We start from the raw sequence: 57671 nt of genomic DNA on the forward strand, positions 1-57671 counted from the left end.
GCAGTCGGCGCAACATCCGCAGACCTGCGACGTGGCAGAACTCTCAGCCTTGGCGTATCCGGAGGCGCTTCGGCGGGGAAGCCTTCGCCTGTCCGTGTGACGTGAACTCGCGGCTTGCCCAGCCGACGCTCCCCGGCAAACAGCAAGAGCCCGCCTTCGCGCCGTGTGAGATGAGGCAGCGCTTCGGCGGGGCAGCCTTCGCCTGTCCGTGTGGCGTGAGCTCGCTGGCTTGCCCAGCCGAAGCTCGCTCACGAATGCAGGCGAGCGAAGGCTGGCGTCCCCAACGGGATTCGAACCCGTGTTTTGGCCTTGAAAGGGCCACGTCCTGGGCCTCTGGACGATGGGGACATCGGGAGGCGGGCTACGAACTTCCGATGATACCACGCGGCTGCCGCCCGGCGACAGCGACCGCCGCCGGGAACCGGGCGCCGAACCGCGTGTCTACAACGGCATGCGACGCCTCGCGTGTGTCCTGTTGTCGGTGAATGCGGTCGCGCAAGAAGGGACGAACTTCGCGGGCCGCTGGATCCTGCAGTCACCCGCCGCGCCCAACACCCCGCGCGTCCTCGTCGTCGAACAGCCGGTCGCGGCGACCAACGTGCGCGGCGAACCGATGCGTCCGGCCTACCTCGAGATCACGATCCGTCGCGAAGGCCCCTCAGGCGCCATCACGGAAACGCGGCGGATCGGTGTCATCGGCGGAACCGTCGGGGGCGTCCGCGGCGGCGAGCAGGTGCCGCGCACGCACGACGCAAGCCGCTGGGAGGAGGGCACGCTGGTGTTCATCCAGGGCAGCTACACCGGCGGCGCGCCGCGTACCGGCGCATGGACCGAACGGCGCGAGGCCTGGTCCCTCGCGCCGGACGGTACCCTGTCGATCGAGATCACGACGGCCGCGTCGAGCGCGCCGCGGCAGACCACACGGGCGATCTACCGGCGCTGACCGGCGCCCGCGAACGTGGATCGGCTCCCCTGCCGTCTTTACTCTTTCTTCTCCTTGGCGTGGCACTCGTTCGGTTCGGCCATGATCGCCGCGTCCGACAGCGGCCCCACCGGCCCGCGGCCCGGATGCGCCGGGATCTCGATCTCCGCCTCCGCGGTGTTGTTCGCGTAGTTCGATTCCTCGAGCATGTGGCAGGCCCCGCTGCCGTCCGTGTACGGACACGGCTCGCCGCCGCTCGGCGTGAAGGGGGGATTCGCGGTGATGCGGATGATGTAGCGTCCCGCCGGGACCGGCGGCTGGCCGTCGCCGCCGTCGAGAACGAAGTACTGGCCGCCGAGGAAGAAGCGATACGTGTCCGTCCACCCGGCGCTCACCCCCTGGTTGCCGGCATGGCTGGTCGACCCGCACGAGCGGTAGAACCCTGGACCCGGCGCGCCGGTCAGCCACGCCGGATTGGGGTCGGTGTCGAGCATGCAGAAGCCGCGCTTGGCGGCGCGCCACACCGTGCCGGTCGCCGGATCGATCAATTCGTACTTCGCGTAGTTCCGGAAGTGGTAGTGCTGATGGCACAGCGCGAACTCGAACAGACCATCGTTGGCGTCGATGTGCTTCTGCGGATCGCCGATGTAGACGTCGGCGTCCCCGATGTTGGCTATCCCCACGGTGAAGCGCACCAGCAGCCGTTCACCCGGCGTGACGTCCCCCTCGACGACGCTGCAGGCGTTGGGACTGAGATTCTCGCGGCGCACGACCCACTGGCCGCCGAGCATGTCCTTCCGCACCTGCAGGTCGGGCATCCCGACGAGATCCGGCGCAGTCTTCCCCTGCTGCGCGCCGGGCGATCCGGACATCGAGAGCACGAACGCGAGACCGAGCGACAAGGCGAGAACACGCCGGACCATGGACACCTCCTCGAAAGACCCGTGATTCGGCCACAGTCGACCCCTCCGCGTCAAGCGCGATCGTCGTGAGCCTCAGATGCCCTTCAGGGCCCGCTGCAGCCGCTCGTCCTCCTCTATCCGCCGCGCCGCGTCTTCGCCAAGACGATCGATCTCCAGCGCCGCCCCGGCGCGGCTGAGCAGCGCAACCAGTTGGTACGCGCGCTCCCTGTCGGCGTGATCCGTGGCCGCGGCTGCTCGCAGCGCCCACTCGAGCGGGGTGGCGTTGAAGCGATGGTCGCGCGGGTCGATCGGCGCGCCGCGCTCGAGCAGCAGCGCCGCGACCTCGACGTGCGGCCCGTACGACGTCCAGTGCAGCGGCGTCTGCCCCGCATCGTCGCAGACGCCCGGATTGACGCCGCGATCGAGCAGGTATCGTGCGGTATCGAGCCGGCCGTAGCCGCAGGCGTAGAGAAATCCCTCTTCCATCTGCCGCTGCAGCGACGCATCCCGCAGACGGCCGTGCTCGTCGAAGAATGTCCTCACCACATCCAGCCGGCCGACGCCGGCGGCCTCGGCCAGGTTCATCCGCGCGCCGCGATCCGCGAACAGCCGGGCCGCGCCTCCCTGGCCGTTGGCCAGGCATCCCCAGACCGCGGAATGCTGGTTCCCGGTCAGTCCGGGTTTCTCGATATCCGCGCCGCGCGCCAGCAGCAGTTCGAGCAGGGCGGTCTGCACCCCCGCCTGCTCGGGATGGATGCTGGTCGCCGCCAGGCCGAGCGTGGTCGAGCCGCCGCCGTACGCCGCCGACTCGGCGTTCACGTCGGCGCCGCGGTCGAGCAGGAGCCGCGCGATCTCGACGATGTTCGGCGGCGTGATCTGACGGAAATCCTCCACGCCGTTGGCCGACACGTAGTGCAGCAGCGTCGAGCCGTGATCGCGCGTCGAGCGTGCGGCCACGAGCTCGGGATGATCGCGCAGCAGCGCGCGGAGCGTCGTGATGTCCCCCGCCACGATCGCGTCCGCCGCGGCTTCGAAGCGGGCGACGGGGGTCTGCCCCGACAGCGCCTCGACGTGCGCGGCAAACTTCGGCCAGCTCGCAAACCCGTGTTCTCGCGCGATGAAGAACTGTGCGTCGGCCAGCAGGCAGCGATCGCCTCGATCGGACGTGCGGCGGAACTCCTGCCAGCGCCGCGTGAGGCGCTGGGCGGCGCGGTTCAGGGCGGACGTGTTCCCGTCTCGCTCCCCCCGCAATCGGGCGATCGCCGACAGCGCCTTCGCGCCCCAGCGATCGATCGCGCCGGGATCCCCGGAGGCACACGCCCGCTGCAGATCGCGGGCGATCTTCCTGTACTGCTCGAGACGCGGACGTGGAGGCAGCGGGATGGCGTCAGACATACGAATCTCCTTCATGACGCGCCTGGAGTCCGCACTCAGGCAGGAAGATTCGTACGAAGCGAGCGAGCGTAGACGACGTTCGGGTGGGCACGGCCCTCTCCGCGGACTGGATGCGCCCCGCGCGCAGCGCCGAGTATACAGCCACGCGTGCGGTCGAGTTTCAAACCGGCCGCCGGTCGCATAGACTGGCTCCCCCCGGACGCGGCCGGGGAGAGGAGGTCACCCACGTGCGTCGATTCATCGCTGTCGTCTTCGGTCTGGCTCTCGCCGTCTCGTCCGTTTCCACCCGGAACCAGGAGCTGCAAAGTCCCGATCAGAATCCCCCGCCGGCGCAGTCGGAACAGGAACGTCTCGAAGAGGAATTCATTCAGTCGAAGATCGCCAACGGCGAGTCGCACGCGTCGGGCGCGCGCCCGGAGCTGGGGCCGATCGTGCTCGGCAACCCCACCACCGCCGTCGTCGCGCTGCGCGTCGGCCTCAACGCCTCGACCTTCAATGCCGCCGGCGGCCTCGCCACCGAGTTCGCGTCGCTGCATCACACCGCCGTCGATCTGGCCAACACCGCCGGGTCGGTGAAGGTCGTCGATCGCTCGGACGGCAAGGAGATCCTGCTGATGGAGGCCGGCACGAGCGTGCACGTCGAGCACGACGGCACCCAGTTCCTCGTCTCGCAGGACGGGGTGTTCCTCGGCGGCTTCGCCGGCCCTATCCTGTTCCGGCCCGACGATCCGGCGAACCGGTTCCGCGTCGACAGCATCCGGCGCACCTTCGGCACCACGCAGCGGCCGCTCTACCGCGGAGCGATGGAAGTGGCGCGCGGCTCCACGACCGCGGGCCTCGCTGGCCCGCCGCGCTTCAATCTCCTCAACATCGTGGAGGTCGAAGACTACGTGCCGGGCGTCGTGGCGAACGAGTCGATCGCGAGCTTCAGCCCTGCGGCGCTGCGGGCGCAGGCGGTCGCGGCGCGCGGCTACGCCATCGCCAACATCGGCAATTACGTCAGGCGCGGCTACCCCTTCGACATCGTCGATTCGAGCGCGTCACAGGTGTATCGCGGGGTCATCTCCGAACACGCCAACGCCGTTCTGGCGGCCGGCGCCACATACGGCCTGGTCGCGTCGGCGAACGGCCGGATCATCTCCGCCATGTACTCGTCGTCGTTCGGCGGCCACAGCGACAGCAACGAGTGGATCAGCTTCACCAACAACGTCAAGCTCGGTGGGACGCCGACGTCGTACCTGCGCGGCATCTACGACGGCCTCGAACCCCCGCCGGACTTCTCGAGCCCCGCGGGAATCGACTTCTTCTGGCGCTCCCAGCCGCCGGCCATTCCCCTGTTCTACGACGACTGCGCCTACACCGGGAACGGATTCTCGCGCTGGAGGTTCACGCTGCCGGCCAGCGTGCTCAAGACGCGCCTGACGACGGGGAATTCGACGCTGATCTCCGGCACCAGGACCGGTCCGATCACGAACGTCGAGATCACGGAGCGCTCCGGCAGCACGCAGCGCGCCGTCGCCGCCCGCCTGACGTTGACCACGGGCGTCCTCGAGGTGCGCGGCTGGGAGAGCCTGCGCCAGACGATCGGCCGGACGAGCGCCGGTGGAACGCCTCGAGCCTGCGGGACGAGCACCATCGCGGCGAACTTCGTGCTCAACAGCCCCTCCGCCGTCGACGTCGCGGTGAACCCTGACGGCACCGCCGGCAACCTGACCGTCTACGGCGGCGGCTGGGGACACAACCTGGGCATGAGCCAGTACGGCGCGCATGGACGCGGCAAGGCGGGCTTCTCGTTCGTCGAGATCCTGAAGGCGTACTACACCGGCGTGGACATCGGCTCGTATCCGATCGACATCGGCCGCGAGCCGGGTACGGGCCCGCCGACTCTCCGCCAGGAATTCGCGGCGCCGAACGCGCGCGGCACGCTGCAGATCCGCGCCGAGGACCTGCGCGGACTGCGGGTGCACGTCAACGGACTCTACGACCTGAGCTTCGACGAAGCGGCGTTGTCGTCCGGGCTGATCGAGGTGGATCTCTCGCCGTACCTGGTCGCGGGGCTCAACGTGATTCAGTACAACCCGGTGGGACGCGCCGGACGCGCTACCGTGAACGTGGTCGTTCAGTAGGCAGAGAACGGCATCTTTTCAGCGGGCTGGGCGTCAGAAGGGCTCGACGCCCAGCCCCTCGTGCCCCGGCGGACAGTTCGCGCCCGCCAGCGAACGCGCCAGCCACGCGCGCGCGGTCTCGCGGTCCGGCAGCGGCTGCACGGTTCCACTGCCCGCGTGATACGCAAACAGCGACGGCGAATACGGGTATCGCTTCGGCTGGCCGTAGATGCTCGCCGCGATCCCCTCGTCTTCGGCCGTCATGCGCGGCGTGACGACGTTCGCCGCCGCCGAACGCGTCCGGTAATACACCTGCAGCGCCCCCGTGAAATCCCAGTCCGCCTCGAAGACAATCGCCGGCCCCACGTACGGACACACGCCGTCGAGGAGCAGCGTCGACTGCGGCGGAAGCGCCGCGAAGCGGGTGCGGATGTTCTCGAGCGTGTCGCGCTCGATCCTGTATGCCTTCACCCAGCGCTCGGCAAGGACGTTGACGATCGCAAAGCCGCTGCTGCCGATCGCGGCGATCCCCAGCGCGAAGACGAGGCTGCGCGTGCGCGTCGTCGGGAGCAGCGCGACGAGCAGCCCCACCCCGCCGACGAGGCACATCGCCGCGCCGAGCGCCGCCGCGATGGCGCTGCGGTTCGCAATCCCCGTCGTGGTGAACTGCACGTTGTAGTTGGTGAGGAAGATCGCGTACCCCAGCGCAAAGACGACGACGCCCGCGGCAGCCGCGAGGAGCCATGCCCTGCGTCCGGGCCACGGCTCCGATCGAAGCACGACCGCGAGGTAGAGAAGGATTGCGACCGCCGCCGCGAGAGTCAACGCCTGGAGCCCGGCCGGCGCCGTCCGGACGAGCGCGATCGCATTCACGGGGAGCTGCGCGCCGTATTCCACGAAATGGACACGCACGGCATTGAACGCATTCAGGCCGTACTCGCCTCGCGGAAGATCGAATCGCACCGCGTGACGCACAATCGCCGAGACCTGCGCGGCGAGCCCCTGCTCCGCGCCGAGCCGCACCGTCGTCTGCAGCTTGAACAGGACGAGCCCGGCGATCGCGACGATATTGACCGCGGCGAACGCTGCCGCCTGCAGGATCCGCCGGCGCGTCAGCGACGTCCGACCGTGCCAGAGCTGCCAGGCGAGCGAGGCCGGAGCGGCACACAACAGCAACGGGAGCGGCACTTCATACGCGAGCACGCTCACGCACAGCCCCGCCAGCGCAATCCCCTTCCAGATCAGCGCGCCCGCCGCACGACGCGCCCGCCACCCCCTCAGGTCCGCATAGATGCTGGCGAGCGCGGCCGTCATGCTCAGCGTGATCGCGAACGCCACGAACCAGAAACGATCGCTCGAGTAATTCGGCAGCAGTCCATACACCAGCGCCACCGGCAGCGCGACGACGCGCGACAGCCGCAGCTCGCGGCCGATCGCGTAGACCAGCAGCGGGTTCAGGACCACGAAGACCGCGTTCACGAGGTGATAACCGAGCGGATCGAGGCCGAACAGCCCATAGAGCGCGGCGCACAGCCACAGTTGCACCGGGCGCATCGCGTGCTGCGGGCTGTGAGACGCGTCGTAGAACCCGCGAACCGTCTGGTCCGCGGACGTGGCGTACATCCCGAGGAACGCCCAGTCGTCGCTATAGAAGCCCAGGCCGGGGAGATACCACAGGAGCGAGAGGGTGACGACGACGCCGATGAAGGCGCCGTCGTACAGAGCGGGAGAGCGTCGGAGCACTCGCCCCGATGATAACGCGGCCGGCTATCTCGCGGCCGCGGCGGCGGGGGCGACGTACTTCAGAACGAAGTCCTTGAACTCGGGGTGCAGGAAGTCGGCGCCGAATTTGTACTGCTTCATCTCCGCGAAGGCGCGGGCGCCGGGCCATCCCTCCATCGACATGCGGTAGAGCGCGGTCATCACCCCGGTGCGGTGCTTGCCGCCGATGCAGTGCACGTAGACCGGCTGGTTCGCCGGATCGTTCACGAGCGAGAGGAACTGCGCGACGATCGCCGGCGACGGCACCTGGTGCGTCGACATCGGAATGCGCACGAACTTCATCCCCGCCGCGGCGGCGTTGGTTTCTTCGGCGCGGTCCCCCTCCTGCGCGAGGTCGATCATGAGCTTGACGCCGAGCGTCGAGAGCGCCCGGAAGTCATCCCCTTTCGGCTGCGCGCCGCGGTAGTAGTGATCGTTGATCTGGCCGAAGTTGTCGATCCGGATTCCAGCGGCGGCGGCCGCGGGCGACAGCGGACCGCGCCCGCCGGCAAAGGCCGGAGCGGGGGCGGCGCTCAGCGCGAGAACCAGGGACAGCCCAGCCGTACAGGTACGAAGCGACGTCCGACTCAACCGCATGTTCCAACCTCCTGGGTACCGGTTCAAAGCGGCAAGGTCCATTCCGACGCGCCCGGCCCGAATCCCGCTGCGTGAGAGCCGATGTGGTTACGACGCTGAGTCATGTAAAAAAGACGGGGACGACTCGACTGTCCCGTGCGCCCTGCTTTTGCATGCCCTGCCGCCCCTCCGCGCGCCGGACCGGCGCTGTACTCACGTTGGGAGTTTCACTGCTCTGTGTCGCACCCGTCGCGGCGTGCGCGCAGGAGCTGATGCCGCAGGCCGCCACGGCCTGGTCCGGATTCGCGGCACGGCCGGACTCCGCGCCCGCGCTCCAGACCTCAGCCGGAAGCCCCTATGCGCTCGAAGTCTCCGGCAACGGCGTGCCGAGCGTGTACGGCGGGTGGCGCACGCGGATCAACGGGCTGAGCGGCAGCAATCACTATCGCTTCCGCACCCGCGTGCTCGCGACCGACGTGCCGTCGCCGCGGGAATCCATCACCATTCTGCTCCGCTGGCGCGGCGCCTTCGGGGACGAGGTCGCGCCGGACTACGTCTGGAAGTACTCCGTACAGCCGGATGGCCAGTTGCTGTTCGACCGCACGGTGCAGCCGCCGGCGGGCACGACCGCCGTCGACGTCGAGCTCGTCCTGCAGTGGGCGCCGAACGGGCGCGTCCGCTTCGACGGACTCAGCTTCGCGCCGGCGCCGGCGCCCGCGGCGAGGCCGGTCAAGGTGGTGGCCGTTTCATACCGTCCGTCGGGCACGAGCAGCGGCCTCGAATCCGTGCAGCGCGCGGCGAACTACGGCCAGCAGGTCGCGACGTCGCACGGACCCGACGTCATGGTGTTCGGCGAGCTGCTCAACGTCATCGGCGCGCCGGGAACCTACGACGCGAAGGCGGAGACGATTCCCGGCCCCAGCACCGACGTGATGTCCGCGCTCGCCCGCGGCCACAGCACCTACGTGGCGTTCGGGATGCTCGAGCGCGAAGGACGGCTGCTCTACAACAGCGCGGTGCTGATCGATCGCAGCGGCGCGATCGTCGGCAAGCACCGCAAGGTCCAGCTCCCGCTCGCCGAGGTCTCCGCCGGCATCACGCCGGGCAATACCGTCCGCGTGTTCCACACCGACTTCGGGCGCGTCGCGCTGCTGATCTGCCAGGACGTGGCGTTTCCCGAACCGGCGCGCGAGGCCGCGATCCGCGGGGCGGAACTGCTGCTGGCGCCGATCTGGGGCGGAAAACCGCCGCTGACGGCCGCCCGCGCGATCGAGCAGTCGATGTGGGTGGCGGCCTCGGGCTACGACTATCTCAGCGAGATCGTCGATCCGCTCGGCGCGGTGCTGGCCCGGGTGCCGGCGCTCAACACGCCGGATGCGGCGATGACGACGATCGATCTCGCGCGCCGCTTCCGGGAAGACTGGAGCGGCGACTGGCGCGACGTGAGCGGCAAGCAGCGCCGGAGCGAGCCGTACACCGCGGACCAGGATCCCGAAGGAGGGGTACCGCCGCCCCCGCCGCCGAACAACCCGCCGACGAGCGTCATTTCGGCGCCGACATCGGGGACCACGTACGTCGCGCCGGCGACCATCACGGTGTCGGTCTCCGCCGCCGACGGCGACGGCTCGGTGACCGGCGTCGAGCTGTTCGCCAACGGCACGTCGATCGCGACCGACACCGCCGCTCCCTACGCGTTCACCTGGAGCAACGTGCCCGCCGGCAGCTACGCCCTCACCGCGAAGGCCACCGACAACAGCGGGGCGGCGACGACCTCCGCGGCCGTGAACGTCACCGTGTCGAACTCTCCCCCCGGGTCCCTGCCCGCGCCGTGGCAGACGCAGGACATCGGCGCGGTAGGGCTCACCGGGACCGCAAGCGCGAACGGCGGCACCTTCACCATCGAAGGCGCGGGTGCGGACATCTGGAGCACCGCGGATGCGTTCCGCTACGTCTGGCAGCCGATCAGCGGCGACGCCGACATCGTCGCGCGCGTCGCCTCGGTCGAGAACGTGCACGCGTGGGTGAAGGCGGGCGTGATGATCCGCGAGACGCTGACCGCCGATTCGCGGCACGGTCTCATGCTGGTGTCGCCAGGCAAGGGACTCGCCTTCCAGCGCCGCACGCAAACCGGCGGCATCTCGACGAGCACGTCCGGCATCGCCGGCACGGCGCCGGCATGGGTGAAGCTCGAACGCCGCGCCGCCGTCATCTCGGCGTACTACTCGTGGGACGGCGCGAACTGGACGCTGGTCGCCTCGGACACGATCGCCATGGGCGCGAACGTCTACGCCGGCCTGGTGGTGTCGAGCCACACGACCAGCGAGCTTGCGACCGCGACGTTCGATTCGGTGACGGTGCAACCTGTCAGTCCGCCGGCCCCGGTGTGGCAGTCGCAGGACATCGGCGTCGTCGGCGTCGCCGGCGACGCATCCGAAACCGCGGGCACGTTCACCATTCGCGGGTCCGGCGCCGACGTGTGGGGCACCGCCGACGCGTTCCATTTCGTCTGGCAGCGGCTGAGCGGCGATCGCGACATCATCGCGCGGGTGGCGACCGTCGAATACGTGCAGCCGTGGGTGAAAGCCGGCGTGATGATCCGCGAGCAGCTGACCGCCGACTCGGCACACGCGTTCATGCTCGTGTCCCCCGGCAAGGGGCTCGCCTTCCAGCGCCGCGTCTCAGCGGGCGGCCTGTCGACGAGCACGACCGGCGGCGCCGGCACGGCGCCGGCGTGGGTGAAGCTGGAACGCCGCGGCAACGTCATCTCGGCCTATCGATCCGCCGATGGCGTGACCTGGACGTTCGTCGGCAACGACACGTTTGCGATGGGGACGGACGTGTACGTGGGGCTGGTCGTCTCGAGCCACGACAACACGCGGCTGGCTACTGCGACCTTTGACAGCGTGACAGTAACCGGTAACCGGTAACCGGTCACCGGTAACCGGTTACTGTCAGTACGTATCGAACCGATAGCCGAACTTTCTCAGGCGGTCGTACGACAGGTCCCACCAGCGGCCCTGCTCCGCGGACAGGACGCGCGTGATCTGCTGCTGCAGTGCGGGACCGTCGCGCACCGGGCCGGCGGCGGGAATGGCCTGCGAGAGCGCCGTGCAGGCGGCGGCATAGCTGTCCGACGCGGCGCACGACAGTCCGCGCCACGCCTCGATCGCTTCGCTCCGCCGCCCCTGGCGCCACAGGATCGATCCGATGAGGACGCGCGCGTCGCTCGTGCGATAGCGGCCGGGCGACGTGCGCACGATGCCGTCGAGAATCGCGAGGCGGACGCGATCGTAGAAGCGCGCCACCGCGATCGGCGACGACAGCCCGCGCTTCGACAGCTCGGTCTGGTAATGCCAGCGCAGGCGCGCGACGAGCTGGAAGGCGCGGGCGTTGGTCTGCCGCGTCCACCGCAGATCGCGGACGGGATCGGTGTCGAGCAGCGCGCCGAGCGCGTCCTGACTCGCCTCCGCGATGCGGTCGAGCAGGAACAGCAGTTCGATGGCGGCGCGGGTCGACGGATACTCCGCCACGTACTCGCGGATGAAGCCGATGAAGCTGACGTGGTCGGCGGCGATGCCGAGCTGCGCCCACAGGCGCGGATCCGGCACGGCCTTGTCCCGGTACGGCTGCAGCGCGTTCTGGTCGATGTAGCGCTGCAGCAGCGCCGGCAGCTGTCCTTCTCCCGGATCGGAGGCCCAGGCCAGCGTGCGAATCGGCTCGAAGGCCGTCCACCGCTCGCGCCGCGACCACGTTCGGTCGATCAGCGCCTGCAGCGCCGCCTCGGAGAGCGACAGCGGGTGCAGCGCCGCCTCCGCCCCTCCGTCACGCGGCCCGAGACGCGGGCGCCGGTAGACCGTCGCGCCGCTGCGGTGCACGCCGAAGTGCTCGAGCGCGATGCCGGGAGACACGAACGGGAACAACACCAGCGCGCGCGACGCGATCTTGCCGGCGTCGAACGTGAACCCGTCCAGCGACACGAGCCGGTCTTCTGCGACCAGCGTCCGCATCGCCTCGCCGGCGGCGGGATCGACAGGGTTGAGTCCGGGATACTTCGGATCTTCAGGCGGGACGACGAACGCGGCAATCGCGGTGTCCGGCGGCCTGGTGTCGTCCGGGAGCGGCGCGCCGCCCGGCGACAGCAGCCACACGATCAGGCCGATCACGCCCGCGTGCAGCCCGGCCGAACCGGCGAACGCCGAGAGATAACGGCGCACTCGGGCGATTATCGCGCTTCTGGTGGCCGCTGTCAGCTGTCAGCTCCCCGCGTGCCGCCATCCGCGAGCCGCAGCAGAGTTGCCACGCTGTCGGCAGGGCTGGTGCGGGCAGTGTCGACGACGAGGTGGGGGCGGTCCCAGGGATGGTACTCGCGCTTCAGCACGTCTTCCCACGTGACCGTCCCGCCTGCAGAGCCGGTACCGCGCTCTTCGACGCGGCGGCGGTGCTCGGCGGTATCGCTGCAGACGACTTCCACTTCCAGGATGCCGGCGGCCGCGCGCGCCGCGACGGCACGCCAGGCGTCGCGGGTCAGGCGGAGGGGATTGACGCAGTCGGCGATCACGATGCGTCCGCCGCGCAGATTGTCTTCCGCGACCGCGCAGGCGGCGCGATAGCCCGCGTCCTCGACGCCGGCGGCCAGCCGGCCCGACTCGCGCAGCGCGGACTCGATCGAGTCGATGCGCAGGAAGACGGCCCCCATGCGGCGGGCCAGATCGCGCGCGATCGTGGTCTTGCCGACGCCCGGAAGTCCGCCGAACACGATCAGCATGACGTCTCAGGGTAACCTCTTTGTATGCGACGCGTGCTGCTCTCCGTTCTCTTCGTCTCGTTCATGGTGCCGGTGCCGGAGGCGCAGCGTCCGGCGGCGCGCCCCGCGGCCGCGGCCCAGCGTCAGGCCTGGCTCGATCGGTTCGCGCGCGGCTACTTCCCGGGGCGCAGCGGCCAGCTGTTCGTCGTGCCGCGCGAAGGCGTGATCATCACCGACCGCGATCCGCTGTATGCGTTCATGCACGGGTCGCCGTGGGACTACGACTCGCGGATCCCGCTCCTCTTCTACGGATCCCCGTTCGTGCGTCAGGGACGCTGGACGGCGCCGGCCACGCAGCAGGACATCGCGCCGACGCTGGGCGCGCTGATCGGCGCGCCTGCCCCGGGAACCTACACCGGGCGCGTGCTTCCCAACGTCGCCGCCGCCGGCGGACGCCGGCCGAGGGTTGCGGTGCTGATGGTGCTCGACGGCATGCGCGCGGACTACTTCGACCGCTACGCGGCCGTGCTGCCGGCATTGACGCGGATGCGCCGCAGCGGCGCGTGGTTCAGCGGCGCGCGCAGCACGGTGCTGCCCACCGTCACCGGCGTGGGCCACGCGACCATCGGCACCGGCACCGATCCTCGCGTGCACGGCATCACCGCGAACAATCTCTACAACCGCGTCACCGGCCGATCGCAGCAGGCGTACGACAAGCTGGATCCGCGCGAGCTGATGGCGCTGACGCTCGCCGACATCTGGAACCTCGCGACCGACGGACGCGCCGTGATCGTCGGCCACGGCGGCGCCATTCGCGCCACCGCCGGCCTGGTCGGGCGCGGCGCCTGCCTGGTGAACGGCCGGAAGGTGCTCGCCGCGAGCTACAGCACCACCGACGCGGGCTGGGAGACCAATGCCGACTGCTACACGATGCCGAAGGCGCTCGACGCGTACAACGGCAAGCGCTATTGGAGCGACGTCGGCGGCACGTGGATGGGGCACGACATTGCCTCGCCGTCGAAGTTCCGGGCGTCCGCGACCTTCCAGCAGTTCGAAGGCGAGGCGCTGCTCGCGGTGCTGGAACAGGAAGCGATCGGCGCGGACGATGTCACCGACCTGGTGATGGTGAACATGAAAGGGCCGGACTACACCGGCCACGCTTACGGTCCCGACTCGCCCGAGATCCGCGCCACGCTCGCGGAGCTGGACAAACAGATGGCGCGGCTGCTCGAGTTGCTCGATCGGAAGGCAGGCGCCGGCCAGAGCGTCGTCGTCGTCACCGCCGATCACGGCATGCCTCCGGCGCCGCGCGACGGACGCCGCGTCTATCCCGACGAGATCGTCGCAGCGATCCACCAGAAGTTCGATCCGGCGGCGAAGGGGATCGTGAAGTACTACGAAGACGCGGCGAACAACGAGCTGTACATCGATACGGCCCGCCTGGCCGCGCTGGGTCTCGCGCTGACGGACGTCAGGCAGCAGCTGGAATCGCTGCCGTGGTACGCGGCGGTGTTCACCGAGGACGAGGTCCGCGCCGCGGTGTCGCGGCTGCGGCGTTAGGCGTCCACCTTCCGCAGCTTCGTCACCCGCCCGACTTCGACCCACTCGACGACGAAGATGTTGCCGTCGCGATCGAAACAGGCGCCGTGCGGGCAGATGAACTGACCCGGCACGAACGCCTCGCGCGGCTGGGTGCGGAGAGGGTTGTTCCAGACCGGCGCGTTGGAATCGCCGAGATGCTGCACGATCCTGTTGTCGCGATCGATCAGCGTGACCCGGGCGTGCAGGTCGGGGACGACCACCAGGCCCTGCCGCTCGTCGAAGTGGCACGGCAGGCGGAAGCCGGCCACGAAATCGACGTGCGCGCCGTCGAGCGTGAAGCGCTGCAGGCGGTTGTTGCGGCGATCCGCGACGACCAGCAGCGGCGCCGGTCCGCGGGTGTCGATCCAGATGCCGTGCGGCTCGTTCAACTGCCCCGGCGCCGATCCGCGCCCGCCGAACGTGCGGATGTGGCGGCCGCCGCGATCGTACTGGTTGACGAAGTACGAGCCGTAGCCGTCGCCGACGTAGATGTCGCCGTTTGGCGCGATGGCGAGGTTGGTCGGGTTATAGCGCTTTGGCGTACCGTCGGGATTCGGCTCCGAGTACGCCGGCACGGCGGGAGGTCCCTGGATCGTCCACACCACCTCGCCGTTCAGCGTCGTCTTCACCACCGCGGCCTGGGTGTCCGGCGGCGGCGACAGACGCGGATTGGCGGCGTTCACGGTGAAATACAGGAACTCGCTCCCGGCTTCGCGCCGGATCTGCAGGCCGTGCGCGACGCCGCGGAACTGCCGGCCCCAGGAGCGCACGAACCGGCCGCTGCCGTCGAACACCACGACCGAGTCGCCGCTGTCGCTGCTGGCGTGGACGGTGTGATGAACGTGAAAGTGTCCCTGCGCGTCCTGGACGACCGCGTGCGTGTTGCCCCACTTGATGTGCGGCGGCAGCACGCCCCAGTCGTGGATCGCCTCGTAGGTGTAGGCGCCGCTGCCGACCACGGGCGGCCGCGTTCCCGCCTTGTCCTGCAGCCGGATCAGCGCCGGCGCCGCGGCGATTGCCAGGAACTCACGTCGGGTCGTCTTCATGGTGCTCACGAGCGCGCGAACAGATCGAGGATCGGCTCCCCTTCGCCGTCGCGGGTGACATAAACAGGACGCCGCTCGACCACGTAGGAGGTATCGGCGGCAATGCCGAGCGCGTGATAGATGGTGGCGTGCAGGTCTTCCATGACGACCGGGTTCTCGATCGTCGTGCACGGACGCTCCTCCGCCGTCTTGCCGTAGAGGAACCCGCGCTTCACCCCGCCGCCGAACATCAGGACGGATCCCGCCGCGGTGAAGTGCCGGTGCATGCCGTAATGCCGCGGCTCGGTCATCACGTCGGGAATGTTGATCGCCTGATCCTTGACTTCCTTGCCGACCTTGCCTTCGGTGATGGCGTCGCGCCCGAACTCGCTGGCCAGGATGACGAGCGTCCGCTCGAGCAGGCCGCGCTCGTCGAGGTCGCGAACGAGGCGCGCCACGGGCGCGTCGATCAGCTTCTTCATCGCCGCGGCGCGATCGTGCCCGTGCTCGTGGCTGTCCCAGTAGACGAACGGGATGTATTCCGACGTGACCTCGACGTAGCGGGCGCCGGCTTCGACGAGCCGCCGCGCCAGCAGGCAGCCCTGCCCGAAGCGGCCGGTGTTGTAGGCGTCGAAGCCGTCCTTCGGCTCGAGCGAGAGGTCGAACGCCTTCGCCGACGGCGATCGCAGCAGCCGGTCGGCGGCATCGAGCGACTTGACCAGCGACTCGCGCTGGAAGCCGCCGCCGTGACGGTAGACCGGGTCCTCGCCGAGGAGCCTGGTCAGCAGCTCGCGCCGGCTGCGAAACCGCGCCTCGCCGAGCTCGCGCGGCGGCCGCACCGCCGACGCCGCGTCCTGAGGATCGACGATCAGAAAAGGCCCGTGCTCGGCGCCGAGGAACCCCGCGGTGTGAAAGGCCTTGAGCGTGCCGATCTCGCCGGCCCCTTCCACGGTCTGCCCGATGGCGATGAAGGCGGGCACGTCGGGATGCTTCGGCCCGAGCGTGCGCGAGATCACGGCGCCGATGTGCGGCATCGCCATCGGCTGCGGCGGGATGTAGCCGGTGTGCCAGTGGTACTGGTGCCGCGAGTGGAGAATGAACCCGAGATCGGCGGCGTTGAACGTGCGAATCAACGTCCCGCGATCCATCACGCGCGCAATCTGCTCGAGTCCCTCCGTGAACCGGATGCCGTCGACGCTGGTCGGGATCGAGGGGAAGGTGCTGAGCACCTGATCGACGCGCACGCCGGGGGCGAACGGCGTGTAGCGCTTCGGATCGAACGTCTCGGTCTGCGCCATGCCGCCGGCCATCCAGAGCACGATCACCGCATCCGCGGTGGCGCGGCGCGGCGGCGTGCCCTGCGCGAGGATCGGCTCCCGTCCGGCGAGCGCCGACAGCGTCGCGGCCGCGGTCGCCCCCATGAACCCGCGGCGGCTGACGGCCCGGAAGACTTCGCGCTCGGCCCGGTCAATGGACAAACTGGAACTCCGGCTTCATGGTAACCGCCCAGATGAAATCCGCAAGCGCGGCGGCAGACGGCCGGGATCCCTCGGGATTGCGCAGCGCGGCTTCCGCGATCCGCCGCTCCGCCGCCGACGGCGCGCGGCCCAGCAGGTGCCAGAACACGCGATCGACCGCCTCCGCCGCGGACGACACCGGCGCCGGCGGCGGCAGCGGCGTGCCGGGCGCCGGCGGAATCAGCCGCTCCATGTCCGGCGCGGTGTCGAAGACGAAGAACCGGACCTGCGGATTCAGCGTCGAGCCGATGTCGGCGCGCGGGTTCTCCAGCCCGACGACGCCGCGCAGGCGCGTGAAGCCGCGGCCGGCGATGTCGTAGACGAGCACGGACGGGTTCCTGACCCGCACGCCGGTGCCGTTCGCGCCCGGAACTGCGAGCGGTCCGGCCCCGGCGCGAAGCCCCGAGGCGTCGCGCGGCGTCAGCGCGCTCAACGGCGCCGGTCCGTCCGGCCCGACGAGCTCGGCCTGCGCCCAGGCCGGCCGGACCGCTTCGGGCGCGTTCGATCCCGCCTCCTGCACCACCAGCCACAGCGCCGAAGTGCGCGACACGTCGATGTCGAACGGACTCGAGGCGGCGTTCCGCCCGGCCACGGCGCGGTTGTAGAGGCTCGCCGGCTCCACGGCGATCTCGCCGAGCAGGCGGCGCGCACCGCGCGCCAGGCGGCGCGTATAGATCTCGCCGTTCACCAGTTCGAGCGCCTGCAGCGTGGAGGCGTCGATCGCGCGCATCGAATGCACCTGATCGCGGATCGGCCGTCCCAGCGCGCGCGTGAGCGCGGACGAGGGCGTGCGCCATTCCCGGGCGTAGGCGCCGCCGGGGGTCGCCGGACGCCCGGGATAGACGTTCCACTCGCCGGTCAGCGCGCCGATCGCGTCGGCGAACTGCTCCGCGGTCAGCCGCCGCACTTCCGGACCGGCGAACGCATAACGGTGCGCCGCAGCCTCCGCCGTGCGCGTCACCGCCGGCATCTCGTAGGCGCGCGACTTCATGATCGTCGCGATCAACCGTTTCATGTCGTAGCCGCTCGCGACGAAATCGTGGGCGAGGAACTCGAGCAGCGGCGGGCTCCACGGCCGTCCGTCCAGGTCGTCGGGGTTGACCACGAGTCCGCGCCCGAACAGCCGGTGCCAGACGCGATTGACCAGCGTGCGCGGCAGGCGGCCGTTGCGCGGATCGGTGAAGATGGCCGCCGCCGCGGCGCGGCGATCGGCCAGCGCGGAGCTGCGCGGCGCGCGGTCCAGTTCGGGAAACAGGAAGGCCGGCCCGGCGTACTTGTTCTGCGCGACATCGCAGCGGTACAACTGCAGCGACGGCTCGGGCGAGAAGTAGGCGGCGAGCGAGTACGCGTCCTTCAGCTTCCAGCGGTTCACGAAGCTGTCGTGGCACGCGTTGCACTTCAGATTGATCCCCAGGAACACCTGGGCGGTGTTCTGCGCCGCCTGCATCCACGGCGTCACCGCGGCGCTGGTCTCGCCGCGCCAGTTCACGCCGATCAGGAAGCCTTCCGGATCGGCCGGCCCGGCCGGATTGAGCAGCGCCGTGACGAAGCGATCGTACGGCAGGTTCGCCGCCAGCGCCGGCAGCAGCCAGTCGGTGATGCTCTTGCGCCCGGCGGTCTCGGAGAAGTAGGTGACGCCGTCCTCGTTCCGCAGCAGATCGTTCCAGAACGAGATCCAGTGCTCGGCGTACTTGTCGTTGTCGGCAAGCAGACGGTCGACCAGCGCGGCGCGCTTGCCGGGACGAGTGTCGGCCAGGAACGCGCGCAACTCTTCCGGCGTGGGCAGCAGGCCCCAGGCGTCGAGATAGACGCGGCGGGCGAACTGCGCGTCCGCCACGGGGGAGGGCTGCGGCGTGCGCTTCGCGGCGAGATACGACGCGACGAATCGATCCAGCGGCGCGGACCAGCGCGGCCAGACCACCGTGGGCGTCGCCGGCGGCGCGAGCGCGAGCGGCGGCTCCCACGGCTGCGGCGCGGCCGGCGACGCCGGCGTTTCGCGCGCCCCTTCGTCGATCCAGCGCTGGACCAGCGCGATCTCCGCCGGCGACAGCGGCGTCTCGTCCTTGGGCATCTGCGGCTCGACCGCCCCGGTGACGCGATGAATCAACAGACTTCGCGCCGCCGCCCCCGGCCGGATGACGAAGCCGTTGCGTCCGCCGTCGAGCGCGTCCGCGTAGGTGGCCAGCGACAGCCCGCCCTGGCGCCGATCCTGGTTGTGACACTCGAGGCAGTGCTTCGCGAGCAGCGGCTGGATCTGCCGCGCGAAGTCGACCCGCCTCGGCGCGGGACGCTGCGCCGTCGCGGTCGCCACCGCGGCGACCCACACCGCCGCGGCGACCGCCGACGCCGCGCCTGCGCTGCAACGACGAATCACTGCTGCCCTGCCGCCCTCACAGATCATGGCTTCATTGCTGGCTTCCGGCCGCTGCACCAGCGAAATCAGATCTGCGAATACCCCGCCGGCCTGAGGAACACCGTGGTGATGTTCGACACGATCTCGGGATCGGTGAACCCGGGCGTCTGCGAGAGCTTGCGCCATTCGGCGTCGGTGCGGAACGCGTCCCAGCTCTTCTCGCGCGCCGCCATGTTGTCGTGCACCAGCATGTAGACGAGATTCGGCATCTTCGGGCCGGCCAGCGTGCGCGCGAAGAACACCGGCGTCAGCCCGGCGCGCTTGAAGATGTCGATCTCCCCCATCTCCGCGAACATCCTGACCTTCGCGCGGTGCGCCCGCTCGTTGTGGCTTTCGTAGGTGCGCAGCTCGAACAGCCGCGGCCCCTTCGCGGCGGTGGCGGCGGGCACCTGGATCCGCGGCATCTGCGGAAACGCCGACAGGATCGAGATCTCCTGCCGCACGTACACCGGATCGGTTGCGGCCGAATCGCCGTAGGTCGCCGAGGCGCGCGTGAACGCCTCGTCCTTGTCGAGCTGCGCCTCCCGGGCCGCGAGCGCGTCCGCCGAGGCGAAGGGCGTCAGCACGAACACGGTCGGCGACGGCACGCCGAAGACCGCCTCGAACACACCCACGGGCGTATGGCCGAGCCGATTCAGCGCCGGAAGCAACGCGTTCTGAAGATAGTCGGCGAGCCGCCGCGGCTGCGTGCCCGTCCGCAGCGAATACTGCCGCCACTCGTAGATCTGCGGGGCGCCGGCCGGCGCCCCGCCGCTGGAAGACTGCCACTCGGCCGCCATGGCCGGAAGAACCGGGAGACCGGCAAGGAATTCACGTCGCACCATGCGGGCACTATACTGCGTACGGTGCCGCCGTTCGCAACCCGGATCGTGTTGACCGGCTTCATCCCGCGTTTGTGCGGCAGCGCGGCCGCGCTCGCGTGCGCCGCGTCGCTGTCCGCGCAGCAGACGCCGCCGCAGCTTCCCCGGCCCACGTTTTCCGCGTCCGTCGACATCGTCTCGGTGGACGTCAACGTCATCGACCGGAACGGGCGTCCGGTCCGCGACCTCGCCGCCGCCGACTTCACGCTCACCGTCGACGGCCGCCCGCGAAAGATCGCGTCGGCGCAGTTCGTCCCGGTCACCGCGCCCGACAAGGCTGCCGCCCCGCCGCCGGCGCACTACACCAGCAACCTGTCGGCCGCCAACGGCCGGCTGATCGTCATCGTCGTGGACCGGGGCAGCATCGCGCCGCTGCGCTCGAAGGACGTGCTGGCGGCCGCCGCGCGCTTCGTCGAACGGCTCGCGCCATCCGATCGCGTCGCGCTCTTCTCCATCCCGTCGGGTCCGGCCGTGGACTTCACCACCGACCACGACGCCGTCGTCGCCGCGCTGCTGCGCACGGACGGCCAGGCGAACCCCGGGCCGGGCACGAAGAACATCGGCATCGCGGAGGCGATCGGATTCGAGCGCGGCAACCGCATCGTGATGGAGACGGCGATCGAGCGCGAGTGCGGCGGCGTGCCCGGCCGCGCCGGCGGCAACTCCGAGGTCCTGACCTGCATGAAGCTGGTCACGGAAGAGGCCGGCATCGTCGCCGCCTACGCGCGGGAACGGGCGCAGAACACGGTCGCCGGGCTGCGCGCGATCCTCGAGCGCTTCGGCGCCGGCGACACGCCCAAGACGCTGGTGCTCATCTCGGAGGGGCTGGTGATCGATGGCGAGCGCTTCGCCGCCACGGGGCTGGCGCGCGCGCTCGCCGCCGCGCACGCGACGATCTACGCGCTCAAGCCGGAGCCGTCCGACGCCGACGCCTCGCAGCAGCGCGCGCCGCAGAACCGCGCCAGGGATCGCGCGGTCTACGAGGACGGCTTGATCACTGTCACCAGGGCCGGCGGCGGCGACATGTTCCGCGTCATCGCCGATCCGGACTTTGCCTTCGCGCGCCTCAGCGCCGAGCTCTCCGGCTATTACCTGCTCGGCTTCGAGCCGGAGCCCGCGGATCGCGACGGCAAGGAGCACAGCATCCAGGTCAGCGTCGCGCGTCCCGACGTCGCGATCCGATCGCGCCCGCAGTTCACCTTCGGCGCCGCCGGCAAGACGACGCAGCAGGTGATCACCGAGCTCCTGCGTACGCCGGTGGCGGTCGGCGAGCTGCCGATGCGGCTCACCACCTACGCCTTTCAGGATCCGGACACGCCGAAGGTGCGCCTGCTCGTGGCGATGGAGATCGATCGGTCGGACGGCGCCACCGGCGCGATGGCGCTCGGAATGGTGATGGTCAAAGCCGGAGGCGAAGTGGGGACGACGTTCTATCAGCCGTCCATCGGCGCGCCCGATCGGCCCGACCCGCACGGCCAGCGCGCCTTCGCCACGCTGCTCGTCGATCCCGGCCAGTACACGCTGAAGGCCGCCGTCGTCGACAAGGACGGGCGCCGCGGCAGCCTCGAGCGCCCGGTGCGCGCGTTCATGACGCGCATGTCGCGCTTCCGCGCCACCGAGCTGCTGATCGGCGACGACACCAGCGGCGGCACGGGCGCGGGGAGCGTGGTCCCGACGATCACGGGCGACCTGTCAGGCGATCAGCTGTTCACCTACCTGGAGCTGTTCGCGGACTCGGCGGCCGCGTTCGAGGGGACGTCGGTGTCGATCGAAGTGGTCCCCGCCGGCGGCACGCAGGCGGTCGGACGCGCGGCGGCGACACTTCAGCCCGTCGAGGAGGGACAGCCGGTCCGCGCCGTCTCGGGGGCCGTTCCGATCGCGCTGCTGACGCCGGGCCCGTACACGGCAAGGGCCGTCGTCAGCGTCGACGGGAAGACCGTCGGACAGATGACGCGGCCCTTCCGCGTGGCCAGGTAGTCGCGCCCTAGAAACTGATCTTCAGTCCGAACTGCGCCTGGCGCGGATCGCGCGTTCTCGTCGCCTGGCCGAAGTTCCCGGGCAGCGTGTAACCGGTGATGCTCGTCGCGGTCTGCGCGTTGCCGGTGTTGAACGTCACCGACACCGGGTTCATCGTGTTGTTCAGCCCCTGCGACAGGAAGTTGGTCCGGTTGAACACGTTGAAGATCTCGAAGCGCAGCTGCACCTGCACCCGGCCGGGCGCCCGCATCGTCTTGTAGAACGCGAGGTCGGTCTGGAACAGCCCGGGGCCGCGGCAGGCGCCGCGTTTCAGGCTGCCGATCGTGCCGAGCTGGAAGCCGGTCAGCGTGACGGCCGCCGGATCGATGATCTGCTCGGGATGCGCGCTGTCGTCGGCGCGGCAGTCGGCGCCGGTGGCGTTGGGCCGCTGATTGTCCGTATAGCCGGTGCCCGACGGACCGCCGTTCAGGCCCGGAATGCTGCCGGTGTAGATGGTCAGCGCCTGACCCGAAGCGGCCTGGGTGATCACGCCCAGTTCCCATCCCCCGAGCACTTTTCCGCGCCACCCGGGCGCGTCGTCCATCGGCGGCCCGGCGAGCACCAGCGCGGCGTTGAACACGTGGCGGCGATCCGTGTTGGCCAGACCGAAGTCGCGCGAGAAATCGCTCAGATCGATCGCGGACTCGTCCCCCGAGAGGCTGCCGGAGCTGTTGTCGAGCGCGACGTTGGCTTCGTTGCGCGAGAGGGTGTACGACGCCTGCACCTGCGACGCGCCCCATCGGCTGACGACCTGCGTCTGCAGTGAGTGGTAGGTCGACTCACCGTCGTGCGTCCAGAACGTGATGCGGCGATCGCCCCACGCGCCGTACGGGCGGATGTCGCCGACCCCGGCACCCCCCTGGGCGCGGAGGAAGTCGAGGCGATCCTCGACGCCGTTGCGGTTGCGATCGCCGGGCACGACCTGGTTGATGTCCATCGTGCGGAGCAGGTCGAGCCCCTTGTTCGCCACGTACCCGATGTCCCACGTCGTGTGCGGGAGGATCTCGCGCTGGTAGGAGATGTTCCACTGCCAGTTGTGCGGGTTGGCGGCGCGCTGCTCGCGTCCCGAGCTCGGCGCGCCGAGCGTGGTGCCGAAACAGCCGCACGGATCGACGTTCGTATCGAGGGTCCGGAGTCCGTTGGTGTTGCGGATGAACGGCGGGTTGTTGCCGACGTTCAAGCCCGGACTCAGGCGCTCGCGCAAATAGAACAGCCCCAGTCCGGCGCGGACCGCGGACTTGCCATTGCCATTGACGTCCCAGGCCAGGCCGAGCCGCGGCGCCCAGTTGTTCGTGGACTGCGGGAACAGCGACCGGTTCGGTCCGGCGGTTCCGCCGCGCAGGCCGGCCTGACCGCACCAGTCCGTGCCGGGCACCTGGAGCAGGCCGTTGCACGGATCGCTGCCGAGCGCCGCACTGTAGGCGGCCGGATCGAAGCTCATGATCCGGTTGTCCTGGGCGTACGGGTTCAGGAACAGCGAATACCGCACACCGTAATCGAGCGTGAGCCGCTGCGTCGCCTTCCAGGAATCGGCCACGTAGAACTCGGCGTCACGCCACCGCTGCGGAACCTGCCGCTGCCCCGAGTTCTCGGAGAAGCCGAAGGTCATGTCCCTGATCAGGAAGTCCGCGAGCAGGTTGCCGCTGGTCGCGCCCCAGCCCGGCAGACCGCCCGAGCCCCAGAAGGCGGAGTTCTCGAACGAGCCGAAGCCGCCGACGTCTTCGTTCTTCTGGTTGATGCTGACGAGGGCGCCGGCCTTGAGCATGTGCTTGCCGAACACCAGCGTGTAGTCGTCTTTGAGGACGAAGAGGTCCTGGTTGTTGTGGAAGGGCGCCTCGTTCCAGAGCGCCTGGTACCCGCCGCCGCCCCAGAAGACCGGGTGTCCTTCGTCCCCGGCATAGAGATGGCCGCTCGACGGGAAGATCGACGGCATCAGTTGATTGATGCGCGCGTTCAGGCCCGGCTCCCCCTCGCCGCGCGTCACCGTGATCTTGTTGGCCGAGTACGAGAACTGCAGGCTGTTGACCGCCTTCGAGCCCAGATTCTGGTTCAGCGAGATGGCGAACGATCGGCCCGGTTGATCCCAGTTCGAATCGACGGACGGGAAGGGGTCGTCGCCCCACAGGTTCCCCTGATTGCTCGGCGCGTTGTTGGTCCACGTGTCCTGCGTGTAACGCACCATCAGCCGCGACGCGTTGGTGATGGTGTAGTCGACGCGCACGTTCTCCTGGCGCCAGTCGAGCGGGGTGGTGACCGACGTCACCCAGTTGTTGCAGCTGCCCGCGGCCGGCGTCGTATTGGGCAGCGGATACAGACTGAGGAACGCCTGCCCGGCCGGGCTGAGGCGATTGGCCGGAATGCGATTGCCGGGGAACGGCTGCCCGGTGAGCGGATCGTTCGGCGTCGGCAGCGTGCACCCCGCGATCGCCGGACCGCTGAAGTCGCCGTTGCGCTCGGCCTGGGTCGGCACGAACGCCGCGCGCGCGGTGCCGCGGCGCTCGATGTTCCACTCCTGCGACGCAAAGAAGTGCATCCGGTCGCGGCGGATCGGTCCGCCGAGCGTCCAGCCGAAATCGTTGCGGGTCAGCTCCTGCTTCGGCTGCTTCGCCTGCTTCAGGAAGTAGTTCTTGGAATCGAGCGCGTCGTTGCGGCCGAAGTAGAAGCCGCTGCCATGGAACGTGTTCGTGCCGCCGCGGGTGACGATGTTGATCTGCGCGCCGCCGGCCTGCCCGAATTCGGCGCCGTAGCTGTTGCGCAGAATCTTGAACTCCTCGATCGCATCGACCGACGGATAGACCAGGATGGTGCGGTTCGATCCGACGTCGTTGTTGTTCGCGCCGTCGACGGTCCACAGGTTGGTGGTCACGCCGCCGCCGCTGATCGACAGGTCGGAGCCGCCGAGCAGCCCCTTGTCCTTGACGTTGAGGAAGTCAGGCGCGCTGACGCCGGGCATCAGCGTGGCGAGCTGCAGGAAGTTGCGGCCGTTCAGCGGAAGCTCGCGGATCTGCTCGCCGGTGATGATGCCGGACACGTCGCCGCCGCTGGTCTTGACCGGCGTCGATTCCGCCGTCACGCTGATCGTCTCGGACAGCGAACCGGGGGCCAGCTCGATGTCGATCTCGCGCTGATCCGCGACGGCCAGGACGATGTCGGTGCGCGTGGCGGTCTTGAATCCCTGCAGCTCCACCTTCAACTGGTAGCGGCCGATCGGCAGCTGACTGAAGGAGTAGATGCCCGACTCGTTGGTGACCGCGGTCTGCGTGAGGCCGGTGTCGGCGTTCGTCACCGTGACCGTCGCGCCAGGCACGAGCGCCTTCGAAGCATCCGTGACGGTGCCGCGGAGAATCGCGGACGTTCGCTGCGCCAGCACCGGCGCGGCGCAGATCAGGAGAGTTGCTGCAACTACTACGGAACGGAACCACATCGGCAACCGCCTATCGTAGATAAACTGCACCAGCCGCCATTATTGACAGGGGGTTGCACCTGTCAAGATGGTTTTTGCTGGGTAGTAGCGACCCAAGGACCAAATGCGGGCACCGACTTTCCTGCTCATCGTTTCAGTCGCCGCCGGCGCCGCGAGTTGCGCCCGATCGACGCCGCCGTCGAGCGGCTCGTCCGCGGTCAACCGCCCGAACGTGCTGCTCGTCACGATCGACACGCTCCGTGCCGATGCGATCGGCGCCTACGGACACCCGCGCGCCGGAACGCCCTGGATGGATCGGATCGCGGCCGCGGGCGTGCGCTTCGATCGCGCCCACGCCCACAACGTCGTAACCCTGCCGTCGCACGCCAACATACTGTCGGGCCTCTACCCCATCGATCACGGCGTGCGCGACAACGCCGGATTCCGCTTCCCGGAGGCCGTGCCGACGCTCGCTACCCGCTTGAAAGAGCGCGGGTATGCGACCGCCGCCTTCATCAGTGCGTTTCCGCTCGCCTCCCGGTTCGGACTCGTCCGGGGATTCGATGTCTACGAAGACAGCTTCGTCGACGCCGTTCCGCGGACGCCGCTCCTCGAACAGGAACGGCCGGGTGTCGTAACGGTCGCGCTGGCGAGGCGATGGCTCGACGCCCATGCCGGGGAGCCGACGTTCACCTGGGTGCACCTCTTCGAGCCGCACGCGCCGTACGCGCGGAACGACTACGCCGCCGACGTGGCGGCGGCCGACGCCGCGCTCGAGCCGCTGCTCGCGCCGGTGCTCTCCGGCGCTGGAACGGGCCGGACGGTCGTCGTGCTGACCGCGGATCATGGCGAGGCGTTGGGGGAGCACGGCGAACAGACCCACGGCGTCTTCGCGTACGAAGCCACCCTCCGGGTGCCGCTCATCGTGCTCGCTCCAGGAATCTCCGGCGGCCGCGTTGTCTCGACGCCGGCGCGTCACGTCGACATCGCCCCCACGATTCTCCACGCGGTGGGCGCGCCGGCGGATCCGGCGCTTCGCGGGCGGAGCCTGCTCGCGGACGGCGGATCGTCCGATGACATCAGCTACTTCGAATCGCTGTCTCCCGCCTTGAACCGGGGATGGGCGCCGCTCCGCGGCGTCATGCGAGGTGCGTCGAAGTACATCGATCTGCCGGTTGCCGAGCTGTACGACATCACGGCCGACCCGGCGGAACAGCGCAACCTCGCGTCGACGCGTCAGGGGGAGGTGCGCGATCTCCGGACCGCCCTCGCGCGGTTCGACGAGAAGCACGGCGCAGCCTCGCGCGTCGCCGAGCACGCGGACGCGGCAGCGCGGCTGCGGAGCCTCGGGTATACGACCGGAGCGGCGGCACTGCGCGAGCGGTACAGCGAGGCAGACGATCCGAAGCGGCTGATGGGACTCGACGCGCGCCTCCAGGAAGCGGTTCGCCTGCACACCGGCGGCCAGCGCGCGCACGCCCTCGCAGTCGCGCGCGGCGTCGTCGCCGAGCGCCCCGACATGCGCGTGGGATGGATGACGCTCGCGCAGATTCAGCGCGACGGCCGGGATCTCGAGGGCGCCATCGCATCGATGCGGCGGGCGCTGGCGCTCGCGCCGGAGGATGCGCAGACCCTGTCGTTGCTGGGCGCCTACCTCACCGAGCGCGGACGCGCCGCCGAGGCGATCGCGCTGCTCTCCCCCGCCGCGGCGCGGCCGCAGGCGGATCTGCAGGTTCTCGTCACTCTGGGCCTGGCACAGGCGCAGGCGGGGCGCGGTGACGAGGCGCAGGCGACGATCGAGCGCGCACGGGCCGGGCACCCGTCGAACTCGCGCCTGCTCGTCGAACTGGGAACGGTCCAGCTCGCCGCCAACCGCCGCGACGCCGCCCGACGCACGTTCGAGCTGGCCGTACAGCGCAATCCGGGGCTTGCCCGTGCGTACAGCTCCCTCGCGGCGATCCACGTCGAAGACGGGCGGGACGCCGAGGCCATCGCCGCCTGGCGCGAAGCGGCCCGGCTGGATGCAGGGGAATACGGCCGCATCTTTCTGCTCGGCATCGGTCTCGCCCGCGCGCAGAAGACCGGCCCCGCTCGCACCTGTCTCTCGTTCTTTGCCGGCAACGCACCACCAGGTCCGTATGCGCGCGAGATCGCCGCGGCGCGCGCCTGGCTCGCCGGACAAGTCCGCTAGAATCGTCCCGTGGTCATCCCCCGCCGCCTGTTCGCGGCGATCGCCGCCGCGCTGGTCTGCGCGGCCGCATCCCCGCGCGCGCAGAAGCCGGATCCCACCGCCGGGCTGACCGCCGCGGTGTCGGCGGCGGAGCGCGCGCTGCAGATCGGCGAGCGGCAGATCGCCGAGAGCCACCTCCGATCCGCACTCTTCGAAGGCTGGATGCTGCTGGGCGCGATCGCCGCGACCGAGGGACGTCTGCCCGAGGCGCGGACGGCGTTCACGCGCGCCGCCTCCGCGATCGCGAACGCGCGGATCGCCGAGGAAGCCCTTGCCGCCGTCCAGACGCAGATGGGGGACGCCGCGGCAGCGCTGCCCACGCTCTCCCGCCTCTCGGGCATGGATCCGAAGAACATGCGCGTCCGCCACCTGCTCGCGCAGGCATACATCGTCAGCGGCAACCCGGCGGCGGCCGTGCAGGAGCTCGAAGAGGCGCACGCGCTGGCGCCGGAGGACCTCGAGACGGTCTTCACGCTGGCCTCCGGCTACGCGCGGTTGAAGAAGTTCGACGAGGCCGAGCGGCTGTTCGCGCGCCTGGCGAAGGCCCGTCCGATGCCGCAGACGCACGTGCTGATCGGCCGCGCCTACCGCGACGCGGGCGCCTACGATCGCGCCACGGCGTCGCTGAGGCGCGCGCTCGCGATCGACCCGAAGGTCCGCCGGGCCCACTACTATCTCGGCATGGTGGCGCTCCTCTCCGAGGGCGTCGTCCGCATCGACGACGCGATCGCCGAGTTCGAGCAGGAACAGAAGATCGCGCCCGACGATCCGCTGAACACGCTGCGCCTCGGGATGGCGCTGGTGGTCGCACGGCGCGAGCGGGACGCGCTGCCGACGCTGGAGACGCTGGCGCGGTCGCCGCATCCCTCGCCGGAGGCGATCGAGTATCTGGGACGCGCGCAGCTCGGCGCAGGGCGCGCCACCGACGCCGCGGCCACGCTCCAGCGGGCGGTGACGATGGCGTCGGAACGCTCCGCCGACCCGGCGAAGCTGGGCCAGCTGCACTACGTGCTGGCGACGGCGCTGCGGGAAGCGGGGCGCGGCGCCGAAGCGGCGGCAGCATTCGAGAAGGCCGCGGCGGCGTCGGCCGAACGGGCGAAGACCGATCGCGAGCGCCTCGCGCGCTATCTCGCCGACAGCGGCGAAGCGCCCGGCACGAATACCGGCGCGGTGCCGCTCGAGTCCGCCGTCCTCGAAGGCACCACGCCGGAGCAGCGTGCCGAACTGGCGCGGCGGGCGGTCACCGCGCTGGCGCGGACGTCGCTGAACCTCGGCGTGCTGCAGGCGCAGGCGCGCCGCTTCACCCGCGCGGCGGCGTCGTTCGAGCAGGCGGCCGCGCTGGATCCGTCGCTGCCGCGCGTGCAGTTCTCGCTCGGCGTCGCCTACTTCAACGCCGGCGAGCACGCCAAGGCGATCGCGGCGCTGGAGCGGGCGAGCGCGGCCGAGCCGCAGGATCGCGAGCTGCGGCGGATGCTGGCCCTGGCCTCGTTCAACGCCGGCCAGTTCGCGCGCGCCGCCGAGCTGCTGGCCGACGATCCGCAGCGCGCGTCCGATCCGTCGCTCGAGTACACCTACGGCACCGCGCTCGTGCGCAGCGATCGCGGCGCCGAGGCCGAGCGCGTCTTCTCACGCCTGCTGGCGGCGCACGGCGACTCGCCGGAGCTGAACGTCGTGCTCGGCCAGGCGCACGCGCAGCAGGGGGACTTCGACGAGGCGATCAAGACGCTGCGCCACGCGCTGGCATTGAAGCCCGACGTTGCCGAGGCGAACGCCAGCCTCGGTCTGATCTATCTCAAGCAGGGAAAGCTCGCCGATGCCGCGCAGGCGCTCCGCGCCGAGCTGGCGCAGCACGCCGGCGACCTGGCGTCGCGCTACACGCTGGCCACGGTGCTGGACCTCGACGGGCAGCCGGACGCGGCGATCGGCGAATTGCGGCTGGTGCTGCGCGCCCATCCCGATCATGCGAACGCGCGGTATCTGCTCGGCAAGATCCTGCTGGCCCGCGGCGACGCCGGGACGGCGCTGTCACACCTGGAGATCGCCGTGCGCCTCGCGCCGCAGGATGCGAACATCCACTACCAGCTCGGGCTCACCTATCAGAAACTCGGGCAGCCGGATCTCGCGCGCCGGCAGTTCGAGGAATTCCAGAAGCTGAAGGACCAGGGCCGGAAAGGGGGCGCATGATCGACGTGCTTCTCGCGGCGGCGCTCACGCTGGCGGCCGCCGATCGGCAGCCGCCGTCCCCCGCGCCGGGCGACGACCGCGCCGTCCTCCTGGAGAAGGCGGCCGCCGCCATGGAGGCGGGCCGCCGCGACGTCGCCGGACGCCTGTACCAGGAAGCGGCGGAACGCTTTCAGTCCGCCGGAGCCCTCCTCCAGCTTGCGCGGCTGCAATCGACCGAAGGAGACGTTCAGGGCGCGCTCTCCTCGCTGCTCACGGCGCGCACCCTGGCGCCCAATTCTGAGGAAGTACTCAGCGCCCTCGGACAGGTCGCCCTCGCCGCACGCATGCCGGTGCCCGCCGCCGGCGCGCTGGACGCCCTCACGCGCATGTGCCCGGACGTGGCGCAGTACCACTATCTGCTCGGCGTTGCGCTGATGACCGCGGGCGACATGGTGCGCGCCACCGAGGCGCTGCAGGCGGCCGACCGCCTCGAGCCGGGGCGCGCGCTCACGCTGACCGCGCTCGGTCTCGCCTACAACAGCCGCAAGCAGTTCGCCGACGCCAAGGCCGCGCTGACGCGCAGCCTCGAGCTCGATCCGGATTCACCGCCGGCCATCGCGGCGCTGGCCGAATCGGAAGCGTCGCTCGGCGAGTTCGCGGCGGCGGAGCGCGATGCGCGCCGCGCGCTGGCCGCGTCGCCCGACGAAGCCACGGCGCACCTCGTCCTCGGCCTGGTCCGCTTCGAGGAAGGCAAGTACGCGGAGGCGCGCGACGCGTTCGGCCGGGCCGCCGCGGCGGATCCGCGGTCCGCGAAAGCCGACTATCAGTTGAGTCTGGTGCACGCGCGGCTCGGAGATCAGGCCGCCGCGGAACGGAGTCTCGAGTCGTACCGGCGCAAGCTCGCGCAGATCGACGAAAACGTGAAGGCGATGCGCGCCGCCACCTTTCCCGCCGCGAAGCCCGGGGGCGCGCCCCAATCCCGACGATGATGAACCATTCGATCGCTCTGGCGGTGCTCGCCGGCGCCGTCACGCTCGGCGCACAGACGACGCGGCCGGCGGTGCTCTACCGCGACGTGACGCGCGAGGCCGGCATCACCTTTCAGCATCACGCCGCTCCCGAAAAGAAATACATCGTCGAATCGATGAGCGGCGGCGTCGCGCTCTTCGACTACGACAATGACGGGCGGGTCGACCTCTACTTCGTCGACTCGCTCACCGTCGAGACTGCCGACAAGCCGACGGCGGCGCGGAGCGCGCTCTACCGCAACCTGGGCAACTGGAAATTCGAGGATGTGACCGACCGCGCCGGCGTCGGCCATCCCGGCTGGGCGATGGGTGTCTGCACCGCGGACGTCGACGGGGACGGCTGGCAGGATCTCTACGTCACCGGACTCGGCGGCAACCGTCTCTATCGCAACAACCGGAACGGGACCTTCGCCGATGCCACGGCCCGCGCCGGACTCCGCGGCGGCGGCTGGTCCGCGGGGTGCGGGTTCGCCGACTACGATCGCGACGGCCGGCTCGACCTGTTCGTGAGCCGCTACGTGAAGATCGATCTCAAGCGGCTCCCGGAGTTCGGCAGGGACAAGACCTGCGAGTACCGCGGCATCCCGGTGCAGTGCGGCCCGCGGGGCCTCGAGGGGGAATCCGACGTTCTCTTCCACAACGACGGCGACATGCGCTTCTCGGACGTCTCCGCGGCGGCGGGCGTGGCCGATCCCAAGGGCTACTTCGGCCTCGGCGTCGCCTGGTTCGACGCCAACGGCGACGGCTGGCCGGATCTCTACGTCGCCAACGATTCGAACGCCAACTTCCTCTACATCAACCAGAAGAACGGCACGTTCAAGGACTCGGCGTTTCCGATGGGCGTCGCCGTCAGCGAGGACGGCGCCGAGCAGGGCAGCATGGGGGTCGCGCTCGGCGACTACGATCGCTCCGGACGGTTCAGCCTCTACGTCACGAACTTCGCCGAGGAATACAACGCGCTCTACCGCAACAACGGCGACCACTTCTCCGACATGTCGTTCAGGACGCGCACGGCGGCCGTGAGCCTGCCGTACGTCGGCTGGGGCAACGCCTTCTTCGACTACGACAACGACGGCTGGCTGGATTTGATCGCGGTGAACGGCCACGTGTATCCGCAGCTCGATCGCGCCCGGCTCGGCGCGTCGGCCGGCTATCGCCAGCGCAAGCTCCTCTACCGCAATCTCGGCAACGGAACGTTCGAGGAAGTCGGCGGGAAGTCGGGGACGGTCTTCACCGAGGAACGCGTCAGCCGCGGCCTCGCCGTCGGCGACATCGACAACGACGGCGGCCTCGACATCGTCATCAACGATCTCGACGGCTCGCCGCAGCTGCTGCGCAACGAGCTGGCCGGACGCGGGAACTGGCTGATCGTGAAGCTGCGGGGCGCCGCACCGAACACCGACGCGATCGGGGCGATCGTCACGGTCAAATCAGGCGCGGCGGTGCAGAAATCGGCGGTGCAGAGCGGGACCAGCTACCTGTCGCAGCACGACATGCGGCAGCACTTCGGCCTCGGCACGGCGGCAGCGGCCGACAGCATCGAAGTCACATGGCCCGACGGCACGTCCACCAGGCGGGATCAGATCAAGGCCAATCAGGTGGTGGAGATCCGAAAGCAGTAGCGCTTTGGGAGTTGGGCGTTGGGCGTTGGGCGTTGATCCCCTCTCAGCGCACCACCGTTCCCCACACGATATTATCGAGCTCCAGCGTTCCCCACACGATGTCGGCGCCCCAGACGATGTTCGTCGGCGCGGACGCGTCGATGCGCTGACCGATCACCCGGGTGCTCCACACGATGTTGGCGCCCCACACGATGTTGGTGCCCCAGACGATGTTGTCGGCCTCGCGCAGCGCGGTCCCCCACACGATGTTGTCCCCTTCGCGGAGCGCGCTCCCCCACACGATGTTCGTGCTCCACACGATGTTGTTGGCCGCCAGCACGTCGCCGGCGAGCACCGTGTCGCCGTAGATCACGTGGCCGGCCCACGAGTACGACGCGCCGCCGATCCCGGACAGCGGCACGATCGCGCCGAGCCACGCCGCGCCGATCGGACGCGAGGTGTCGATCGCGCGCGCCAGCGCCACGGCGCCGTCGGCGTTGACCTGGCCGGCCCCCTGCGTCAGATAGTCCGCGCCGTCGATCGTGATGGCGCTGTACTGCAGAATCCCTTTCACCAGATTCGGCGTCAGCGCCGGCGCGGCCCCCCATCGACCGGCGCGCGATTCCTCGTGCGCCTGCAGCGCGAGCGCCACGACGCCGCTCGTCACCGCGGCCGCCATGCTCGAGCCGCTCAGGAGCAGCAGCGGTTCACCCGTCAGCGTCCGACCGCGGTTCTGTTGCAGCGCGTCATAGAGGTACGACGACAGGTTGGTGTCGGACGCGAGGCGATGCCCCGGCGCGACCAGGTCCGGCTTCACCCGCGCGTCGTACCACGTCGGGCCGCGCGAGCTGTAGGGAGCGACCTCGTCGTCCAGCCGCGAAATCGTGTCCTTGGTCATCACCGCGCCGACGGTGATCGCCGACGGCGCGTTGCCCGGTGACGTGATGCCGGCGTAGCCGACGGTTCCGTCCGATTCCTTCTGTCCGAAGTTCCCTGCCGACGCGACGACGACCAGCCCGGCCGCGGTGGCCTGCTCGACGGCGCGAACCAGCGGATCCTCGGCAGCCGGCGCGAAGATCGGGTGGCCCAGAGACAGGTTGATCACGTGCACGTCCAGCGCCGCGCGGTTGGCGACGATGAACTCGATGGCGCGAATCACGTCGCTGGTGCGTCCCGCGCCGGTCTTGTCGAGCACCTTGAACACCGCGAGGCGCGCGCCCGGGGCAACGCCCTGGAACTCCCCCTGGGACAGCTCGCCGGAGCTGCCGATCAGCCCGGCGATGTGCGTGCCGTGGCCGAAGTCGTCATAGGGATGCGAGGTCTTGCGGCCGGTCCCCCGCGTGAAGTCGTAGAACACACTGATGCGGCCGGCGAAGTCGTCGCTCGGCGAGATCCCGGAGTCGACGATCGCCACGCCGACGCCGCGGCCGGTCGGCACCGACGGCGCCGACTGCGCGAGGTGCGGCAGGCCGAGCGTGTCGCGCAGCGTGCTGATCAGCGTCTGTGACGGACAGGGCTCCGGCGACGGGGGATACGCACGCCCGCTGGGGAGGGCGCTCGCCCGCACGTCGGCGTCGGCGGAGATGACCCGGACGCAGCCGTTCGCGGCAAGCGTCTCGACGTCACGGCTGTGAATCTCGGCGCCGATCGCCCCGATCAGCGGGAACTCGGCGTCGACGACGTCGCCGTGCCTCTCGAGCGCGGAACGAACGGAGGTGCGGCAGCCGGCATTGACGGTGATAATGACTCTCTGGAACGGCGCGCCCGCCGCCACTGCGGCGCGCACCGCGCGATCGACGCGGACGTGGCCGGGCGCCGCGAACACGGAAGTCGCAGAAAGGCAGAGAGCCAGCAGGGCGCCGGCGCAGGCGGAAGCGATTCTGGGGAGCATGCGGGTGCCCATTGATGACGCAAAAGCTCGGCCATAAAATGGACGCCCGTCCCAGACACCTAACCGCTGGTCATGCTGTGACTTAGGTGGCGATTTTCGCGCTTCGTCCAGGGATTACGGTGCTGTCGATTTGCACCGTTACAGGACACAACTATGGGCACAAAGTGCCCAGATTGGTGAAAAACAGGCCGGAACTGCGCAATCCCGCGTAACTGGCCCGGATCGAGACACGATGTACCTGGACCGCACACCATGACCCGCTCTCCCTGGCCCCCCCTGCCGCTCGACGGCTGGCGCGACACCCGCGACACGCTGCAGATGTGGACGCAGGTCGCCGGCAAGATCTGCCTCGCGCTGACGCCGCGCGTCAACCATTTCTGGAACATCGCGCTGCAGATCACGCCGCGCGGGCTCGCCACGCCGCCGCTGCCGGCCGGCGCTCGCACCTTCACCATGACGTTCGATTTCGTCGCGCACGAGCTGGTCATCCAGCTCTCGGACGGCGTGCGCGAGGCCGTCCCGCTCCGGCCGCAGACCGTCGCCGACTTCTATCGCACGCTGATGTCGTCGCTGCAGCGGCTGGGGATCGAGGTGCGCATCTGGACGATGCCGGTGGAAGTGCCCGATCCGATCCGCTTCGAACAGGACACCACGCACCGATCGTACGACGCCGGCGCGGCCCGGCGGTTCTGGGACGCGATCCTCGCGATGACGCCCGTCTTCCAGGCGTTCCGCGCCGAGTTCATCGGTAAGTGCAGCCCGGTTCACTTCTTCTGGGGCAGCTTCGATCTCGCGGTGACCCGGTTCTCGGGACGGCCCGCGCCGGAGCGTCCCGGGGCGGATGCGATCACCCGCGAGGCCTACTCGCATGAAGTCATCAGCCACGGGTGGTGGCCCGGCGGCGGCCCGGTGAACGAGCCCGCGTTCTACGCCTACGCCGCGCCCGAGCCCGAGGGACTCAAGACGGCGCCGGTCGAACCGGCCGCCGCGTACTACCACACCGAGCTGTCGGAGTTCATCCTCCCCTACGAGGCGGTGCGCCGGGCCGCCGACCCCGAGGCGGACCTCCGCGCGTTCCTGCGCACCACCTACGACGCGGCCGCCCGGCTGGCGGGCTGGAACCGCGCCGCTCTGGAAAGGACTCCGGTATGAAGACGAGAGGCGGATGCGGGCACATCGAGCAGCTCGAGGCCGTGAAGCCCGCGAAGGCCTACGAGTGCGAAGCCTGCGTCAAGATGGGCGCGCGCTGGGTGCACCTGCGCACGTGTCAGACCTGCGGCGTGACCCTCTGCTGCGACTCGTCTCCGAATCGCCACGCCGGCAAGCACGCCCGGGCCGAGTCGCACCCGGTGATGGCATCCGCCGAGCCCGGCGAGCGCTGGCTGTACTGCTTTCCCGACGATGCCTTTGCGGAGTACTGACCGTCGGCGTCAGTCCGAGGATCCCTCGGGAACGGGTTCGAGTCTGTCGGCATCCCACGAATAGCGGAATCGCCCGTGCTCCGGGCAGCGATAGTAGAGCCCCAGCTGCTCGCCGACCTGCGCGGCGCGCTGCATGTCGGCGCCGCAGACGGGGCACCGGTTCAACTGCTCCCAGCGATCGGGTGTCGGGGTGTCGGTCACTCTGCTGTCCGCCGTCCGCCAGCCGCCATCCGCGGCTCGCGACAGCCGCAGTCTACGGCTTGATCTGCACCAGCGGTTCGTAGAGCCGCGTCCCCTTGCACTCGGGGCACTTCGACGGCAGGGTGACCTTGTCCTTGCCGAAGGTGTAGCCGCAGCTGCGGCAGCGGGCGGGCTCGACGCGGATGTCCTTGTCTTCCGCTTTCGCGGTCTTCAGCACGTGCTTCAAATGCTCTTCGACTTCCTGCCGTGTGAGCTTCAGTTCGTGCGCCACCGACGACATCGTCCGGGGCTGTTTGAGCATCTCGGCAATCTGCTGGCGGATGGTCATGCTCCTTCTATTGTAACGGGCCGGAGCGCCGCGCGCCCCGGCCCGGCGGCCGCCTAGCGGCGATTGAAGTTGTAGGTCACGTTGAAGCGGAAGACGCGCGGCGCCAGGAACTGCGTCGGCGACAGGAACGTGGAGATCTGCGTGATCGGCGCCGCGGGGTCGCCGTTCACGCGGATGTTGGTGAGGCCGGTGCCCTGCCGCACGCCGAAGATGGTGTTCGCGTTGGTGACGTTGTAGACGTCCATGCTCAGTTCGATGCGGTCGTTGCCGAGATCGAAGAAGCGGCCGGCCCGGAGATCCAGCGTCGGCAGGGTCGACAGCTGCACCGTGCCGCGCGGCTCGGCGTTGATGGTGAGATTCGCCTGGCGCACGCAGTTCGTCAGCACGCTGGTCGAGCACTGCGGCACCGCCCACGTCCGCGTGATCGGCAGGCCGGACTGCAGGCGGAAGTTGCCGGCGACGAGCACCTTCCACGGCAGCTCGTACGATCCGGTCGCCTTGAGGTTGTGCCGCCGCCCCCCGGCCTCGCCGTTGGCGTTCACCCGCACGTTGTTCGGATTGTTCAGGCTGACCAGCTCCTGCAGCGTCCGCGAGTAGGTATAGCCGGCCAGCATGTTCCAGCGGGCCGAGCGCCGCGTCACGACCAGATCGAGCCCGTGGTACTTCGTCGCCAGCCGGTCGTCGTTCACCGTGCGCGTCGACGTGACCGCCCCCTGGTTCAGGCTGTAGGCCGTGATGTCGCGGTCGTCAGCCGTGCCCGCCACGCCGTCCCGGCCGGGATCGCGCAGCGGCGTCGCCGAGTAGATGGTGTCCCACAAGTCCATGTTCAGGTCGAGCGTCCCCTGCACGTCGCGCTCGCGCGTATACAGGTAGGCGATGCTGAGCCCCGTGTTGGGGAACAGCTCGTGGTCGACCCCCACCGTGACCTCGTTGCGGTACGGCCGGCGCAGGTTGCGGTCGAAGGTCGCCACCGCGAGATTGTTGGTGTTGTTCAGCGCCCCGAATTCGCCGCCGACGTATTTGAGCCCGTCCCACACCGCGTTCCCCGGCTGGAACACCAGGTCGCCGTTCGCGTCGTTCCACACGTACTGCTGGTTGATGTTGGCGTTGGGGTTCGGCGGCGTGCCGGTGTTGATCTGATCGAGATACTTGCCCCACGAGAACTTCGCCGCCGTCTTGCCATTGCCGAACAGGTCGTAGGTGATGGCCGCCCGCGGCGCCCAGTCGTACCACAGCGGGTTGTTGCGGACCGGATCGAACTGCTTGCGGACGACGTAGTCCTGCACGACGCCGCCGATCGTCACGCCGCGGAACACGAGGCCGCCCGGGAAGTAGCGGCTCTCCGGCGTCGACTGCGCCGGCAGGTAGCCTTCGATGCGCTCCCACCGGATCCCGCCGATCACGTTGAGGCGGCCGATGGTGTACGAGTCCTGACCGTAGAGCGCGGTGCTCATCACCGCGCGCTCCTGATGGAGCGGCGAATTGAAGATCGTCACCGTCGCGGCGGTCGGCGTCGGCGTGCTGCGGAACGTCAGGTTGACGTCGTCCACGCGCGTGACATCGACATCTTCCGGGGTGTAACCGTTGTCGAAGCCCCCTTGAACTCATGCCGGCCGCCGGCGAACTGCGGCACGTAGTACTGCCAGTTCGCCACCGTCTGCACGCGGCGCCGGAACATGATCTGCGTGCTCTGACGATTCCGGTACAGCGTGTTGTTGTTGGCCGAGTCGGTCAGCGGCTGCAGGTCCGTCTTCTGGTACAGCGGGAAGTTGGTGTTGTTGTAGCTGACCTTCGCATCGAGGAACATCCGATCGGTCAGCACGCGGTTGTACGTGAGCTGCGTAACCACGAAGGTGTCCAGCTCCTTCGAGTTCGACTCCTGCGTCACGGTCGTGCCGGCGCCGCGGTTCGGCTTGTCGTAGCGCTGCTTCGACAGGTAGCCCTCGAAGCGGTTCGCCGAGCCGAGCTGGTAGGTCAGTTTTCCTTCCCCTGCGAGAATGTCGGTCGTGTCCTGATCGCTGCTCGTGCGCAGCGGCGTGGCGATGTACGACGGCGCGACCGCCGGGAACCCCGGCACCTTGACGTGCGTGGCCTGATAGTTCACCGAGCCGAAGTAGAACAACCGGTTCTGCAGCAGCGGCCCGCCCGCCTGGAAGTTGGAGTTCGAAATCAGCTCCGTCGAGTTCGCGTCGGGGCGGAAGCCCGCGAGCAGCAGGTCGCGATCGATGTTCTTCGACTGCGTCCGCTTGCCCTGGTAGGTCTGGAGCCCCTGTCCGGTGAACCGGTTGGTCCCGCTCTTGGTCACCATGTTGATGAACACGCCCCCGGTGCCTACCGAGATGTCCTGGGCTCCGGTCGAGACCTGGATGTTCTCGAAGGCGCTGGGGATGTAGTAGTTCATCGAGAACCCCTGCGCCGCCGGGTCGTTGACGTTGACGCCGTTGAGCAACTGGGTGTTCTGCGCATTCGGCGTGCCGCGCGCCGACATCGAGCGCTGCAGACCGCCCTGATTCCCGCCGACGTCCGGCGACTCGACGACCACCCCGGGGGCCTTGTATTCGAGGATGTTCCAGATGTCCTTCCCGCCAGGCGTGCTCTCGAGCAGCACGCTGTCGATGTTGGTGCGGGCTCCGACGCTCTTCGTGTCGACGACGGGCGATTCCCCCTTGACCGTAACCACTTCGGTCAGCGCCCCTACCTTCAGCGGGGCATCGATGTTCGCCGTCTGCCCCTGGCGGACGACGACGTCCTCGCGGACGAGCGTCTGGAATCCCTGAAGCGCGACCTTGATGGTGTAGGTCCCGGGCGTCAGGCCAGGGAAAAGAAACACGCCCGAGGCGTCGGTCGTGCCTTCGAGCGCCCGCGGCAGGACCGCGCTGGTGATCGTCACCGTCGCACCGGGCATCACCGCGCCCTGGTCGTCGACCGCCTTCACCGAGATGCTGCCGGTCTGAATCTGCGCCGACGCAGCGGCGGCCGTGAGCCAGATGGCCCCCAGCAGCGTCGCGGCGCTGCGGATGACTTCACGCATGCTCCCCTCCCTTTGAAGATCACGCTACGGAATGTTGAATCGTGAAAACGGATTCTTGCAGAATGCCCGTTGTATACAGCGGCAACCCTCCGTCTGCAAGCAGTTTGACCGGCGTTGAGCAACCGGCGTGCCCGGTCTCGGCCGTGCCGGAAACGGGCACCGCTGGAGTGGAAGTTGCGTGCTGCGGAGTGTGGGGCTGTTCGGCGAACTCCAGGTCCTGCCCGAAGGGTTTCTCTACGAGCCGCAGTTTCTGTCGTCCGCGGAGCACCAGTCGCTCCTCGACGCCATCCGGCCGCTCGAGTTCCATGAGGTCCGGATGCACGGCGTCATCGCCCGCCGCCGGGTGATCCAGTACGGGTGGAAGTACGCGTTCGACGGCGCGCGTCTGTCCGAAGGACCGCCGCTGCCCGGCTTTCTCCTGCCGGTTCGCGCGCGTGCGGCCATCTTCGCGTCCGTCCCGGCTGACGCGCTGTCGGAGGCGCTGATCACCGAGTACCCGCCCGGCGCCCCTATCGGCTGGCATCGCGACGCGCCCGGATTCGGCATCGTCGTCGGGATCTCGCTGCTGTCCGCCTGCCGGTTCCGCTTCCGGCGCGGACCCGAGCGCGGCAGCGAACGGGTGACGCTCACCCTCGAACCGGGCTCCGCGTACGTGCTGAGCGGCCCCGCCCGCACCGAGTGGCAGCACAGCATCCCCGAAGTGGAGACGCTGCGTTACTCGGTGACGTTCCGCACGCTCAGGAAACGCTGAACCCAGTCCCGACTGACGCGCGTTGAGCGGATGCGGCGGGCGGATAGCGGATGGCGGATGGCGGGCGCCGGCTCACTCCGCTCTCAGCGTCAGCGCCGGATCCAGGCGGAGCACACGGAGGGCGGGGATCACGCTCGCGACGAGCGCCACGATCAGCAGCGTGCCGACGACGGCGAGCAGCGTTACGGGATCGTGCGGCTGCACGCCCCAGATGAACGAGCGCATGAGGCGAACGGCGGCCAGCGCGCCGGCGGCGCCGGCGGCCACGCCGATCACCGCGAGCCTGACGCCTGGAAGGACCACGTCCTTCAGCACCTGGCCGTTCGACGCGCCGAGTGCCAGGCGAAGCCCCAGCTCCCGCGTCCGCTCCGTCACCGTGCTGGCGATCAATCCGTGGATGCCGATCGCCGCGAGCAGCAGCGCCACGGCGCCGAGGCCCAGGACGAGCGTCATCATGAAGCGCTGCGACGCCAGCGCGTTCCCCTGCACGTCGCTCATGCTCTCGATCTTCGCGACGGGCAGGAGCGGATCCACGTGGGCCACGGCTTGTCTCACCATCTCGGGCGCGCCCGCCACCGTTCCGGCGGTGCGGACGACCCACGAGGGCGAGAACCACGTGTGTACGAGCTTGAACGTCGCCGCGGTCGTCTGCGCGGCGGGGACGTAGACGATGAACGGCGTCGGAAGCGGACTGCCGTCGCCGCCGAGGCCGGAGGAGGTCGCACGCGTACCGCCGACCACCCCGATGATTTCCCGCGTCGCGCCCGCCACCGCGATGTGCAGGCCGACGACGTTCTGGCCCTTGTAGAAGCGGCGGATGAACTGGTCGTTCACGATCGCCACGGGCATCGAGTCCGCGGTATCGGCCTCGGTGAAGGTGCGGCCGGCGCGAAGGGGTACGCGCAACGCCTCGAAATAGCCGGGCGTGATGTAGCTGACATTGGTCCCGCCGCCCTTGTCGTCGGGCGTCGCCCCTTCGATCCGTCCGAACCCCAGGTTCAGCAGCCGCGTGTACGGCAGGCCGAGCGTGACGCCGGCCGCTTCGACGCCGGGCTGGCGGCGGATCTCGGCGAGCGTGTCGGCGAACAGCCGGTTCACCTTGGCGGCGTCTTCGTACCGCGTGTCCTGGAGCGACACCATCGCCGTCGTGAGGTTCGCCGGATCGAACCCGGGATCCAGCATGCGGAGCTGCATGAACGAGCGCACGAGGAGGCCGGCGCCGACCAGGAGGATGACGCTGAGCGCGATCTCTCCGCCGACGAGCACGCGGCGCGCCCATCGGCTGCTGCGGCCCGCGACGGCACGGCTTCCCGCCTCCGCGAGCGAGGCCTGCACGTCGACGCGCGTCGCGTGCAGCGCCGGCACGAGGCCGAAGAGAACGCTGGTGATCACCGAGAGGACCAGCGTCGCGCCGAGCACGCGCGCGTCGAGCGCGATGGGATAGCCGACAGGAAACACGTCCGCGCTGAGGCGAAGGAGTGCCGTCAGCACCAGCTGCCCGACCCCAAGCCCGAGTATGCCGCCGGCCACGGCGAGCACCGCGCTCTCGACGAGCAGCTGCCGAACGACCACCCCGCGGCTGCTGCCGAGCGCAAGACGGGTCGCGATCTCGCGCGTCCTCAGGGCTGAGCGCGCGAGCAGCAGGCCGGCGATGTTGACGCACGCGATCAGCAGCACGACGCCCACCGCCGCCCACAGCATCACGAGCGGCTGGCGGATCGATTCCGTCGCACTCTCCTGGAGCGGCACGAGCTTCGCGCGCGCCGTCGGAATCTCCTTGCGCGTCCGGTATTGCTCGAGCGCGGCCGGGGCGCCCAGGCTGTCGACTTCCGCCGTCGCCTGCTCCCAGGTCACGCCGGGCCGGAGCCGGACGATCATGCCGTAATTGCTGCCGCCACCCTCCCCCGTTCTCGCCGGCTTCACCGGCGTCCAGAGATCGACCGGGGATCCGGTCGTGAATCCTTCCGGCATCACGCCGACGACCGTGTACGGCTCCCCTTTCAACTGGATCGCCTGGCCGAGGATGGACGGACTGGCGTTGAACACGCGCGTCCACAACGCGTGGCTGAGAATCGCGACCGGCGGACCGCCGAGGCGATCCTCCTCGGCCGCGAATTCTCGTCCCATGAACGGCCGCACGCCCAGCACCGCGAAGTAGCCGGCGCTCACCCGTCCCTGCTTCACGTTCGCCGCGGCCTCCGCGGACACGAGGTTGACGCCGCCGCCGAAACTGCCGGCCGAAACGGCCGATGCCACCGTGGCCGCCGCGTCGTGGATCGCGAGGAACGTATTGCCGTCGACGGCGGTGTTCTCGTTCGACCCGCGGCTCGAGCGCAGCACGATGGACACGCTGGCGAGACGGGCGGGATCGGGATACGGAAGCGGCTTCAGCAGGAGCGTGTTCACGACGGTGAACACCGCGGTGTTGACGCCGATCCCGACGGCGAGCGTGATCAGTGCGATCAGCGTGAACGACGGGGTCTTGCGCAGCATGCGCACTGCGTAGCGCAGGTCGCGCAGGATCGGTTCCAGCACAGGCATGCCGCTCATCCCCCCACTGTCTGATGCTCTAAGACGGGAGGGGCGGCGGATTGGTTGGCAGCGGAATCAGAGGCTCGGCGCCAGCGGGGCCTCGCGGGGACCTTCGCGCTCGTCGCTGCGCTCGTCCCAGACGTCGGAATCGGCGATGCCGCGGACGTCCGGGTGATTGCGGGCCTGCCGCACCATCTCTCCCCGCGGGTCGCCGAACCCCCACTCGCGGACGTCGATCGCGAAGCTGAATCGCGAGATGAGGGGACCGCGCGTGATGTCCGCGTCCTCCTCGTTGCGCGCCATGTCGGCCCGCGCGCGCTCGATCAACTGTTCCATGACCCACGCCGGCACGTTGCTCCGATACCCCGGATACACGTAGCTGAAGGTCTGAAGCTGCGCGAGCAGCAGCGGCCAGGCGTCCCCGACGCGCGACACGAGCCGCTCCCAGTCCAGCACGTCGCCGCTGCAGAGAATCAGGTGGACGACGTCCGACATGTCGTGCCGGTGCCGCTCGTTGATGAACAGGCGGTGCCAGATGAGCTCTTCGGCCGGCGCGATCCGCACCGGCTGCGCCGCCAGCACGCCGGCCTTGCTGTGCTCCACCCATCGACCGTCGATGAAGGCGACGCCGTTGCCCATGCCATATATAAGGTCCACGAACTTGTCGCCGATGAACCCTTTCGCCAGCCAGTGCAGCTCCTCGAGCCGCATCACGAACCCGGCCTCGTGCAGCGCCCGCGCCGCCGCCACCACCTGCGTCGGCTCGACGAACAGGTCGAGATCCTTGGTCTGGCGGTAGATGCCGGTGTGCTCGTAGATCGCGTAGGCCCCGGCCACCACATACGGCACGCCCGCAGCGTTGAGGGCCTGGAGTGCCCGGCGGTAGACTTCGCGTTCCTCTTCAGGTATCCAGAAGTCGCCATGTGTCAGCGACTTCCGTTCTTCGGGCGACAGGCGTCTCGGACGCCGTCCACGGACGCTTGGCAAGGGGCCTCCAAGGCAAATCTCAGCAACACTGAGGCCAAGTTCGGCTCAGGCCGGCCGTGGCTCGACACTTGATAACAGCGATGGCCGGCATTCCACAATACGACCCGCAACTGGCGCAACTCGTCAAGGAAGCACCCTCGGGTGCGGAGTGGCTGCACGAGCTGAAGTACGACGGCTACCGCATCGGGTGCCGGATCGACGGCCGATCGGTGACGCTTCTCAGTCGCAACGGGAAGGACTGGACGGAAGCGTTCCCGGAGATCGTGCGCGCGGCACAGTCGCTCCGTGTAAAATCCGCCCTCCTCGACGGCGAGGTCTGCGTCGTCCTGCCCGACGGGCGCACCAGCTTCCAGGGGCTGCAGAATCTCGCCGCCGCCGATCGGTCGCGGCTGGTCTACTTCGTCTTCGATCTGATCTATCTCGACGGCCGGTCGCTCGCCGCGGAGCCGCTGGAAGCCCGCAAGGCGGCGTTGAAGAAGATCGTTCGCGGCGAGCGCATCAAGTTCTCCGAGCATCTCGACGCGGACGGTCCGGAGGCTCACCGCGAGGCCTGCCGGCTGCGCCTCGAGGGGATCGTCTCGAAGCCGCGAAACGCCCCGTACCAGAGCGGCAAGCGCGTCGGGTGGCTGAAGACCAAGTGCGTCAGCCGCCAGGAGTTCGTCATCGGCGGTTTCACCGATCCGGAAGGATCGCGGGAAGGGATCGGCGCGATCCTGGTCGGCGTGTACGACGGGGGTCGTCTGCGGTTCGCCGGCAAGGTGGGCACCGGGTTCACGGTGAAGAGCGCGCGCGAGCTGCGGACGACGCTCAACCGTCTCGAGATTCCCTCCTCGCCATTCACGCCGCCACCGCCGGGCTGGCTCGGCCGCAACGCCCACTGGGTGAAACCGGCGCTGGTCGGCGAGGTCGAGTTCACCGAGTGGACCGGCGACGGGAAGATCCGGCACCCGTCGTTCCAGGGTTTGCGGCGCGACAAGCCGCCGGAAGCGGTGGTCCGCGAAGTCGCCGACGCGGCACCCGCTCCGGCGCGGACGCCCGGTAGACGCCGGGCGCGCCGTCCGCCGGCCGCCGCAGGGCCGCGGCCATCCGTGCGCGGCATCGGGATCAGTCATCCCGATCGCGTGATGTACGAGCGGCCGCGCCTCACCAAGCTGGAGGTGGCGCAGTACTACGACCGCATCGCAGAGGCGATGATGCCGCACGTGGATGGACGGCCGCTGACCCTGGTCCGCTGCGGCGAGGGGATCGCGCACGGGTGCTTCTACATGAAGCATTCCAAGGTGTGGTCGCCGCCGGCGCTGAGGCGCGTGAAGATCCGCGAGAAGACGAAGATCGGCGAGTACCTGGTCATCGAGTCGCCCGAGGCGATCGTGTCGCTGGTGCAGATGGACATTCTCGAGATCCACACGTGGAACACGCGGCACCAGAAGATCGAGCACCCGGATCGCATCGTCCTGGATCTGGACCCGGGGCCGGAGGTCGAGTGGAAGACGGTCGTCTCGTCCGCGAGGGCGGTGCGAAAGCTGCTGCAGACGCTGGATCTCGAGAGCTTCGTGAAGACCACCGGCGGCCGCGGACTCCACGTCGTCGTTCCGCTTGCGCCGGTGCACGACTGGGCGGCGTGCCTCGATCTCTCACGCGCCGTCGCCGAAGCGCTGACGCGCCACGATCCCGGCCTGTTCACGACGACGTTCTCGAAGCGGGGACGGGAGCGGCAGATCCTGGTGGATTACATGCGGAACAACCGGACCAACACGTCGGTTGCCGCGTTCTCGACCCGCGCCCGCGAAGGGGCGCCAGTGTCGATGCCGGTGTCGTGGACCGAGCTGACGCCGTCGCTGGACCCGGCGTCGTTCACCGCCGTGAGCGTGCCGCAGCGGCTCGCGCGGCAGCGGAAGGATCCGTGGGCAGAGTATTTCACGCTGAAGCAGCGCTTCTCGAAGAAAGCCGTGGCCTCCGTGTGATCCGTGGCTTCCGTGGCCTCAGCCGGCGAGCTCCTCCTGCAGCGGGAACCCGTGCTGGGCGCGTCCCTCGTCCCCTTCGTGTTCCGCGGTGGTCTTGTAGCGTTCGAACCGGCCGTCGGCGGCTTTCGCCGTGACGCGGTGCCGCAACTGCTCCATCTCGGCGGCGGTGAACGGCGTGAATCCGTTCGCGATCCTGACGTTCTGCTTCAGCACCTTCATCGAGTCGATGCCGCTGACCGTGGTCGCGACCGGCAGGCTCATCGCGTAGCGCAGCGCGTCGCCGGCGGAGATGACGCGCCTGGCCACGAAGTCGCCGCTCCCGCAGAGACTCTTCATGCCGATGGCGGCGATCCCCTGCCGCTGCAGCTCCGGCAGCACGCGCTGCTCGAAGCTGCGAAACGAGCCGTCGAACACGTTCAGCGGCAGCTGGCAGGCGTCGAAGGGATAGCCGAACGAGAGCATGCGCAGGTGAATGTCGGGATCCTTGTGGCCGGTGAAGCCGACGAACCGCACCTTCCCCTGCTCCCTGGCGCGATCGAGCGCCTCGACCACGCCGCCGGGGGCGAAGTGGAGATCGGGGTCGTTGTAGTACGCGCACTCGTGGATCTGCCAGAGGTCGAGCCGATCGGTCTTCAGCCGGCGGAGCGACTCCTCGAGCTGCCGCATCGCGACCTTGGCGTCGCGCCCGTGCGTGCAGACCTTGGTCATGAGGAAGACCTGGTCGCGCCGGCCGGCGAGGGCGCGCCCCATGCGCTCTTCGCTCTCGTGCTCGTGATACTCCCAGGCGTTGTCGAGGAAGGTGATGCCGGCGTCGATCGCGGCGTGGATGACGCGCGCCGCCTCGCGGGCCGAGCCGATCGATCCGAGATGATAGCCGCCGAGTCCGAGAATGGAGACCGACTGATCGGCGTGACGGCCGAACGGGCGTACCGGAATCATCGCGAGGTCCTCCAGACGGCGCGGCCGACGAAGAAGGGGCCGAGCCGGTCGAGATAAAGCGCGGTCTGCTGCGTCTTGCGCATCGACTGCACGACGGCGGAAAGCGGAAACAGCTCCTTGCCGATCAGGCCGATCACGAAATCGTTGTCGTCACGATCAAGACCGTGGCAGGCGAGGCGGATATCGTGGGCGTAGTCGGCGGCGCCGAATGCCATGCCGATCGAGCCGTGCTCGGCGAGAATCGTGCGCTGCTCCTGCTCCGGCAGCTGCGCGAAGCGGCCGCTGCGGCGGAGCGGATACCAGATCGCCCACGACCATGCCGGATTGAGCACGGTCCGGCGCGGCCGCTCGACGAGCGTCTCGTGCAGGTCGGGCTCGTAGCCGAGCGAATAGGTGCGGCCGAACATCGTGTATTCGGGCTTCAGCGCCATGCCGCCGCACGCGCCGCGTTTCAGCTCGGGGCGCAGCCGGTCGATGAACGCGTCAGGATCGCGCTCGAGCGCGAGCACGGCGATGCCGCGCGGATCGTTCAGGTCCTCGTAGACGACCGCTTCGATCCCGGCCGCCTCGAGCTGCCGCGCCACGGCGCGCGCGTCCTCGCATTCACCGAACGCGAGCAGCTGCATGAAGAGACGATCGTCGGACCGCTGGGGAACGCCGTCCTTGAGGCCGCCCTTTTCGCTGAGATCGGGCGGCTCGATGCGGCCGCGGCCTCGTTCCATAGACCTTCAACTCTATCAGGCGGCGCGCTTTTTGGATCGGTCCGCCTTTCTGATCCGGATCGGCGAGTTCGAAGCCGGCATCGCCGACGCGCTCGCACCGGAGCGTGACGCCGTACACCAGACGTCTTCGGCGCTGCGCGCGATCACCGAAGATGCCGCAGCCGCGTGGCTCGCTCTCGTCGAGACGGGCGACTCGCGGCAGAGCGGCGGATCGCTGGGCCGCCGCCTGACGCAGTTCGAAGCGGTGCGGCTGCCCATCCCGATCGAGCTGCGCGTATCCGAGGGCTACGCCTATTACGCGCTGTTCCCCGACACCTACGCCGCCGCGGCGCGGCGTTTCGCCGGCGACACAGGGGTGCGGCGGGTCCATGTCGTCGGCATCCGGAGCATCGGCACGTCCCTGTCGGCCGTCGTCGCCGCCGCGCTCCGGCGATCGGGCTGTGCCGTATCGACCAGCACCGTGCGGCCTCGCGGACACCCGTTCGATCGCACGCTGCAGGCCGACGCACGCTTCGCGAACAGTCCACCACCGACTCGCAGCGCGACAGCGGCACGCCGGGAACGAACGGCAGGTCGAGGAATCCGGAGCGCAGGTCGGTGGCCGCCTGTTTCACCGCCTCCGCGAAGTCGCGGTTGAAGCAGATGGCGTGGTCGTCGATGAAGACGTGAGCCGGCGGCTTGCGCCGGGTGATCGCACCCCACGAGATCCAGCAGGCCGTACTCGCGCAGCCACCGGCGCACGCCCGGCGGATGGCGCGTCGTAAAGACGACGACATCGAAGCCGTGGGCGCGGAGATCCTCGAGAAACTGCCGGGCGCCCGGACGCGGCGGGTCCCAATGGTCCGGATGGCGCCACCCGGTGTAGGCGTCGAGCACGCCGTTCAGATCGACGCACGCCAGCGGCCGTTCGGGATTGTCGAGGTTGAGGCGCGCCATTTACAATTATGGCGTCATGTCCACCGACGATCGCCAGGCGGCGCAGCGCCGCCTCAACGACCTGCTCACCATGGTGCGCGCCACGCCGACGCGCGAACAGTTCGCCCGATTGATCGAGGAGGCCGAAGCGCTCGATCGCGCGATCGCCGCCTTTCACCTCGAAGGGATCCGCTTCCGGATCTACAACGTCGATCGGATGGTGCAGCACCCGCCGGCGCCGCTTCCCGCGGACGCCACGGCCATCGTCGCCGACGTCCGCAGGCACCTCGAAGCCGCCGGCTTCCACACGCGCTCGCACCAATCGCCGACGTAGCGCGCCGCCGCTCGGCGCCAGCCGCTGCCCGCGATCCGCTCGCTGCCGACCTATTTCGGGTTGAGCACCTGATTCAGCTGGTTCGCCGTGATACGGAAGTGCGAGGCGTTCCACACAATCTTGCCGTCGCGCAGCAGGATGGCTTGCGGAGTTTCGTGGCGCAGCCCGAGCCGCTGCGCGACGGCGTCGGACAGCGGCCTGTGCGTCTGCACGGTGATCATGCGATACGCGATGTCGGAAGGTGCGTTGTCGATGTGCGACTGAAGTTCATCGAGCGCTTCCGCGCTCACACCGCAGTAGCGGCTGTGCTTGAACAGCAGGACCGGCCGCTCGTTCGATTCGAGAATGGCGGCGTCGAGAGCGGGCAGGTCCGTGAGCGGCACGAGTCGCGACATCCATCGAAGTGTAGCAGCCGCTTCCATCGTCAATCGAGCTCGGCGGCAGCAGAACCGCGGTGAGCGGTGAGCGGCCGGCGGCTATCCCCACAACCAGGCCGCGCCGCGAACGCCGCTCGAGTCCCCGTGTCTGGCGCGCGCCAGGCGCGTGTCGACGCGATCCGAGAACACCCACTCGGTCCAGATCTCGGGCACGCGGCGGTACAGCGAGGCGATGTTCGACAGGCCGCCGCCGAGCACGATGGCGTCCGGATCGAGCAGGTTGATCACGGTGGCCAGCGCCTTGGCCAGCCGCCGCGAGTACGTCTCGACCGCCTCGATCGCCTCGGCATACCCGCCGTCCGCCGCTTCCGCGATCTCGCGCGCCGTGAGCCCGCCGCCGCCGCGGTACGCCCGCTGCAGACCGGCGCCCGACAGGAACGTCTCGATGCAGCCGCGGCGGCCGCAATAGCACGGCGGTCCGGGCCACTCCGTCTCGTCCGGCCACGGCAGCGCGTTGTGGCCCCACTCCCCCGCGACGGCATTCGGCCCGACCAGCACCCGGCCGTCGACGACGATCCCGCCGCCCGTGCCGGTGCCGAGGATCACGCCGAACACGACGCGCGCGCCGGCGCCGCCGCCATCCGCCGCCTCCGACAGCGCGAAGCAGTTCGCATCGTTGGCCACGCGCACCGGGCGGCCGAGCGCGCGCTCGAGATCCGTGTGCAGCCGCCGGCCGATCAGCCACGTCGAATTCGCGTTCTTCACCAGGCCGGTGGCCGGCGAGATGCTGCCCGGCATCCCGACGCCGACCGTGCCGTGCGCGCCGGTCGCCCGCTCCACCTCGGCGACGAGGGCGGCGATCGCCGCAATCGTCCGCTGGTAATCGCCGCGAGGGGTATCGACGCGCCGGCGGAACCGCTCCGTGCCGTCGTCCGCGAGCGCCACCGCCTCGATCTTCGTGCCGCCGAGATCGACTCCGATCCGCACCTTCTCTCCTGTCCGGCTGATGTCACGCGCCGCCGAGCAGCAGCGGCACGATCGCCGCCGCCGGCCCGAGCGCGTGAATCTCCGGCACGTCCGCGGGCTCCGCCGGCTTCGGCGCGCGATGCGGATTGAACCATATCGCGCGGACTCCCGCGCGCGTCGCCCCGACGATGTCGTTCACCCAGGCGTCGCCGACCATGACCGCGGCCGCCGCGGCGACGCCGGCGCGGTCGAGCGCGATCGCGAAGATCCGCGGGTCCGGCTTCGCGACGCCGACGTCCTCGGACGCGACCAGCACGTCGACCAGCGGCGCCAGCCCGCAGTATTCGAGCTTGTCCTGCTGCTCGTCCAGCAGGTTGTTGGTGACGATCGCGATCCGCGCGTGCGGCCGCAGCGCCGCGAGCAGCGGAGCGGCACCGTCGAGCGCGCGGCGCGACGTCGTGTAGCCCGTCCGGTATGCCGCGGCCACCGCGTCCACCGCCGCCGCGTCGAGCGCCACGCCGAGCGCGAGGAACACGCGGCGGAATCGCTCCCGCCGCGCGTCGTCGAGGCCGATCCGTCCGGCCAGCACTTCGACGTGCATCTCTTCGAGATAGGCCGCGTGATGGCGCTCGAACTCGGCGAAGTCGAGATCCGGCGCATGCGCGCCGTGGACGGCCTGCAGCGCCGCGCGCGCCGACCGCCGGTGATCGAACAGCGTGTCGTCGAGGTCGAACAGAACCGCCCGCGCCGCCGGCCTACTCACCGGCCGTCGCGGACGCAGGAACTTCCGAGCCTCCCCGGACGGCGATCCACGCCAGCCGCGGGAGCAGCCGCGGGAATCGCCAGAGCAGCTGCCGCCGCGCGGCACGATACGAGAGGCGGCCGCTGGCGTAGTCGACCAGGATGCGCGAGAACTCGGGGCGCGACTGCGCGCCGCGGACCACGCGGTCCATGCGCGCGGCGCTGTGGAACAGATACTTCTGCACCAGGACCGAGTCGCGCAGCTCGGCGCCGATCTCGCGCTTCCAGGCGCGCACGTAGCGGCGCCGCGCGGCCGCCGGCTCGACCACCCCGCCGCGGCGCGCCGCGAGCACCGCGTCGGCGGCGAGATCGCCGGTGACCATCGCGTAGTAGATCCCTTCCGCCGAGAAGCCGTTGACGAAGCCGCCGGCGTCGCCGGCAAGCAGCACGCGGCCGGCCGCCGTCCGCCGCAGCGGACCGCCGATCGGGATCAGGAACGGTGTGAAGTTGCGGCGCTGCGACTCGCCGGCCATCAGGCCGCGGGCGCGGAGATCGCCCACGAAGGTCTGCTGCAAATCGTACGGCGTCAGATCGATCCGCGACTTGAAGTACGGCAGAACGTAGCCGATCCCGACGTTGACGTGCTCGCGCTTCGGGAAGATGTAGGCGTAGCCGTGCGCCCCGCCGTAGCCGTAGAACACCGACAGCGTGTCGGGCTCGGCGGCGCGCAGCGCGCTCACCGGCGTCTCCTCCATCATGTCGAGCGCGAGCCGTCCGGCGGGCCAGCCCGGATTGAGCCCGAGCCGCCGCGCGATGACGCTGTTGACGCCGTCGGCGGCGATCACGATGGGGGCGCGCAGCTCGCGTCCGTCGCGGGTGCGCAGCGTGACGCCCCCGGCGTCCTGCCGCGCCTGGGCGATCGCGGTGGACGGCAGGATCTCGGCCCCCGCCTCGCGCGCCAGCGCGACGAGGAGATAGTCGAACTCGACGCGGCGAATCAGGATCACCGCCGGACCGTTCGACTGCATCCGGAACACGCCGCCGGACGGCCCCTCGAGGTACAGGCTCGACACCGGATGGGTGGGGATCCGCGGCAGCGCCTCGGGCAGCCACGGGAATCGCGAGAGCACGCGCGTGCTGATGCCGCCGCCGCACGGCTTCTGCCGCGGCAGCGGATGGCGTTCGACGAGCAGCACCCGCATGCCGGCGCGCGCCAGCGACCGCGCGGCGGTCGCGCCGGCGGGCCCGGCACCGGCGACGATGACGTCCGCGTCGTGTTTCGGGCTCATGTTAGACTGACCGGACATGTCGGCGGCGGCCCTCCTCATCGCAGCAGAAAATCTCATGCCCGCCCTCCGCGACCGGATCAAGGTCGACGGAGAGATCCTGACGTTCCCCGACACCGAACCGATTCAGGCGCTGCAGACGATCATGGAGCAGCAGCCGGCCCTGGTCGTGCTCGAGCGGCTGTTCGCCGCGACGCCTCGCGGCGCCGCGCTGGTGAACCGGATCAAGAGCGATCCGCAGCTCGCGCACACCGAGGTGCGCGTGATGTCGCATACCGGCGACTACACCCGGCAGGTCGTCAAGCCGACGGCGACGAAGACGCCGGCGCCCGCCGCGGCGTCGGGCGGCGTCGCGCCGCAGGCCGGCGGCGCCGTCGCCACCGAAGAACCGCCGCGAGCGCTCGACTGGCACGGCACGCGCCGCGCGCCGCGCTTCCGCGTCCGCGACGGGGTCGAAGTGCAGCTCGATGGCAACCCGGCGGCGGTGGTGGATCTGTCGGTGGTCGGCGCGCAGGTGATCTCGCCGACCGTGCTGCGCCCGAACCAGAAGGTGCGAATCACGCTGCCGAACGAAGACTTCCTGCTCCGCTTCCGCGGCGCCGTGGCGTGGGCGAAGTTCGAGCTGCCGAAGTCCAGCAAGGCGCCGCAGTACCGCGCCGGGGTCGAGTTCACCGACGCCGACGCCGCGGCCGTCGATTCGGTGATCAGCCGCAACCGCGCCTAGCGACACCGCTCGCCTGCTCAGGATTACCGGCGCGCGCCGGCGGCCGCGAACCACCCCGCCGCGATCGATTCGCTGCGGATGATCGTGTCCTCGCGCGCCGAGCCCGTGGAGATCACCGCCGCGGGCACGCCGGTCAGTTCCTCGAGCCGCGCAACGTAGCTGCGCGCGCCCGCCGGCAGATCCGAGAAGCGGCGCGCCGCCCTGGTCGGCTCGCGCCAGCCGGCGATGGTTTCGTAGACCGGCTCGCACGCCGCCAGCTGCGCGATCTCGGACGGGAACTCGGTCAGCGTCGCGCCGTTGCAGCGATACGCGGTGCAGATCTGCAGCGTCTCCATCCCGTCGAGCACGTCCAGCTTCGTCAGCGCGAGCGCGTCGATGCCGTTCACGCGCACCGCATAGCGCACCGCCACCGCGTCGTACCAGCCGCACCGGCGCGGACGTCCGGTCACGGCGCCGAACTCCTGGCCGGTCTCCCGCAGCCGGTTGCCGACCTCGCCGAACAGCTCCGTCGGCAGCGGCCCTTCGCCGACGCGCGTGGTGTAGGCCTTGGCGACGCCGAGCACGCCGTCGATCGCCTTCGGCGGCAGCCCGAGCCCGGTGCACACGCCGCCGACGGTCGCGTTCGAGGACGTGACGTAGGGATACGTGCCATGATCGATGTCGAGCAGCGTCCCCTGCGCCCCCTCGAACATGATCGCGCGCCCGGCCTGCCGCGCGCGGGCGAGGAACAGCGACACGTCGGCCACCCAGGGGGACATCCTCGCCCACGCCGCGCGCAACCCTTCGAGCACCTGTCCGGTGTCCATCACCGAGTCGCCGATGATGCGATTGCGGGCGTCCACGTTGTGCTGCACGGCGCTCCGCAGCGCGTCGGTGTTGGCGAGATCGCCGACCCGCACGCCGCGCCTGGCGATCTTGTCCTCGTAGGCCGGCCCGATGCCGCGCGACGTCGTGCCGATCTTGCGCTCTCCCCGGCGCGCCTCGCTCAGCAGGTCCAGCTCGCGGTGATACGGCAGGATCAGGTGGGCCTTGTCGCTGATCACCAGGCGATCGCCGATCGGGATCCCCGCGGCGGCCAGCTCGTCGATCTCGGCAAACAGCGCCTGCGGATCGACCACCACGCCGTTGCCGATGACGCAGGTGATCCCCTCGTGCAGAATCCCGGACGGCAGCAGCCGCAGCACGAATTTGCGGCCGTTCGCGTAGACGGTGTGCCCGGCGTTGTGCCCGCCCTGATAGCGCGCGACGATGGAGAAGTTCGGCGTGAGCAGATCGACGATCTTGCCCTTGCCCTCGTCGCCCCACTGCGCGCCCAGCACCGCTATGTTCGTAGACATCGGTCCGAAGTATTCTAGTTGATCTCCGCATGATCACACTCGACGGCGCATCCCTCACGCTCGATCAGCTTGCCGCGATCGCCGACGACCACGCGCCGGTCGCGCTGGCGCCGGCCGCCGCGGCCGCGGTCGACGCGGCGCGCGCCGTCGTCGATCGCCATGCGACCGGCGACGCGGCGGTCTACGGCATCAACACCGGATTCGGATCGCTCGCCGAAGTGAAGATCCCGCGTCACGCGCTGGGCGAACTGCAGCGCAACCTGCTGCGCAGCCACGCCGCCGGGGTCGGCGAGCTGCTGCCGGCGCGCGCGGTGCGCGCGATGATGGCGCTTCGCGCCAACGTCCTGGCCAAAGGGTATTCGGGCGTGCGCCGCGAGACCCTCGAGCTGCTGATCGCGGCGCTGAACGCGCGCGTGCATCCGCTGGTCCCCAGCCGCGGCTCGGTCGGCGCGAGCGGCGACCTCGCGCCGCTGGCCCATCTGTCGCTGGTGCTGATCGGCGAGGGGCACGCGACGGTCGGCGGCGGCGACGAGGTGATCGACGGGCGCGCGGCGCTGGCGCGCGCCGGTTTGACGCCGGTCGAGCTCGGCGCCAAAGAGGGCCTGGCGCTGATCAACGGGACCCAGGCGTCGGCGGCGATTGCCGGGCTCGCGCTGCTCGGCGCGGAGCGGCTGGCGCGCGCCGCCGACATCGCCGCCGCGCTGTCGATCGACGGCCTGCGCGGCTCCTACCACCCGTTCGAGGCGCGGCTCCACGATCCGCGGCCGCATCCGGGCCAGCGCGCCGCCGCCGCCAACATGCTCGCGCTGCTGCGGCACAGCGCGATCAACAAGTCGCACGAGAACTGCGGCCGGGTGCAGGATGCCTACTCGATGCGCTGCGCGCCGCAGGTGCACGGCGCCGCCCGCGACGCCTTCGCCCACGCGCGGCAGGCGCTGGCCATCGAGATCAACGCCGCGACCGACAACCCGATGGTCTTCGCCGGCAGCGGCGACATCGTGTCGGGCGGCAACTTCCACGGCGCGCCGATCGCCGTCGCCGCCGACGTGCTGGTGCTCGGCCTGCTCCAGCTCGCCACCATCTCCGAGCGGCGCGCCGATCGGCTGGTGAATCCGGTGCTGAGCGGCCTGGCGCCGTTCCTCACCCGCGACAGCGGGCTCCACTCGGGCTACATGATGGCGCAGGTCACGGCCGCGGCGCTGACCTCCGAGCTGAAGACGCTCGCCCATCCGGCCAGCGCCGACACGATCCCGACCTCGGCGAATCGCGAGGACCACGTCAGCATGAGCATGGCGGCGGCGCTGAAGGCCGAGCGCGCGCTGCAGCTCGCGACCCGCGTGACGGCGATCGAGATCCTGCTCGCCTGCCAGGCCATTGATCTGCTGGCGCCGCTCGCCACCTCGCCGGCGCTCGCGCCGGTGCACGCGCACGTGCGATCCTCCGTGCCGACGCTCGACGCCGACCGGCCGCCATCGCCCGACATCGAGACGATCGCGGCGTCGATCGCGCGCGGCGCGGTGGAACGCGCGTGCGCGGTGGAAGTCAAGTGAAGTTTTTTTCAAAAATCAATTTGACAACGCGCGCGTACGTTTCTAGATTGCTAACCTTCCGCACGTGATGACTGCGACATCGCGTGTGCCATCGATGAACACGCTCAGCCGCCACGTCAGCGCGCCTCGCGGTGCGACCATCAGCTGCAAGGGCTGGCCGCAGGAAGCCGCGCTCCGCATGCTGATGAACAATCTCGATCCCGCCGTCGCCGAGCGGCCGGACGACCTCATCGTCTACGGCGGCTCGGGGCGCGCCGCGCGATCGTGGGACGCGTTCGACGCGATCGTCGCGACGCTGCGCCGCCTCGAGCACGACGAGACCCTCCTGATTCAGTCCGGCAAGCCGGTGGCGGTGTTCCGCACCCATCCCTGGGCCCCCCGCGTCCTCATCGCCAACGCCCTGCTGGTGCCCGCGTGGGCCACCTGGGACGTCTTCCGCGATCTCGAGGACCGCGGCCTGACGATGTACGGGCAGATGACGGCGGGCAGCTGGATCTATATAGGTACACAGGGCATTCTCCAGGGTACATACGAGACGCTCGCGGAACTGGGCCGGCGGCATTTCGGCGGCTCGCTCTCGGGCCGCGTCGTCGTCACCGCCGGCCTCGGCGGCATGGGCGGCGCGCAGCCCCTGGCGGTGACGATGAACGGCGGGATCGCGCTGGTGATCGAGGTGGACCCCGAACGGATTCAGCGCCGGCTCGCCACCCGCTACGTCGACGAGCGGGCGCGGTCGCTCGAGGCGGCGCTGGCGCGGGTCGAGGAATGCCGCGCCGCGCGGCAGCCGCGGTCGATCGCGGTCGAAGGCAACGCCGCGGACGCGCTGCCGGACATCGTCCGCCGCGGCGTGGCCGTCGACGTCGTCACCGATCAGACCTCCGCGCACGACGCGCTGAACGGCTACGTGCCCGACGGCCTGCCGCTCGCCGATGCGGTCGCCCTGCGGCGCAGCGATCCGGACGAGTACGTGCGCCGATCGACGGCGGCGATGGGCCGGCACGTCCGCGCGATGCTGGCGCTGCAGGCGCGCGGCGCCGTCGCCTTCGATTACGGCAACAACATCCGCGCCCAGGCCGAGAAGGCCGGCGTGACCGATGCGTTCCGCATCCCCGGCTTCGTGCCGGAATACATCCGGCCGCTCTTCTGCCGCGGCAAGGGCCCGTTCCGCTGGGCCGCGCTGTCGGGTGATCCCGCAGACATCGCCGCCACCGATCGCCTCGCGCTCGAGATGTTCGCCGACAACGAGCCGCTCTGCCGCTGGATCCGGCTCGCCGCCGAACGGGTGGCGTTCCAGGGGCTGCCGGCGCGGATCTTCTGGCTCGGCTACGGCGAGCGGGCGCGCTTCGGCCTGGCATTGAACGATCTCGTCCGCCGCGGCGTCGTCTCGGCGCCGATCGTGATCGGCCGGGATCATCTCGATACCGGCTCGGTCGCCTCGCCGAACCGCGAAACCGAAGGGATGCGCGACGGTTCCGACGCGATCGCCGACTGGCCGGTCCTGAACGCGCTGCTCAACACCGCGTCCGGCGCGACCTGGGTGTCCGTGCACCACGGCGGCGGCGTCGGCATCGGCTATTCATTGCACGCCGGGATGGTCGTCGTCGCCGACGGCACCCGCGAGGCTGACGAAAAACTGCAGCGCGTGCTGACGGGCGATCCGGGCAGCGGCGTGGTGCGCCACGCCGACGCGGGGTATCCGGACGCCGTCGCCACCGCCCTCGAAAACGGCATCGACATGCCCATGCTGGGGACAAACCGATGATGATTCCGGAGCGTCCGACGCTCGAGCGTCGCGTGCTCGGCGCGCTCGATGGGGCGAGCGGCAGCGGTCCGCGCATTCCCGTGATCCTCGGCGGCTGCGGCAGCGGCCGCACTTCACTGCTCCTCCGCCTCCGCGACCTGATCGGCCGCACGCAGGCGCAGTACGTCGACGTCGAGCGGATCGCGACCACGCCCGAGCGGTTCCTCGGCGCGCTGCGTGAGTCGTCGCCGTTCCCGACGCACCCGCACGCCCAGCAGGCGACGCAGCCGGGCGCGCGCGAAGCGTTCGACGCGGCGCTGGCGTTCCTCGACAGCGCCCGCGCGCCGGGACTCAGCCCGGCCACGTTCCTGCTCGACGAGTTCCTCGAGCTGCGGACGTTCGAGAGCTTCCCCGGCCTGCGCACGGTGCTGCGCGACATGATCGGCGTGCTCGCGGCGAGCGGCAACCGCTTCGTGCTGACCAGCCGGTACGCGGCGCGCGCCCAGCGGCTGCTGCGCGACGCGCCGGCGCAGTTCGAGATCATCCACGTCGCGCCGCTGAGCACCGAAGAGGTCCGCGCGACGCTGCCCGGCGTGCACCACGACGATCACGTGCGCGGCGTGGCGGGCACCGAGGACGAGGTCGATCGCCAGCGCGACGAGCTGGCGCGTCTGGTTCAGGCGCTCTCGGA

At 69.8% G+C, this 57671-nt stretch carries 44 protein-coding genes and 1 tRNA gene (1 of these 45 running past the window's edge); 19 read left to right on the plus strand and 26 right to left on the minus strand.

The window, feature by feature from the left end; genetic code table 11:
- Positions 1-272 precede the first annotated feature (272 nt).
- Positions 273-348, minus strand: a tRNA-Glu gene (locus tag VFK57_03285).
- Positions 349-451: 103 nt separating this feature from the next.
- Between VFK57_03285 and VFK57_03290 the strand changes: the two genes are divergently transcribed.
- Entirely contained in the window at positions 452-943 is a 492-nt protein-coding gene (locus VFK57_03290; GenBank protein HET7694705.1) for a hypothetical protein, read from the plus strand.
- A gap of 38 nt (positions 944-981) precedes the next feature.
- Here VFK57_03290 and VFK57_03295 read toward each other — a convergent pair whose 3' ends face one another.
- Together VFK57_03295 and VFK57_03300 are read right to left on the minus strand one after the other, a co-directional pair.
- Positions 982-1845, minus strand: a complete 864-nt coding sequence (locus VFK57_03295; protein HET7694706.1) for a lysyl oxidase family protein — start codon at positions 1843-1845, stop codon at positions 982-984.
- Positions 1846-1917: 72 nt separating this feature from the next.
- Positions 1918-3219 carry an ankyrin repeat domain-containing protein gene (locus VFK57_03300; GenBank protein HET7694707.1) on the minus strand — a complete coding sequence of 434 codons (1302 nt, stop codon included), beginning with the start codon at positions 3217-3219 and terminating at the stop codon, positions 1918-1920.
- 227 nt (positions 3220-3446) lie between these two features.
- Here VFK57_03300 and VFK57_03305 point away from each other — a divergent pair, with 227 nt between their 5' ends.
- Positions 3447-5345, plus strand: coding sequence for a SpoIID/LytB domain-containing protein (locus VFK57_03305; protein ID HET7694708.1), 1899 nt, complete (start codon positions 3447-3449; stop codon positions 5343-5345).
- Positions 5346-5378: 33 nt separating this feature from the next.
- Here the strand turns inward: VFK57_03305 and VFK57_03310 are convergent, their stop codons facing one another.
- Together VFK57_03310 and VFK57_03315 are read right to left on the minus strand one after the other, a co-directional pair.
- Positions 5379-7067 (minus strand): hypothetical protein, encoded by a 1689-nt coding sequence (locus VFK57_03310; protein HET7694709.1) that lies wholly within the window; start codon positions 7065-7067, stop codon positions 5379-5381.
- Positions 7068-7091: 24 nt separating this feature from the next.
- Positions 7092-7682, minus strand: a complete 591-nt coding sequence (locus VFK57_03315; GenBank protein HET7694710.1) for a tyrosine-protein phosphatase — start codon at positions 7680-7682, stop codon at positions 7092-7094.
- A 197-nt stretch (positions 7683-7879) separates the two neighbouring features.
- On the opposite strand from VFK57_03315, the gene VFK57_03320 reads away from it, so the two are divergent.
- Positions 7880-10588: a nitrilase-related carbon-nitrogen hydrolase gene (locus VFK57_03320; GenBank protein HET7694711.1), complete on the plus strand. Its 2709-nt coding sequence runs from the start codon at positions 7880-7882 to the stop codon at positions 10586-10588.
- Between the two features lie 24 nt (positions 10589-10612).
- Here the strand turns inward: VFK57_03320 and VFK57_03325 are convergent, their stop codons facing one another.
- Complete coding sequence (locus VFK57_03325; protein HET7694712.1) at positions 10613-11875, minus strand: hypothetical protein; 1263 nt, start codon at positions 11873-11875, stop codon at positions 10613-10615.
- A gap of 32 nt (positions 11876-11907) precedes the next feature.
- Positions 11908-12426, minus strand: coding sequence for an AAA family ATPase (locus VFK57_03330; GenBank protein HET7694713.1), 519 nt, complete (start codon positions 12424-12426; stop codon positions 11908-11910).
- Between the two features lie 24 nt (positions 12427-12450).
- Between VFK57_03330 and VFK57_03335 the strand changes: the two genes are divergently transcribed.
- Positions 12451-13965: an alkaline phosphatase family protein gene (locus tag VFK57_03335; GenBank protein HET7694714.1), complete on the plus strand. Its 1515-nt coding sequence runs from the start codon at positions 12451-12453 to the stop codon at positions 13963-13965.
- Here the strand turns inward: VFK57_03335 and VFK57_03340 are convergent.
- The 4 genes from VFK57_03340 to VFK57_03355 form a co-directional block, all read right to left on the minus strand.
- The gene (locus VFK57_03340) at positions 13962-15032 is read right to left on the minus strand and encodes a hypothetical protein (protein ID HET7694715.1); all 1071 of its coding nucleotides are present in this window, start codon (positions 15030-15032) and stop codon (positions 13962-13964) included. The two genes, VFK57_03335 and VFK57_03340, sit on opposite strands and share 4 nt — an antisense overlap.
- Positions 15033-15037: 5 nt before the next feature.
- Positions 15038-16489, minus strand: a complete 1452-nt coding sequence (locus VFK57_03345; GenBank protein ID HET7694716.1) for a DUF1501 domain-containing protein — start codon at positions 16487-16489, stop codon at positions 15038-15040.
- On the minus strand, positions 16479-18902 hold the full coding sequence (locus tag VFK57_03350; protein ID HET7694717.1) for a DUF1549 domain-containing protein: 2424 nt from the start codon (positions 18900-18902) through the stop codon (positions 16479-16481). Before VFK57_03350 ends, VFK57_03345 begins: the two co-directional genes overlap by 11 nt.
- Positions 18903-18967: 65 nt before the next feature.
- Positions 18968-19765, minus strand: a complete 798-nt coding sequence (locus VFK57_03355) for an NIPSNAP family protein (GenBank protein HET7694718.1) — start codon at positions 19763-19765, stop codon at positions 18968-18970.
- Between the two features lie 21 nt (positions 19766-19786).
- On the opposite strand from VFK57_03355, the gene VFK57_03360 reads away from it, so the two are divergent.
- Positions 19787-21778, plus strand: a complete 1992-nt coding sequence (locus VFK57_03360; protein HET7694719.1) for a VWA domain-containing protein — start codon at positions 19787-19789, stop codon at positions 21776-21778.
- A gap of 7 nt (positions 21779-21785) precedes the next feature.
- Here the strand turns inward: VFK57_03360 and VFK57_03365 are convergent, their stop codons facing one another.
- Complete coding sequence (locus VFK57_03365) at positions 21786-25241, minus strand: carboxypeptidase regulatory-like domain-containing protein (protein ID HET7694720.1); 3456 nt, start codon at positions 25239-25241, stop codon at positions 21786-21788.
- Positions 25242-25344: 103 nt separating this feature from the next.
- On the opposite strand from VFK57_03365, the gene VFK57_03370 reads away from it, so the two are divergent.
- Genes VFK57_03370 through VFK57_03385 form a run of 4 tightly spaced genes read left to right on the plus strand, consistent with a single transcriptional unit; the run spans position 25345 to position 32263 of the window.
- Positions 25345-27411: a sulfatase-like hydrolase/transferase gene (locus VFK57_03370; GenBank protein ID HET7694721.1), complete on the plus strand. Its 2067-nt coding sequence runs from the start codon at positions 25345-25347 to the stop codon at positions 27409-27411.
- A 9-nt stretch (positions 27412-27420) separates the two neighbouring features.
- A complete protein-coding gene (locus VFK57_03375) occupies positions 27421-29634 on the plus strand; it encodes a tetratricopeptide repeat protein (GenBank protein ID HET7694722.1) in 2214 nt (737 codons plus the stop codon).
- Positions 29631-30602 carry a tetratricopeptide repeat protein gene (locus VFK57_03380; protein HET7694723.1) on the plus strand — a complete coding sequence of 324 codons (972 nt, stop codon included), beginning with the start codon at positions 29631-29633 and terminating at the stop codon, positions 30600-30602. The genes VFK57_03375 and VFK57_03380 overlap by 4 nt, the downstream gene beginning before the upstream one ends.
- Positions 30602-32263, plus strand: a complete 1662-nt coding sequence (locus VFK57_03385; GenBank protein ID HET7694724.1) for a CRTAC1 family protein — start codon at positions 30602-30604, stop codon at positions 32261-32263. The genes VFK57_03380 and VFK57_03385 overlap by 1 nt, the downstream gene beginning before the upstream one ends.
- Before the next feature lie 43 nt (positions 32264-32306).
- Here the strand turns inward: VFK57_03385 and VFK57_03390 are convergent, their stop codons facing one another.
- Positions 32307-34067 carry a S8 family peptidase gene (locus VFK57_03390; protein HET7694725.1) on the minus strand — a complete coding sequence of 587 codons (1761 nt, stop codon included), beginning with the start codon at positions 34065-34067 and terminating at the stop codon, positions 32307-32309.
- Between the two features lie 318 nt (positions 34068-34385).
- Between VFK57_03390 and VFK57_03395 the strand changes: the two genes are divergently transcribed.
- Positions 34386-35285, plus strand: coding sequence for a DUF5996 family protein (locus VFK57_03395; protein ID HET7694726.1), 900 nt, complete (start codon positions 34386-34388; stop codon positions 35283-35285).
- On the plus strand, positions 35282-35554 hold the full coding sequence (locus VFK57_03400; protein HET7694727.1) for a UBP-type zinc finger domain-containing protein: 273 nt from the start codon (positions 35282-35284) through the stop codon (positions 35552-35554). The genes VFK57_03395 and VFK57_03400 overlap by 4 nt, the downstream gene beginning before the upstream one ends.
- A gap of 9 nt (positions 35555-35563) precedes the next feature.
- Here VFK57_03400 and VFK57_03405 read toward each other — a convergent pair whose 3' ends face one another.
- The 4 genes from VFK57_03405 to VFK57_03420 are packed head-to-tail and all read right to left on the minus strand — an operon-like array spanning position 35564 to position 39114.
- Positions 35564-35755, minus strand: coding sequence for a hypothetical protein (locus tag VFK57_03405; GenBank protein ID HET7694728.1), 192 nt, complete (start codon positions 35753-35755; stop codon positions 35564-35566).
- Positions 35756-35807: 52 nt separating this feature from the next.
- The gene (locus VFK57_03410; protein ID HET7694729.1) at positions 35808-36083 is read right to left on the minus strand and encodes a hypothetical protein; all 276 of its coding nucleotides are present in this window, start codon (positions 36081-36083) and stop codon (positions 35808-35810) included.
- A 53-nt stretch (positions 36084-36136) separates the two neighbouring features.
- Entirely contained in the window at positions 36137-37633 is a 1497-nt protein-coding gene (locus tag VFK57_03415; GenBank protein HET7694730.1) for a hypothetical protein, read from the minus strand.
- Positions 37615-39114 (minus strand): TonB-dependent receptor, encoded by a 1500-nt coding sequence (locus tag VFK57_03420; GenBank protein HET7694731.1) that lies wholly within the window; start codon positions 39112-39114, stop codon positions 37615-37617. Before VFK57_03420 ends, VFK57_03415 begins: the two co-directional genes overlap by 19 nt.
- A gap of 178 nt (positions 39115-39292) precedes the next feature.
- On the opposite strand from VFK57_03420, the gene VFK57_03425 reads away from it, so the two are divergent.
- Entirely contained in the window at positions 39293-39865 is a 573-nt protein-coding gene (locus tag VFK57_03425; GenBank protein HET7694732.1) for an alpha-ketoglutarate-dependent dioxygenase AlkB, read from the plus strand.
- Between the two features lie 72 nt (positions 39866-39937).
- Here VFK57_03425 and VFK57_03430 read toward each other — a convergent pair whose 3' ends face one another.
- Together VFK57_03430 and VFK57_03435 are read right to left on the minus strand one after the other, a co-directional pair.
- Positions 39938-42406: an ABC transporter permease gene (locus VFK57_03430; GenBank protein HET7694733.1), complete on the minus strand. Its 2469-nt coding sequence runs from the start codon at positions 42404-42406 to the stop codon at positions 39938-39940.
- Positions 42407-42472: 66 nt separating this feature from the next.
- Positions 42473-43384 carry a hypothetical protein gene (locus VFK57_03435; GenBank protein HET7694734.1) on the minus strand — a complete coding sequence of 304 codons (912 nt, stop codon included), beginning with the start codon at positions 43382-43384 and terminating at the stop codon, positions 42473-42475.
- Positions 43385-43464: 80 nt separating this feature from the next.
- On the opposite strand from VFK57_03435, the gene ligD reads away from it, so the two are divergent.
- The gene (ligD, locus tag VFK57_03440) at positions 43465-45348 is read left to right on the plus strand and encodes a DNA ligase D (protein ID HET7694735.1); all 1884 of its coding nucleotides are present in this window, start codon (positions 43465-43467) and stop codon (positions 45346-45348) included.
- 18 nt (positions 45349-45366) lie between these two features.
- Here the strand turns inward: ligD and VFK57_03445 are convergent, their stop codons facing one another.
- Both VFK57_03445 and VFK57_03450 read right to left on the minus strand, forming a co-directional pair.
- Complete coding sequence (locus tag VFK57_03445) at positions 45367-46287, minus strand: aldo/keto reductase (protein HET7694736.1); 921 nt, start codon at positions 46285-46287, stop codon at positions 45367-45369.
- The gene (locus VFK57_03450) at positions 46284-47009 is read right to left on the minus strand and encodes a chlorite dismutase family protein (GenBank protein ID HET7694737.1); all 726 of its coding nucleotides are present in this window, start codon (positions 47007-47009) and stop codon (positions 46284-46286) included. Before VFK57_03450 ends, VFK57_03445 begins: the two co-directional genes overlap by 4 nt.
- A 31-nt stretch (positions 47010-47040) precedes the next feature.
- Here VFK57_03450 and VFK57_03455 point away from each other — a divergent pair, with 31 nt between their 5' ends.
- The gene (locus tag VFK57_03455; protein ID HET7694738.1) at positions 47041-47646 is read left to right on the plus strand and encodes a hypothetical protein; all 606 of its coding nucleotides are present in this window, start codon (positions 47041-47043) and stop codon (positions 47644-47646) included.
- 315 nt (positions 47647-47961) lie between these two features.
- Complete coding sequence (locus VFK57_03460) at positions 47962-48258, plus strand: hypothetical protein (GenBank protein HET7694739.1); 297 nt, start codon at positions 47962-47964, stop codon at positions 48256-48258.
- A gap of 50 nt (positions 48259-48308) precedes the next feature.
- Here VFK57_03460 and ytxJ read toward each other — a convergent pair whose 3' ends face one another.
- The 4 genes from ytxJ to VFK57_03480 are packed head-to-tail and all read right to left on the minus strand — an operon-like array spanning position 48309 to position 51631.
- Positions 48309-48680: a bacillithiol system redox-active protein YtxJ gene (ytxJ, locus tag VFK57_03465; protein ID HET7694740.1), complete on the minus strand. Its 372-nt coding sequence runs from the start codon at positions 48678-48680 to the stop codon at positions 48309-48311.
- A gap of 54 nt (positions 48681-48734) precedes the next feature.
- On the minus strand, positions 48735-49622 hold the full coding sequence (locus tag VFK57_03470; protein ID HET7694741.1) for an ROK family protein: 888 nt from the start codon (positions 49620-49622) through the stop codon (positions 48735-48737).
- A gap of 22 nt (positions 49623-49644) precedes the next feature.
- Positions 49645-50364: an HAD-IA family hydrolase gene (locus tag VFK57_03475; GenBank protein HET7694742.1), complete on the minus strand. Its 720-nt coding sequence runs from the start codon at positions 50362-50364 to the stop codon at positions 49645-49647.
- Positions 50357-51631: a geranylgeranyl reductase family protein gene (locus VFK57_03480; protein ID HET7694743.1), complete on the minus strand. Its 1275-nt coding sequence runs from the start codon at positions 51629-51631 to the stop codon at positions 50357-50359. The genes VFK57_03475 and VFK57_03480 overlap by 8 nt, the downstream gene beginning before the upstream one ends.
- Positions 51632-51686: 55 nt before the next feature.
- Here VFK57_03480 and VFK57_03485 point away from each other — a divergent pair, with 55 nt between their 5' ends.
- Positions 51687-52352: a PilZ domain-containing protein gene (locus VFK57_03485; protein HET7694744.1), complete on the plus strand. Its 666-nt coding sequence runs from the start codon at positions 51687-51689 to the stop codon at positions 52350-52352.
- 23 nt (positions 52353-52375) lie between these two features.
- Here the strand turns inward: VFK57_03485 and VFK57_03490 are convergent, their stop codons facing one another.
- Positions 52376-53689, minus strand: a complete 1314-nt coding sequence (locus VFK57_03490; protein HET7694745.1) for an adenylosuccinate synthase — start codon at positions 53687-53689, stop codon at positions 52376-52378.
- A 29-nt stretch (positions 53690-53718) separates the two neighbouring features.
- Here VFK57_03490 and hutH point away from each other — a divergent pair, with 29 nt between their 5' ends.
- From hutH to VFK57_03505, 3 genes are all read left to right on the plus strand, one after another.
- Positions 53719-55239, plus strand: a complete 1521-nt coding sequence (gene hutH, locus VFK57_03495) for a histidine ammonia-lyase (protein ID HET7694746.1) — start codon at positions 53719-53721, stop codon at positions 55237-55239.
- Between the two features lie 94 nt (positions 55240-55333).
- The gene (gene hutU / locus VFK57_03500) at positions 55334-57001 is read left to right on the plus strand and encodes a urocanate hydratase (protein ID HET7694747.1); all 1668 of its coding nucleotides are present in this window, start codon (positions 55334-55336) and stop codon (positions 56999-57001) included.
- Positions 57001-57671, plus strand: partial view of a hypothetical protein gene (locus tag VFK57_03505; GenBank protein HET7694748.1) — the 5' portion only. Its footprint extends 517 nt past the window's final position; only the first 671 of its 1188 coding nucleotides appear in the window; the start codon lies at positions 57001-57003; its stop codon lies beyond the right edge, outside the window. Before hutU ends, VFK57_03505 begins: the two co-directional genes overlap by 1 nt.

The sequence above is a fragment of the Vicinamibacterales bacterium genome, from assembly GCA_035699745.1.
Lineage (GTDB): Bacteria > Acidobacteriota > Vicinamibacteria > Vicinamibacterales > 2-12-FULL-66-21 > JAICSD01.

Bases quoted from the DNA above. Each gene is read 5' to 3' on its own strand.
- VFK57_03400 (HET7694727.1), top strand. From the start codon at position 35,282: ATGAAGACGAGAGGCGGATGCGGGCACATCGAGCAGCTCGAGGCCGTG.
- VFK57_03445 (HET7694736.1), bottom strand. From the start codon at position 46,287: ATGATTCCGGTACGCCCGTTCGGCCGTCACGCCGATCAGTCGGTCTCC.
- VFK57_03295 (HET7694706.1), bottom strand. From the start codon at position 1,845: ATGGTCCGGCGTGTTCTCGCCTTGTCGCTCGGTCTCGCGTTCGTGCTC.
- VFK57_03290 (HET7694705.1), top strand. From the start codon at position 452: ATGCGACGCCTCGCGTGTGTCCTGTTGTCGGTGAATGCGGTCGCGCAA.
- VFK57_03300 (HET7694707.1), bottom strand. From the start codon at position 3,219: ATGTCTGACGCCATCCCGCTGCCTCCACGTCCGCGTCTCGAGCAGTAC.
- VFK57_03480 (HET7694743.1), bottom strand. From the start codon at position 51,631: ATGAGCCCGAAACACGACGCGGACGTCATCGTCGCCGGTGCCGGGCCC.
- VFK57_03355 (HET7694718.1), bottom strand. From the start codon at position 19,765: ATGGTGCGACGTGAATTCCTTGCCGGTCTCCCGGTTCTTCCGGCCATG.
- hutH (HET7694746.1), top strand. From the start codon at position 53,719: ATGATCACACTCGACGGCGCATCCCTCACGCTCGATCAGCTTGCCGCG.
- VFK57_03315 (HET7694710.1), bottom strand. From the start codon at position 7,682: ATGCGGTTGAGTCGGACGTCGCTTCGTACCTGTACGGCTGGGCTGTCC.
- VFK57_03460 (HET7694739.1), top strand. From the start codon at position 47,962: ATGTCCACCGACGATCGCCAGGCGGCGCAGCGCCGCCTCAACGACCTG.
- VFK57_03330 (HET7694713.1), bottom strand. From the start codon at position 12,426: ATGCTGATCGTGTTCGGCGGACTTCCGGGCGTCGGCAAGACCACGATC.
- hutU (HET7694747.1), top strand. From the start codon at position 55,334: ATGAACACGCTCAGCCGCCACGTCAGCGCGCCTCGCGGTGCGACCATC.
- VFK57_03430 (HET7694733.1), bottom strand. From the start codon at position 42,406: ATGCCTGTGCTGGAACCGATCCTGCGCGACCTGCGCTACGCAGTGCGC.
- ytxJ (HET7694740.1), bottom strand. From the start codon at position 48,680: ATGGAAGCGGCTGCTACACTTCGATGGATGTCGCGACTCGTGCCGCTC.
- VFK57_03450 (HET7694737.1), bottom strand. From the start codon at position 47,009: ATGGAACGAGGCCGCGGCCGCATCGAGCCGCCCGATCTCAGCGAAAAG.
- VFK57_03335 (HET7694714.1), top strand. From the start codon at position 12,451: ATGCGACGCGTGCTGCTCTCCGTTCTCTTCGTCTCGTTCATGGTGCCG.
- VFK57_03340 (HET7694715.1), bottom strand. From the start codon at position 15,032: ATGAAGACGACCCGACGTGAGTTCCTGGCAATCGCCGCGGCGCCGGCG.
- VFK57_03485 (HET7694744.1), top strand. From the start codon at position 51,687: ATGCCCGCCCTCCGCGACCGGATCAAGGTCGACGGAGAGATCCTGACG.
- VFK57_03410 (HET7694729.1), bottom strand. From the start codon at position 36,083: ATGACCATCCGCCAGCAGATTGCCGAGATGCTCAAACAGCCCCGGACG.
- ligD (HET7694735.1), top strand. From the start codon at position 43,465: ATGGCCGGCATTCCACAATACGACCCGCAACTGGCGCAACTCGTCAAG.
- VFK57_03365 (HET7694720.1), bottom strand. From the start codon at position 25,241: ATGTGGTTCCGTTCCGTAGTAGTTGCAGCAACTCTCCTGATCTGCGCC.
- VFK57_03490 (HET7694745.1), bottom strand. From the start codon at position 53,689: ATGTCTACGAACATAGCGGTGCTGGGCGCGCAGTGGGGCGACGAGGGC.
- VFK57_03395 (HET7694726.1), top strand. From the start codon at position 34,386: ATGACCCGCTCTCCCTGGCCCCCCCTGCCGCTCGACGGCTGGCGCGAC.
- VFK57_03420 (HET7694731.1), bottom strand. From the start codon at position 39,114: ATGCGTGAAGTCATCCGCAGCGCCGCGACGCTGCTGGGGGCCATCTGG.
- VFK57_03385 (HET7694724.1), top strand. From the start codon at position 30,602: ATGAACCATTCGATCGCTCTGGCGGTGCTCGCCGGCGCCGTCACGCTC.
- VFK57_03370 (HET7694721.1), top strand. From the start codon at position 25,345: ATGCGGGCACCGACTTTCCTGCTCATCGTTTCAGTCGCCGCCGGCGCC.
- VFK57_03380 (HET7694723.1), top strand. From the start codon at position 29,631: ATGATCGACGTGCTTCTCGCGGCGGCGCTCACGCTGGCGGCCGCCGAT.